52 protein-coding genes, 1 pseudogene and 1 other annotated feature (2 of these 54 cut by a window edge) are annotated in these 57,671 nt (G+C 39.3%); of the genes and pseudogenes, 17 read left to right on the top strand and 36 right to left on the bottom strand.

The window, feature by feature from the left end:
• The 17 genes from F986_RS00530 to F986_RS18660 form a co-directional block, all read right to left on the bottom strand.
• Window positions 1-1,028 carry the 5' portion of a beta-ketoacyl-[acyl-carrier-protein] synthase family protein gene (locus F986_RS00530; RefSeq protein ID WP_004684332.1) on the bottom strand. It extends 169 nt beyond the left edge of the window, so 1,028 of the gene's 1,197 nt are visible here — the first part of the coding sequence; its start codon is at window positions 1,026-1,028; the stop codon falls past the left edge of the window.
• Window positions 1,021-1,578 carry a DUF3261 domain-containing protein gene (locus F986_RS00525; RefSeq protein WP_004684329.1) on the bottom strand — a complete coding sequence of 186 codons (558 nt, stop codon included), beginning with the start codon at window positions 1,576-1,578 and terminating at the stop codon, window positions 1,021-1,023. The genes F986_RS00530 and F986_RS00525 overlap by 8 nt, the downstream gene beginning before the upstream one ends.
• Complete coding sequence (locus F986_RS00520) at window positions 1,568-2,869, bottom strand: NAD(P)/FAD-dependent oxidoreductase (protein ID WP_004684326.1); 1,302 nt, start codon at window positions 2,867-2,869, stop codon at window positions 1,568-1,570. Before F986_RS00520 ends, F986_RS00525 begins: the two co-directional genes overlap by 11 nt.
• An 18-nt stretch (window positions 2,870-2,887) precedes the next feature.
• A complete protein-coding gene (locus F986_RS00515) occupies window positions 2,888-5,212 on the bottom strand; it encodes an MMPL family transporter (protein ID WP_004684324.1) in 2,325 nt (774 codons plus the stop codon).
• On the bottom strand, window positions 5,187-5,828 hold the full coding sequence (locus F986_RS00510; protein WP_004684322.1) for a LolA family protein: 642 nt from the start codon (window positions 5,826-5,828) through the stop codon (window positions 5,187-5,189). Before F986_RS00510 ends, F986_RS00515 begins: the two co-directional genes overlap by 26 nt.
• A gap of 7 nt (window positions 5,829-5,835) precedes the next feature.
• On the bottom strand, window positions 5,836-6,255 hold the full coding sequence (locus tag F986_RS00505) for an acyl-CoA thioesterase (RefSeq protein WP_004684321.1): 420 nt from the start codon (window positions 6,253-6,255) through the stop codon (window positions 5,836-5,838).
• 9 nt (window positions 6,256-6,264) lie between these two features.
• Entirely contained in the window at window positions 6,265-7,797 is a 1,533-nt protein-coding gene (locus tag F986_RS00500; RefSeq protein WP_004684319.1) for an HAL/PAL/TAL family ammonia-lyase, read from the bottom strand.
• 5 nt (window positions 7,798-7,802) lie between these two features.
• The gene (locus F986_RS00495) at window positions 7,803-8,717 is read right to left on the bottom strand and encodes an LpxL/LpxP family acyltransferase (RefSeq protein WP_004684317.1); all 915 of its coding nucleotides are present in this window, start codon (window positions 8,715-8,717) and stop codon (window positions 7,803-7,805) included.
• Between the two features lie 17 nt (window positions 8,718-8,734).
• Complete coding sequence (locus F986_RS00490; protein ID WP_004684315.1) at window positions 8,735-9,469, bottom strand: glycosyltransferase family 2 protein; 735 nt, start codon at window positions 9,467-9,469, stop codon at window positions 8,735-8,737.
• 14 nt (window positions 9,470-9,483) lie between these two features.
• Window positions 9,484-11,145, bottom strand: coding sequence for an ApeI family dehydratase (locus F986_RS00485; protein WP_004684313.1), 1,662 nt, complete (start codon window positions 11,143-11,145; stop codon window positions 9,484-9,486).
• 77 nt (window positions 11,146-11,222) lie between these two features.
• Window positions 11,223-11,777 carry a COG4648 family protein gene (locus F986_RS00480; RefSeq protein WP_004684312.1) on the bottom strand — a complete coding sequence of 185 codons (555 nt, stop codon included), beginning with the start codon at window positions 11,775-11,777 and terminating at the stop codon, window positions 11,223-11,225.
• Window positions 11,774-12,022: an acyl carrier protein gene (locus F986_RS00475; RefSeq protein WP_004684310.1), complete on the bottom strand. Its 249-nt coding sequence runs from the start codon at window positions 12,020-12,022 to the stop codon at window positions 11,774-11,776. The genes F986_RS00480 and F986_RS00475 overlap by 4 nt, the downstream gene beginning before the upstream one ends.
• Before the next feature lie 9 nt (window positions 12,023-12,031).
• Window positions 12,032-12,292, bottom strand: coding sequence for a phosphopantetheine-binding protein (locus F986_RS00470; RefSeq protein WP_004684308.1), 261 nt, complete (start codon window positions 12,290-12,292; stop codon window positions 12,032-12,034).
• Window positions 12,276-13,088, bottom strand: coding sequence for a lysophospholipid acyltransferase family protein (locus F986_RS00465; protein ID WP_004684307.1), 813 nt, complete (start codon window positions 13,086-13,088; stop codon window positions 12,276-12,278). Before F986_RS00465 ends, F986_RS00470 begins: the two co-directional genes overlap by 17 nt.
• Window positions 13,082-13,702 (bottom strand): beta-ketoacyl synthase chain length factor, encoded by a 621-nt coding sequence (locus F986_RS00460; RefSeq protein WP_026056371.1) that lies wholly within the window; start codon window positions 13,700-13,702, stop codon window positions 13,082-13,084. The genes F986_RS00465 and F986_RS00460 overlap by 7 nt, the downstream gene beginning before the upstream one ends.
• A 144-nt stretch (window positions 13,703-13,846) precedes the next feature.
• Window positions 13,847-14,764, bottom strand: a complete 918-nt coding sequence (locus tag F986_RS00455; RefSeq protein WP_004684302.1) for a LysR family transcriptional regulator — start codon at window positions 14,762-14,764, stop codon at window positions 13,847-13,849.
• A 694-nt stretch (window positions 14,765-15,458) separates the two neighbouring features.
• Entirely contained in the window at window positions 15,459-15,581 is a 123-nt protein-coding gene (locus F986_RS18660) for a hypothetical protein (protein WP_004684300.1), read from the bottom strand.
• A gap of 376 nt (window positions 15,582-15,957) precedes the next feature.
• On the opposite strand from F986_RS18660, the gene F986_RS00450 reads away from it, so the two are divergent.
• The gene (locus tag F986_RS00450) at window positions 15,958-16,623 is read left to right on the top strand and encodes an epoxyqueuosine reductase QueH (protein ID WP_010325597.1); all 666 of its coding nucleotides are present in this window, start codon (window positions 15,958-15,960) and stop codon (window positions 16,621-16,623) included.
• A gap of 2 nt (window positions 16,624-16,625) precedes the next feature.
• On the opposite strand, the gene F986_RS00445 is transcribed toward F986_RS00450, so the two are convergent.
• Window positions 16,626-18,020, bottom strand: coding sequence for a methylenetetrahydrofolate reductase C-terminal domain-containing protein (locus F986_RS00445; protein ID WP_004684296.1), 1,395 nt, complete (start codon window positions 18,018-18,020; stop codon window positions 16,626-16,628).
• 518 nt (window positions 18,021-18,538) lie between these two features.
• On the opposite strand from F986_RS00445, the gene ribBA reads away from it, so the two are divergent.
• The 7 genes from ribBA to glmS are packed head-to-tail and all read left to right on the top strand — an operon-like array spanning window position 18,539 to window position 25,268.
• Window positions 18,539-19,654, top strand: a complete 1,116-nt coding sequence (ribBA, locus tag F986_RS00440; RefSeq protein ID WP_004684295.1) for a bifunctional 3,4-dihydroxy-2-butanone-4-phosphate synthase/GTP cyclohydrolase II — start codon at window positions 18,539-18,541, stop codon at window positions 19,652-19,654.
• A gap of 18 nt (window positions 19,655-19,672) precedes the next feature.
• Complete coding sequence (gene ribH / locus F986_RS00435; protein WP_004684294.1) at window positions 19,673-20,143, top strand: 6,7-dimethyl-8-ribityllumazine synthase; 471 nt, start codon at window positions 19,673-19,675, stop codon at window positions 20,141-20,143.
• 4 nt (window positions 20,144-20,147) lie between these two features.
• Window positions 20,148-20,603: a transcription antitermination factor NusB gene (gene nusB, locus F986_RS00430; RefSeq protein ID WP_004684291.1), complete on the top strand. Its 456-nt coding sequence runs from the start codon at window positions 20,148-20,150 to the stop codon at window positions 20,601-20,603.
• Between the two features lie 12 nt (window positions 20,604-20,615).
• Window positions 20,616-21,533: a thiamine-phosphate kinase gene (thiL, locus tag F986_RS00425; RefSeq protein ID WP_004684288.1), complete on the top strand. Its 918-nt coding sequence runs from the start codon at window positions 20,616-20,618 to the stop codon at window positions 21,531-21,533.
• Window positions 21,511-22,032: a phosphatidylglycerophosphatase A family protein gene (locus F986_RS00420; protein WP_004684286.1), complete on the top strand. Its 522-nt coding sequence runs from the start codon at window positions 21,511-21,513 to the stop codon at window positions 22,030-22,032. The genes thiL and F986_RS00420 overlap by 23 nt, the downstream gene beginning before the upstream one ends.
• 20 nt (window positions 22,033-22,052) lie before the next feature.
• Window positions 22,053-23,417 carry a bifunctional UDP-N-acetylglucosamine diphosphorylase/glucosamine-1-phosphate N-acetyltransferase GlmU gene (gene glmU, locus F986_RS00415; RefSeq protein WP_004684285.1) on the top strand — a complete coding sequence of 455 codons (1,365 nt, stop codon included), beginning with the start codon at window positions 22,053-22,055 and terminating at the stop codon, window positions 23,415-23,417.
• Between the two features lie 12 nt (window positions 23,418-23,429).
• Complete coding sequence (glmS, locus tag F986_RS00410) at window positions 23,430-25,268, top strand: glutamine--fructose-6-phosphate transaminase (isomerizing) (protein WP_004684283.1); 1,839 nt, start codon at window positions 23,430-23,432, stop codon at window positions 25,266-25,268.
• Window positions 25,269-26,085: 817 nt separating this feature from the next.
• Here glmS and F986_RS00405 read toward each other — a convergent pair.
• Together F986_RS00405 and F986_RS00400 are read right to left on the bottom strand one after the other, a co-directional pair.
• Window positions 26,086-26,574, bottom strand: coding sequence for a GNAT family N-acetyltransferase (locus F986_RS00405; protein ID WP_004684281.1), 489 nt, complete (start codon window positions 26,572-26,574; stop codon window positions 26,086-26,088).
• Window positions 26,564-26,830: a type II toxin-antitoxin system TacA family antitoxin gene (locus tag F986_RS00400; protein WP_017396924.1), complete on the bottom strand. Its 267-nt coding sequence runs from the start codon at window positions 26,828-26,830 to the stop codon at window positions 26,564-26,566. The genes F986_RS00405 and F986_RS00400 overlap by 11 nt, the downstream gene beginning before the upstream one ends.
• A 429-nt stretch (window positions 26,831-27,259) precedes the next feature.
• Here F986_RS00400 and F986_RS00395 point away from each other — a divergent pair, with 429 nt between their 5' ends.
• The 4 genes from F986_RS00395 to F986_RS00380 are packed head-to-tail and all read left to right on the top strand — an operon-like array spanning window position 27,260 to window position 32,726.
• Window positions 27,260-28,063 carry a heteromeric transposase endonuclease subunit TnsA gene (locus F986_RS00395; RefSeq protein ID WP_004684276.1) on the top strand — a complete coding sequence of 268 codons (804 nt, stop codon included), beginning with the start codon at window positions 27,260-27,262 and terminating at the stop codon, window positions 28,061-28,063.
• Entirely contained in the window at window positions 28,050-30,170 is a 2,121-nt protein-coding gene (locus F986_RS00390; protein ID WP_004684275.1) for a Mu transposase C-terminal domain-containing protein, read from the top strand. The genes F986_RS00395 and F986_RS00390 overlap by 14 nt, the downstream gene beginning before the upstream one ends.
• Window positions 30,167-31,849, top strand: coding sequence for an AAA family ATPase (locus F986_RS00385; RefSeq protein WP_004684274.1), 1,683 nt, complete (start codon window positions 30,167-30,169; stop codon window positions 31,847-31,849). The genes F986_RS00390 and F986_RS00385 overlap by 4 nt, the downstream gene beginning before the upstream one ends.
• Before the next feature lie 25 nt (window positions 31,850-31,874).
• The gene (locus tag F986_RS00380) at window positions 31,875-32,726 is read left to right on the top strand and encodes a TniQ family protein (RefSeq protein ID WP_004684272.1); all 852 of its coding nucleotides are present in this window, start codon (window positions 31,875-31,877) and stop codon (window positions 32,724-32,726) included.
• 1 nt (window position 32,727) lies between these two features.
• Here the strand turns inward: F986_RS00380 and F986_RS00375 are convergent.
• Window positions 32,728-33,947, bottom strand: a protein-coding gene (locus F986_RS00375) for an IS3 family transposase (protein WP_115613868.1) whose coding sequence is annotated in 2 segments (ribosomal slippage) — window positions 32,728-33,671 and window positions 33,671-33,947 — 1,221 coding nt in all. Because the reading frame shifts where the segments join, the coding sequence is not laid out codon by codon here.
• Window positions 33,556-33,672: a sequence feature (AL1L pseudoknot), on the bottom strand. Its footprint overlaps the gene before it by 117 nt.
• 66 nt (window positions 33,948-34,013) lie before the next feature.
• Between F986_RS00375 and F986_RS00365 the strand changes: the two genes are divergently transcribed.
• A complete protein-coding gene (locus F986_RS00365) occupies window positions 34,014-36,332 on the top strand; it encodes a Tn7-like element transposition protein TnsE (protein WP_004684266.1) in 2,319 nt (772 codons plus the stop codon).
• Window positions 36,333-36,420: 88 nt separating this feature from the next.
• A complete protein-coding gene (locus tag F986_RS00360) occupies window positions 36,421-37,791 on the top strand; it encodes a phosphohexomutase domain-containing protein (RefSeq protein WP_004684265.1) in 1,371 nt (456 codons plus the stop codon).
• 104 nt (window positions 37,792-37,895) lie between these two features.
• On the opposite strand, the gene F986_RS00355 is transcribed toward F986_RS00360, so the two are convergent.
• The 6 genes from F986_RS00355 to F986_RS00330 all read right to left on the bottom strand — a co-directional run bounded on the left by F986_RS00355 (window position 37,896) and on the right by F986_RS00330 (window position 45,797).
• The gene (locus tag F986_RS00355; RefSeq protein ID WP_026056508.1) at window positions 37,896-39,359 is read right to left on the bottom strand and encodes a capsule assembly Wzi family protein; all 1,464 of its coding nucleotides are present in this window, start codon (window positions 39,357-39,359) and stop codon (window positions 37,896-37,898) included.
• A 112-nt stretch (window positions 39,360-39,471) separates the two neighbouring features.
• Complete coding sequence (galE, locus tag F986_RS00350) at window positions 39,472-40,494, bottom strand: UDP-glucose 4-epimerase GalE (protein ID WP_004684262.1); 1,023 nt, start codon at window positions 40,492-40,494, stop codon at window positions 39,472-39,474.
• Window position 40,495: 1 nt separating this feature from the next.
• Window positions 40,496-42,157, bottom strand: coding sequence for a glucose-6-phosphate isomerase (gene pgi / locus F986_RS00345; RefSeq protein WP_004684260.1), 1,662 nt, complete (start codon window positions 42,155-42,157; stop codon window positions 40,496-40,498).
• On the bottom strand, window positions 42,157-43,410 hold the full coding sequence (locus tag F986_RS00340) for a UDP binding domain-containing protein (RefSeq protein ID WP_004684259.1): 1,254 nt from the start codon (window positions 43,408-43,410) through the stop codon (window positions 42,157-42,159). The genes pgi and F986_RS00340 overlap by 1 nt, the downstream gene beginning before the upstream one ends.
• An 18-nt stretch (window positions 43,411-43,428) precedes the next feature.
• The gene (gene galU / locus F986_RS00335) at window positions 43,429-44,304 is read right to left on the bottom strand and encodes a UTP--glucose-1-phosphate uridylyltransferase GalU (protein ID WP_004684257.1); all 876 of its coding nucleotides are present in this window, start codon (window positions 44,302-44,304) and stop codon (window positions 43,429-43,431) included.
• A gap of 128 nt (window positions 44,305-44,432) precedes the next feature.
• The gene (locus tag F986_RS00330) at window positions 44,433-45,797 is read right to left on the bottom strand and encodes an undecaprenyl-phosphate glucose phosphotransferase (RefSeq protein ID WP_004684255.1); all 1,365 of its coding nucleotides are present in this window, start codon (window positions 45,795-45,797) and stop codon (window positions 44,433-44,435) included.
• Between the two features lie 275 nt (window positions 45,798-46,072).
• Between F986_RS00330 and F986_RS00325 the strand changes: the two genes are divergently transcribed.
• Complete coding sequence (locus F986_RS00325) at window positions 46,073-47,500, top strand: mannose-1-phosphate guanylyltransferase/mannose-6-phosphate isomerase (protein ID WP_004684252.1); 1,428 nt, start codon at window positions 46,073-46,075, stop codon at window positions 47,498-47,500.
• Between the two features lie 33 nt (window positions 47,501-47,533).
• Here F986_RS00325 and F986_RS00320 read toward each other — a convergent pair whose 3' ends face one another.
• Window positions 47,534-48,685: a glycosyltransferase family 4 protein gene (locus F986_RS00320; protein ID WP_004684251.1), complete on the bottom strand. Its 1,152-nt coding sequence runs from the start codon at window positions 48,683-48,685 to the stop codon at window positions 47,534-47,536.
• A 130-nt stretch (window positions 48,686-48,815) separates the two neighbouring features.
• On the opposite strand from F986_RS00320, the gene F986_RS00315 reads away from it, so the two are divergent.
• Together F986_RS00315 and F986_RS18475 are read left to right on the top strand one after the other, a co-directional pair.
• Window positions 48,816-49,814: a glycosyltransferase family 4 protein gene (locus F986_RS00315; RefSeq protein ID WP_004684249.1), complete on the top strand. Its 999-nt coding sequence runs from the start codon at window positions 48,816-48,818 to the stop codon at window positions 49,812-49,814.
• Window positions 49,815-50,007: 193 nt separating this feature from the next.
• Window positions 50,008-50,393, top strand: a pseudogene (locus F986_RS18475) (transposase); the annotation flags it as partial.
• Window positions 50,394-50,509: 116 nt separating this feature from the next.
• Here the strand turns inward: F986_RS18475 and F986_RS00310 are convergent.
• The 8 genes from F986_RS00310 to rfbA form a co-directional block, all read right to left on the bottom strand.
• Window positions 50,510-51,445 (bottom strand): glycosyltransferase, encoded by a 936-nt coding sequence (locus tag F986_RS00310; RefSeq protein ID WP_004684247.1) that lies wholly within the window; start codon window positions 51,443-51,445, stop codon window positions 50,510-50,512.
• On the bottom strand, window positions 51,445-52,449 hold the full coding sequence (locus tag F986_RS00305; RefSeq protein WP_004684246.1) for an EpsG family protein: 1,005 nt from the start codon (window positions 52,447-52,449) through the stop codon (window positions 51,445-51,447). Before F986_RS00305 ends, F986_RS00310 begins: the two co-directional genes overlap by 1 nt.
• Window positions 52,439-53,380 carry a capsular polysaccharide synthesis protein gene (locus tag F986_RS00300; RefSeq protein WP_004684245.1) on the bottom strand — a complete coding sequence of 314 codons (942 nt, stop codon included), beginning with the start codon at window positions 53,378-53,380 and terminating at the stop codon, window positions 52,439-52,441. Before F986_RS00300 ends, F986_RS00305 begins: the two co-directional genes overlap by 11 nt.
• Before the next feature lie 7 nt (window positions 53,381-53,387).
• The gene (locus F986_RS00295; protein ID WP_004684244.1) at window positions 53,388-54,104 is read right to left on the bottom strand and encodes a DUF4422 domain-containing protein; all 717 of its coding nucleotides are present in this window, start codon (window positions 54,102-54,104) and stop codon (window positions 53,388-53,390) included.
• The gene (gene glf / locus F986_RS00290) at window positions 54,104-55,255 is read right to left on the bottom strand and encodes a UDP-galactopyranose mutase (RefSeq protein WP_004684243.1); all 1,152 of its coding nucleotides are present in this window, start codon (window positions 55,253-55,255) and stop codon (window positions 54,104-54,106) included. Before glf ends, F986_RS00295 begins: the two co-directional genes overlap by 1 nt.
• Before the next feature lie 8 nt (window positions 55,256-55,263).
• Entirely contained in the window at window positions 55,264-56,556 is a 1,293-nt protein-coding gene (locus F986_RS00285) for an oligosaccharide flippase family protein (protein ID WP_004684241.1), read from the bottom strand.
• A gap of 6 nt (window positions 56,557-56,562) precedes the next feature.
• Window positions 56,563-57,126 carry a dTDP-4-dehydrorhamnose 3,5-epimerase gene (rfbC, locus tag F986_RS00280; protein WP_004684240.1) on the bottom strand — a complete coding sequence of 188 codons (564 nt, stop codon included), beginning with the start codon at window positions 57,124-57,126 and terminating at the stop codon, window positions 56,563-56,565.
• A 68-nt stretch (window positions 57,127-57,194) separates the two neighbouring features.
• A protein-coding gene (gene rfbA / locus F986_RS00275) for a glucose-1-phosphate thymidylyltransferase RfbA (RefSeq protein WP_004684238.1) crosses the window boundary here: on the bottom strand, window positions 57,195-57,671 show its 3' portion. Its footprint extends 414 nt past the window's final position; 477 of the gene's 891 nt are visible here — the last part of the coding sequence; its start codon lies beyond the right edge, outside the window; its stop codon occupies window positions 57,195-57,197.

Here is a 57,671-nt window from a genome sequence, read left to right as displayed (position 1 = left end):
TCCAATAAAACCTGCTGGCAAATAAAGGCTTCGATTGCACCCGCTGCCCCCAGACAATGTCCCGTTTTGTGTTTGGTGCTGCTCAAGGCCACAGCTGCATCTGAAAAAACGGTCTGTACCGCCTTAATCTCCATCGCATCATTTTGCGGTGTGGATGTACCGTGTAAATTCAAATAACCAATATCACCTGCTTCAAGCTGTGCAACAGTTAATGCGTTTTGCATTGCCTCTACAGCCCCTCGTCCTTCGGGATGTGGTGCTGAAATATGCCATGCATCCATTGACTCGCCACTCGACAGCAACATCACAGCTGCAGGTGCTTTAGACAATAAAAACAGCCCTGCGGCTTCACCAATATTAATACCGTCACGGTTGGCACCACAGGGCTGACAAATTCCGCTCGATAAGCTTTCTAAACTCTCAAAACCATTTAAGGTCAGCTTGCATAGGGTGTCGACTCCACCAACTAAGACAGCATCGGCCAAATCGGCATTCAGCAGACGTTGCCCCGCCGCCATCGCTTTAGCTGCCGAGGAACAAGCGGTAGAAATAGTATAGGCAGGTCCATCCCAGTCCAAATAATGTTGTAAGGCCTTCGCCAAACTGCCCATTTCCTGTTTTTGATGTTGTACAGACTGCGGTGTTGGCTGCTGCAACTGCGCTTTTAATACAGGCTCATTATCTGCGATTCCAGACGTCGATGTGCCCATAATCACCGCAAGACGCTGTTTAGAGAACTGTGCAGTATAGGCACGAATCTCAGTTTCAATGTGCGACAAAGCAGTCAGCGCAAAGCGTAAATTTCGTGAGTCTGCACCGCTTAAGTTTTCAGGAATGTCCTGTATCAACGCTGAGTTATATGCGCCAACCCATACCGTACGCCCCGCAATCAGATCCTCTCGTTGCGACAAGGTATTTTCTATGCTTGTTAACGCATGTTGAAGCTCAGCGGTATTTTGTCCCAAAGCCGACAGCGCCGCACTAAACTGAATACCAACGGCTGAAACATGCTGTAGATTTTTAGTCATGATGGTCACCTTGATCATCTTCTAAAGTATTGCTCACTGCACTGATCACCATCTGATAAGGCACTTGCAGATTATCTAGCTCAATTACTCCCTCATTTTGCTGAATTTTCAATACGGGCTGTTGCTGTATATAAATGGTATCGTCTTTCTGCACGACCGCATTTTGAGCTGCATGTAACGCAGTAAAATTTGGATAGGTCGCATACAGAATATCGCGTACCACGTAATCGAAAGGTAACAGCTTCATCGCTTCAATCCGCTGTTCTACATACACTTTTTGACCATCAAAACTGAGCTTAAACAACTGCTGTCCTGTAAGGCTGAGCGCTAGCATGTCAAGTGACTGCCCACGTTGCTGTTGGTACAGTAAAAAGCTGAAACTCTGGGTTTTCCACTGCACTTCAATTTGGTCTTGGCGCTGGTAATTCTGCGCAGCCCACTGCGGGGTCGCGAGTCCTTGCGCTTTTGGGATCCAGCTTTGGCAAGCACTACAAAGCAGAGCACTGACTAAAACCCAACTGATGGTCTTTAAACACAGCTTAAGTTTCATCGGTCAGCGACTCTTTTTGGGGTTGTTCTTCTCGGCAATATTCGGCCAAAGTGCTCAGACGTTGCTTGGCATTACGATGAATCGGGTTGCTCGCATCCCACGCATAACCTGCCAGTAAAGAAGCAATCATACGACGGATTTTTTCATCCTGATGCGTGGAGAACACCACATCCTGAAATTCACCTGAATACCATGACTCGACATAGGCACGGAACACTTGAATGCCTTTACGTAGCGGCTTTTCATATTGCTCCATCCAATCGACCGCCTGGCCTTGCAGCACTTGCTCGACCAAAGGCACCGCTAGACTGGAAGATTTCAAGGCAATGGTCACCCCCGATGAAAAGACAGGATCTAGGAACTCACCTGCATTGCCGAGTAGCGCATAGTTGTTGGATGCCAAATGTTTAACATCGGCAGAGTAGCCCACCAAAGTACGTACAGGAGTATCATGTTTAGCATGACGCAGCACATGCGACAAACTGGCATCATCCGCCAAAATACGCTTCTGTAAGGCTTCTAAGTCATAGTCCGCACTGCCGTCATAACCGTATTTTTCAAAGAAATCTTGCTCCGCCACGATGCCAAATGAAGAGCGCCCATCGGCAAAGGGAATCAGCCAATACCATGCACGGTGGTCTTTTTCATGCACTGTAATTAAAATTTTCTCGCGGTCAAAATCAGGATCATTCAATAGACCATCTTCAATATGGGTAAAGACTGCACGGCGTACAGGAAAGTCCGACGGGCTTTCTAAGTCGAGAAACTTTGGCAAAATGCGGCCAAAACCGCTGGCATCCAAGAGGAACTTGCCTTGAATTTGGTAGCTGTCGCCTTGCGCATCTTTGACCGTCAAAATCGGCTGTGTAGATGCCACATCGACCGCCAAGACTTCATGGCCAAAACGGATGTCTGCGCCCATTTTTTCGGCTTGCTGTGCCAAAAGCTGGTCAAAGTTGGCACGCCGTACCTGCCATGTAGTGCCTGGACCTTCGCTAAACTTTTGAGTAAAGTCATAAAAACTGCGCTGCGTACCTCTTAAAAAAGCCGCGCCATTTTTAAACTGAAAGGCATATTCATCGGCATGTGCGCGAACGGTCTCCAACAAACCCGCTTCTTCCAAAAACACCATACACTGCGGCAATAAAGATTCACCAATGGAAAACCTCGGAAAATATTGCTTTTCGATGACCGTGACTTGGTAACCTTTTTGACGCAGCAAAGCTGCAGCCGAGCTGCCTGATGGTCCCGCCCCAATAATTAAAACATCTGTCTGTTGCATGGTGCTCATTGCACTGTACCCTTTGACTCAGCTCTTTGGCTGATATTGTTGAACCACCACATGTTTCGCATCGGAGGATGTAAAAAGTGTGGCATAAATAAATGAAAAAATAACGCCCAGCAACACTGTTAAGCCAAAACTGTGAATGGCATAAGTATGACTAAAGGACAGCAAACCAAAACCAAAGAACGTCGACATCATGCACAGAAACAAAGCCATACCCACCACTTGTGGATGATCATGTCCGTGACGGTAGAAAATCGCATAGTCCACCCCAATTCCAATGATCAGGAAGGTACCCATAATGCTGAATAAATTAATCTCGACACCGAGCCAGGCTTGAATCGCAAACGTGGTCATTAGAGCCATACTGACAGGCAACACCAAAGGCAGAATGGATTTTTTGCCATAAAGTGCCCCTAAGCCAATGGCTAAAATCATCAAAGCGCTGAGCAATAGCCACTGTGCCTGCTCACGGTGCTGTTTAAACAATTCAGACAGTTGATGAACTGGACGTAACAGTTGTACATCCGCAGTTTCAAGCTGTTGCACGGCTTTGACGTCATGCACATTTTGCAGCATCACCAAACGTTGCGTCGGACTCATCTGTAGAAAATGCAGGGGATGGTCTTTAAAGACGGCTTCAGTCAGCAACGGTTGGTCTTTTAAATGCGCTTGCCAGTTTAAAACATCCGCTGCATTGAGCTGTAACGCTTGCGCATATTTCACTAAAGCCGGCTGAGGAATCGCCTGTAACATTTCAACATTCTTTTTTTGCTGCTCAAGCGATGGAATCCACTGCCCTAAAGCTTGTACAGCATCTAGCTTTCCAGCCTGCTGCAAGGGAGCAAGTTTTGCCAGCAGTTGTTGTTCATGTTGTTCTAACTCTGCTGGGGTTCTGCCCTGTACCACAAAATATTCGCTGCTTTGCTGTTGCATAAAACGCGAACGAATATATTGATCTTCCTGCTTTAAGGTGGCATCCATACTTTGCAAATTGCGGATGTCATCATTGCTTTTCAGGAAGGCGAGGCTGCTGCCTGTCACCAGTACAATTAGTGCAATCATGCCATAACGTAGCGTGTTGTGGCTCTGCACATAACTGCGTGCTTTGCCAATAAAGCCCAAAGTACGTATCGCAGGTTCCGCATTCAACGCAGGCAAACGTGGCAGCAGTAAAATACTGGTCACCCATGCGGCACTCAGTCCAACCATGGAAAAGACCGCAATCTGTTTAAAGCCCGGAAATGGGGTAAAACTCAGCACCACATAGGCCAACAGCGTGGTCATTAGCCCCACAAATAAACTCGGCAATAATGGTTTTAAAACAGTAAATCCATCGATCTGTCGGTGCTGAGACTGCATGGCCATGAAGTAAAATGAAAAATCGACACAGACCCCAATCAAACTGGCACCAAAAACCAGTGTCATCAGGTGAATTTCGCCGAAAACCCAATAGGTCACAGCAAAGGCCACTAAGCTGCCTGTGCCGACTGCAACCATTTCCGTCAACATCGGTCGTATTGAACGGAAGCCAAACCAGACCAAAAGCAAAATCCCGATGGTCGAACCCACGCCAATGGTGGAAATTTCCTCTTTGGCAGAGTTGGTTCCGAACTGTGCAAACAACAGCGTACCTGTCCAATGCGGCTTGACCTGCAACTGGTTGAGTTGCTGATTGATATTTTGGATAAACGCAGCGGTCTGCTCTTGGTAGGCAATATTATAAGGGCTGTTATTAAGCTGAAGCACCATCAGGCGCGAGATACCTTGCTCATCACGAATCGTAGCAAAGCCCTGCTCTAAATTGATATTGGCATTGCTTTGTAAAGTGCTTAAACCCACTGCATAACGCGGGAACAGCAGCAAGGGATCTTGCTTGAGCATTTCAGCCGTGATCGGCATGCCGGGACTCATCAGTTGTAATAAGCTTTGCTCTGTCAGTGCGGCATCATCCTGCTCCTGCACCATCTGCTGATCGGTCTTAGATAATAGCCCTGCTTTGTGTTGATACAGCGCTTGGGCAAATTGATCAGGATCAAGCTGCGGCCGAACAGGTAAAAACAGCTGACTTTGGTCGGCTTGGGTTTTGAGTGCTTGCGTTGCCTGTTCGAGTTGCTGATCCGTTTTGGCATCCAATACCACAAAAACTTTGTCATTTAACTGCTGACTCACATATTGCTGTGCTTGTTCCAGATGAACATCCTGATGTGCCTCAGGCAGCAAAGCAAAAATATTGGTCTCAATCTTAATACCTTTATTCAGCCAAGCCACGCCCAGTGCCAAAGCAATGACACACAGCACTAACAGCCAAAGGGCGCTAAATTTATTTTGCCAATTGGAAAAGTGCATTTTCCGCAGCCGTTAAAGTTTGAGGTTGAGCCGTTTGCTGGCTAAAACGAATGATGGTGCGGTTATTGGCTTGTTCCAAAATTGTAATACGATCCACATAACGCTGACCTTGGGCATCAACTTGAACAAAAAGCTTTTTAAACAGACTGCTTTTCGGCGTTAAGCTGACATTCCACTGCGTCGGACTGTAATTGGCAGACACCACATTAAAGTTTTTAGCGAGTGCCGCTTCATTGCCCGACATCAACTGTAAAAACATCGTCGCTACAGAGCCATAAGGAGTCTTATCGACTTCAATTTGACTGCTAGTACGCTGTGTCTTTTGTACCAACTTACGCGGTGTCACCACCAAATCGGCTTTGACTGGACTTTGAATTTGCCACAGTACCCCTTGGTTTTTGCTGAACAGCACCGCGCCTTTGGACACATAGGTTTTATTCAAAGAGGCCAGTTTTTTCTGTTGCTCAAATTGAGCACGCACCACAGGCGTTGCACCGAGCTGAGCAAACACCTGCTTCAATTCAGTATTTTGTGCACTCACTGCGGGAGCAAGCAAAGTCATCACACTGGCTGTACACGCAACCAAAATCGGCTTAAAAAATTTGTATCGAATCATGCTTGCATTACTCCGCTTTAAACTCAGGCCATGCATTTAAACAGTCCAACAACACCTGTGGCGACTGGAAGCACATTTCACGTTTTTCAATGTGCACCGCCACTTGCGAGGTATAGCCCTTGGTCAGCTTTCTGCCCGAAACTGCATCGAAAATCAGATATTCAATTTTCAGGCGGTTTTCCCATTCTTTTAAAATGGCGCGCACGCGAATTTTTTGCTCAAACTCAATACCTTGTACATAGCGCACATGACTTTCAATCACTGGCCATGCATAACCCGAGTCACGCATTTGGTTATAGTTATAGTGAAATTGATCTAGCAGTTTGCAACGCGCGATTTCAAAATATTTTAAATAATGCCCGTGCCACACCACGTTCATTGTGTCGACATCATGAAAGGGCACTTCAATGATTACATCAGCATGCATGCTCATTTCCTATGAATATTGAACAGCAACGCTGTCTAACAGTTCTAAATCCTCAAAGCGATTAACCAATGCTTGAAGCTCTTGTTGCAAAGGACGATCTTCCACTACATAGGTGAAGCTCTGAAGCACCCAGTGTTGAAATGCTGTTAAAACAGGGCTGAGTTCTGTATCTACACCTTTGAGTTTAACCGCCTGAACTGCTGCACAGCTAAGTGCCGCAACCACTTGTTCGGTCAGAGTAATGACACGACTGGCATCACGCGCAGCAATGGTGCCCATGCTAACTTTGTCTTGATTATGACATTCGGTTGAGCGTGAGAAAATCGACGCAGCGAGCGTCTGTTTTAAGGCTTCTGCCGTCCATGCCGAAACCCCGATTTGCACCGCTTTAAAGCCATGATTCAAGGGCAAGCGCTCAGGACTAGAACCCGTTAAATTGCGTGGTAAACCATTGTTCATTTTATAGTCCACCAACTGTGCCAACTGACGATCCATCAAGTCAGCAATATTCGCGATCATAATTTTCAGGCTGTCCATGGCTTGGGCAATATGTCCGCCATAAAAATGTCCACCATGCAGTACCCGCAGGTTCACAGGGTCAATCAATGGGTTGTCATTGCTTGAATTTAGCTCATTTTCAATAAACTGACGCAGCCACAATTTAGAGTCTTCAAACACCCCAATCACATGCGGTGCACAGCGTAGTGAATAACGGTCTTGCAGGCGTGAACTTTGGTGTTCGGTTTGTACTTCACTATTCAACCATTCACGTAACTGAGCTGCAATATGCTGCTGCCCCAGATGTGGTTTTTGCGCAAACAAGACTTCATCAAAATGGCTCGGATTCCCTTCTAAAGCCAAAACATTCAGTGCGGTAATCAAAGTACTGGCAAAAGAAATCTGTTCGGCTTTTTTATAATTCAGGCAGGCAATGGCTGTCATGACCGCTGTACCATTCATCAGGGCCAAACCTTCTTTAGGACGCATCACCAAAGGCTGCAAGCCTTTTTCTGCATACACTTGTGCAATCGGCACGATCTGACCTTGATAGTACACATCGCGCTCACCAACCAAGGCCCCAGCGATATAAGACAAAGGCGTCAGATCCCCACTGGCACCCACCGAACCTTCCGAGGGAATCACAGGAATCACATCCTCATTCAGCATCCAGACCAAACGCTGCAACAAGGCATGCGAAACACCCGAATAGCCGCGTGCCAAAGAACATAACCTCACCACCACCACAGCACGCGCTGTAATTAAGTCTAAGTTTTGCCCCATGCCACAGCCATGAAAACGCGACAAATGTAGCGGCAGCTCATGCACTTGATGGGCTGGAATTTCGACTAAGCACGAGTCTCCATAGCCCGTGGTCACGCCATAAATGACGCCTTCGTCTTGCAACAGCTGATCAAGGAAATCTGCGCCGCGTTGAATCAATGCTGTCCATTCAGCAGAGGTAGGCAATGCCACCTGTTTTTCTTTACGCGCTACAGCCACAACATCTTCAATACTGAGCGGAGTTTCCCCAACAATTAACACAAGACTTATCCTTTATTCCAAAAATTATAAAAATTAAACCATTGATAGGGCGCGCGTATGCAATGCTGTTCCAACAGTTGCACATACTGCCTTGTGGTCTGTTGCATGGCCTCTAAACGCTCTTTACGTGGCCAATTTAACTGCTCCGCGACTTGGTGAATATGCACTTCAAAATGTGTATCAACTCGATAGCAAAACACCGCCAGCACAGGAGCTTTCAACAAACTGGCCAAAATCCATGCGCCCTGCGGCCACAGCGCTTGCTCACCCAAAAAAGCAACCGATTGTACCCGATCCGACTGCACGGGTACGCGGTCTGCTGCCACAATCACCCATTCACCCTGATCCAATTTATCCTGCAAAATCAGTGCTGTTTCGATTCCTAGCTCATCCACTGAAACCAAATTGACATCGGCATGTTCATTCAGCTTTTTTAAAAATGCATTGAACTTGGTGGCATGTTTTTGATAGACCAACACATTAATTTTCTGCGGATGCTCTGCTTTGACGGCGCGTAACAATTCAATATTGCCAAAATGCGACACCACAATCACCGCACCTTTTTGATAATGCGAACGAAAGTGCGCATGACCATGCAGCTTTAAGTTCTGCTCAGGAATATGCCCGAGCCAGCCCTCAATTTTATCTAAAATACATTCGCCAAATTGCATCAAATGCGTATAGCTGTGCCACAGCTGCGGCTCAGCCTGAAACGGCGACTGCGCACCTGCAAAATGATGCAGTTTTTTTAAGTACAACAGTGAAGCCTGACGTGCAGTATTGGAAAAGAGCCAATACCATAAAATCACAAAGTATAAGATGACTCGGCACAGCCAGCGCCCACCCAGACGGTAGAAACCCAGCATCAGCATTAGCGGTAACATCCCGCCCCGCTCTTTCACGGCGCTCCATTTCTGCATATGCTTCTCTGACCGCCTTAGCCTTTGACTCTCTGATAAATCAGTTTGGGAAACCGCCGCAGCATGCCACCCAATAAGCGGCTATGCGCGCGCGCCATACCCAAATTGTCACGCCAAACATCGAAATGTGAAATGCCGCCTTCAGGATAAATCACATGCGTGGGCAGATTGATAAACGGCACATTGTCCCATTTCAAACGCACCAAAATTTCCGAGTCAAAGCCCATCCTCGGTTGAAACTTGGCGGTATTTAAAATGTTTACCGTCTGCGCCAAAGGATAAATGCGGAAGCCACACATGCTGTCTTTAATGTCAAAAGACAGGCTGTTAATCCACACCCAAATATGGGTTGCATAACGGCCATAGAGACGTTTTTTTGGAACAGTCGCATCAAAGATCGGCTGACCAATAATCATGGCTTCGGGATGCTGGATAGAGGTGTCTAAAAAGCGTTGCACATCCTGCCAGTCATGTTGTCCATCAGCATCTAGTTGCAAGGCGTGGCTATAACCAGATTGAAAGGCATGCTTGAGACCTGTGATCACCGCCTGCCCCTTGCCCTGATTATAGGTATGTTCAACCAAATCGGCCCTTGGGTAGTTCTGCGCAAGCTGATGTAACACCGCCGTACAATCGGCATCACTGCCATCATTCACCATAATAATCGGCAACTCAAAAGAGCTTAAATGTGATAATAACGCGGCCAAATAATGCGGATGGTTATACACAGGAATCACAAAGCAGTGTTTCATTTTTGTCTCTCGGCTTAAACGTCTACAGGCACAGCAAACAGCAAACGTCCTGATGCCAATATTTTGTCATGATTTTTCAGCTCAAAACTGACCTTATGCGCTTTACGGCTGAGCACCAGTTCCACCGTTTGATAGGGTTGGATTAGCCCTTGAAATTTCAACTGCTCAAAACCATTACACCACAGTAAATCTGCCCAGTTTTGTTTGGCAAAATGCTGGATAAAACCAATTTGTCCCACGCCCGGATAAATCGGGAAGTTCGGGAAATGGCCTTTAAAGCATTCCAGCTCAGGCACAAACTCCAAAGCATAACTGATCTGCATATCGTGAGACTGCTGCGTCAATACCACAGGCAAGCTCATCGGCTGAAAGAGTGATTTTAAATACTGTTTATTCAGCTTCGATTGTGCATTTTGTGGCATTTGCGTTAAGAACCGCCACTGCCGCGGAATCGCAATGCTTTCCAGTTTTTGTTGTAATTGTTTTTTCAGTTGTGCGGTAAAGGTGGCTTTGCCCTTTTCGGTGAGCAGTGCCCGAACATCCTCCGTCAACACTGCCACCACCGCCAAAATCTGACGCTGTTCTTTTTCATGAATTAAGACATGACATTGTTCTATTTCGACCAATTCAGCGATTTTCGCTTCAATCGCATCGAGACTTAACCGCTTTTCTTCAAGTTTAACAATGCGGTCCAAACGCCCCAATAACTGAAATGGACTTTTGGGATTATCTGCATCCACAACCTGCACTTTATCCCCGGTTAAAATCCAATCCGTGCTAAAGGCATGGTTGGTTTTAACGGCTAACTCTTGCTGCTCAGCATATTCAATTTCGACATTGGCAAAGGGTGTCCATAATGCATCATCTGCCTGACGGTGGGCAATCCCGCCTGTTTCAGAACTACCAAACACTTCGGTAATCGGACAGTTCAGCAAGGGACGCACGCCGGCATCCAACTTTCCACCAGAGGAATAGACCATCTGACTGTCTTGCAATACCACATCTGTGGTCCAGCGCTTCAGCAAAGCAGGACTAGAAATTACATAATTGGGCAGCTGCACATGGGCAATTTTCTTTTGAAGATCGACCACATCTTCAGGGAAAGCCAGTTGTTTTTGATAGAAACTGCGTCCACTGGCTAAGGGCCACAACAACTTAAACAACAAACCATAAATATGTTGATGGCTCACCGTGGCAATCGCAACCGCTTGCTCAGGCAAATCAAAACTGGCTTCTAAACCACAGACTTCATTGAACAGTTGTTGCAAAGTGCGCGGAATCTTTTTCGGCTGCCCAGTTGAGCCCGAAGTATAAAAATACAACTGCGCCTGATTGAAAAAGGCCGCATCAAATTGAAGCTCGAAGGTTGACTCTGCTGTCGACGGCAAACGTTTTAAAAAGTAAATCTGCTGTTCAGCCAATTCTTTTTCTAAGTCGCTGACCCGATGCGGCGGCAATAGCACTTGTTTACCTGCTTGCAAGGCTGCAAACAACAATACTAAAAACTCATAACTGTCTTCTTGCCAAAGCGCCCATACCGGCTGTTCCAACTGCTGAATTTGCGCAGCCTGTTCAGCCACATCCAACCAAAAAGTGTGAAAGGACACAAAACTAGAGTCCGCCTGAATACACAAGGGACGTGATGAATGGAGATGGTGTTGAAAATGACAAGACATATAATTTGTTTTTAAAACCGTTTTTCTAATCGCGATAGTTCGAGGCCACTATTTCAGTTGCCCTGACGAAGATGCTGTTATTTCTGTGCCTGATGCAGTCGCTGCTGGCATTTACGCAACACAAATTCACCCAGCAACAACCCACCCATCAAGACATAAGAGATCAAGCCGTTATACAGCACCCAAATCTTCATCGGTGCAAAGAAAACAGTGATCAGGGCAATGACCGCATTGATGCAGAAAAAACCACACCAAACTTTGGTCACTTGACGGGTCCATTCTACCCCTTCTTCGGGCAAATTAGGTTCTGCCAAACGTGCAAAACGTTCAATCATTGAAGGCGGTCGAATCAAGGTACTGGCAAAAATAAATAGTGCCCCGAGACTCATAAAGACAGGATAGAGTTTAAGCCACGCATGATCTTTTAAAATCAAACTCAGCCCGCCACATAAAATGGCAAAACCCGTCAATGGCCACAGCAAGGCATTGCCCTTACTCAATAAGCGCAGGATGCCTAGCACAATCAATACCGCACTGACCCAGACATACTGTCCATGTGCCAAAGCATAAGCTACAAAAAAAGGATAGAGGATCAATCCGACCCCTGCTATCCCTTTTAAAATATTGTTCATGCAGCAGACATATTCTGAATCACGAGCACCACATCTTGTACGGTACGTACATTTTTAAAGTCTTCAGGATTGACTTGTTTGCCTGTCAGCTCTTTAATTTTTACGACCAAATCAATGGCATCAATACTGTCAACATCGAGGTCTGAAGCTAAGTTTGATTCTAACTGCACATCTTCAGGTGCAATTTCAAACAGCTCTTCCATCCACTCACGTAATTTTTCTAACACGGTTTCTTGTGCAAGCATAGCAACCTCTTATGCTGTTTTCTGTGCTTCAACCAAAGCCACTAAGCTTTGAATTGATTTAAAATGTTCTTTGGTATCTGCGGACTCTGCATTCAAATGAATGCCATAGCGCTTTTTCAATGCCAAACCCAGTTCTAAAGCATCAATCGAGTCCAAACCCAGACCATCACCAAACAAAGGCGCGTCTGTATCAATATCTTCAATACGGATGTCTTCAAGGGCGAGGACATCAATAATCATTTGCTTTAATTCATCAGCAAGATTGCTCATTTAGGGATAACTCTTGGTTAAAAAACCACTGTAATTGTTGATTTAATTGACGCACATTTTTGGGATTGACCGTTACATCATCCAATACGTCTTCCACTCGGATCGCATCCAACACTTTCACATGGATATGAAAAGGCTGTTCTGGAATGTGATACCACTTTTCATTTTTGGTCAGGGTCGATGGTGTGCAGCTAATCAGCACAGGGCGAATTGGTACACCTGCACGTAAGGCAATATTGGCTGCACCGCGCTGAAAGTCGTTTAGCTGCTCGCCTTTTGCTGTTCTTGTCCCTTCAGGAAAGATCAACAAAGACGCCGCATGATCTTGCTGTAATTTTTGTACGCAGTCCTGAATAAATTGTTCAGAACCTGCATTTAAAATATAGCCTGCGCTTTGCACAGGGCCTTTGGTAAATGGATTTGACCACAGCGCCTGCTTGACGACGCAGTTTGCTTGTTCCATTAAACCAATTAAAACCACCACGTCAATCAGTGTCGGATGATTGGCAATGACCAACTCTTGTTGACTGTTTTGTAATTTCTCTAAACCTTCAACCGTATAGGTCATGATGCCCAGTTTCACCATCATTTCGGTGAAACCTTTAAAACTGTGCTTAATCACCTTTTGAGTACGCTGCTTTCGAAGCTCAAGGTCGGCTGAACTCAGCTTGACCAGCGGCGCAATCAAACCACCAATCGCCACGCCGCCTAAGCCAAAGCTGGCAAAGCTAAATCCTGTCGCCCCAACGCGCCAAACATAGTTGGCTTGTTGCTTGATTCGATTTAATTTCAGCATTTCGTCCACGCTTCAGATTCAGTTTGCTCAGGATTATTCCAAAACGTATTAAATGCTAAAGCCTGCTGATACGCTGGCGTTGCATCCGTATGCTTTGGCGTCAACATCAAATTTGCAGGCGCTAATGAAATCATCGCTGCCATCGCAAAAGCAGCAAATGGCTGATGCTCGATATACATTTCAGGCAAGGCTTCATCATAATACACCAGCAAAACCTGACAGGCTTCTGGCCTTGTTTTTAACCACGCATAGGCTTCAATCAGCCCATCATTCCACGAACCCGCCAAACTGGTCGCAGGTGTCGCATCCTGACATAAAATGGAATATAAACCTGAAATTGCATTATGTACCGAGGTTGAAAATTGAGTCGGTGAAGGCGTTTGCTCGCTTAATACATCTTCTAAAATATTTAGTGTTTTTGCTTCATCGCCATATTGCGACACCCACACAATATAATCGACTTTGTGGGTATTTAAAGTCTGTATTGCACTATTCAACGCCAGCTTTGCTAGGCGCGATAAGCGTCGGCGTTGCATCGCAGGAATGTGTTCTATAGCTGATAATTCTTGATCAACCAAGCTCATATTCAAGCGGGATACGTGGAGTTGCATCATCATGATCAGTGTTTAAAAGTTGACAAATTATCAGGCGCGCAATTATAGCACTGAGCCACATTTTTCACAAAAAATAACAAGCGCTGACGGGTTCAAAAAAGGAGGATGCAGCAACGCTGATCCTCCTCCTTAAAACAAGAGCAACTAGATATAATATTGCGTTCTTTTCTTGGCAAATTTATCCAGTTGTTTTAAAAAGCCTTCGAAATAATCCTTCTCTTTTTCCTCAGTACGATAGCCTGCATAGAGAGTCCGACGTAAACCTTCAGGCGCTACGCAGTCCAAACGACGCGAAGTCACCCAACCCTTCTGTTCATATTCGTTCACCACCCAATCGGGTAATGCCCCTATGCCACGCCCACTGGCTACCAGCTGAATCAGCATTTGGGTGAGGTCGGTGGTGCGGATCTGTTTCGGCAGGATATTGGCCGGAATAAACAGACGCGACATAATATCTAAACGGTGCTTATCCACTGGATAGGTCACCAAGGTTTCTTCTGCAAGTTCTTGCACGGTAATATCTTTGGCACGAACCAAAGGATGGGTATTGGATAAAACCAAACGCGATTCATACTCAAAAATCGGGAAATACTCTACCCCTTTTAATGCAATCGGGTCGGCCGTAATCAATAAATCAAATTCACCTGTCTGCAATAACTCATGCGGATTGGCCTCAAAACCTGAAGCGAAGTCCAGATCAACATCGGGATACTGTTGGCGATATTGATTTAACAACGGCATTAACCAATCGAAACAGCTATGACACTCTGAGGAAAAAGTAATACGTCCAGTTTGACCATGCACAATACGAGTGATGTCGCTTTGTGCAATTTGCACCTGCGGCAACACTTCATCCGCTAGTTTTAACAAACGCTGTCCCACATTAGAAAAGCTAACGGGACGGCTACGACGGTTCACCACTTCAACCCCAAACCACTGGTCTAACTCACGCAACTGGTGCGACAAAGCTGAAGGCGTTAAGCATAGGTCTCCCGCAGCAGCCACCAATGAGCCATGCTCTCTTAAAGCGGTTAAGGTTTTTAAATGGCGGAGTTCTAACATCTGGCACAGCCCAATTTTTTAATCTTGATGAATACGGTATAGCTTAACCTATAAAAGTGAGATTCACTTATTTTTTTTCACCTTAATATATTTTTAATTAGTTTATTTCATTTTAATATCTATGATCTGCAACAAAAACACTCGCCCCATTTACAGAGAATGAAAAAATTTAAGCATTCAAATTCACAATCTTCATGATCCGTACATGTGCGCCAATCGAAGTAAGGCTTTGTTTTATAACTGTGGATGACTTTTAAGCCCATCTCTTAATCATGCCTAGGTTGAAGCGTGATTCCTTCAGTTTTTTGAGAGGTAAAACGACCGATCCAGCCCACCAACTGTCCTATTTAACTCGTGGCTATGCATCGAACTCTTGTGATATCTCTACTTTGATACAACGAAATCATGTGAGATCAAGCAGCATGCTCTTGTAGCTGAGTTAAATTCAGCTCAAATATTGAGAACTGATGATTCTGATCTTTCATCGAAATTGAGGGGCTAAGCGCTGAAAAAGCATACCGTGCTGACAGCAGAACTTCTCACCACCCTAGTCTTCGGGCTTTTTTATGTTCCACGTGAAGCATTATGTAAATATCGAGCCAAAGTCACTTGTCTCTCAAACTGGTCAGAAGCCAAATAGAACATGTAAAAACAAAAAAGCTTCCGACTAGGAAGCTTTTTTTAAATCTTAGATTTAACCATCAATGGTGAGCTTTAAAATCTCAGCTTTGGTATAACCCCGTTCTTTTAAAAGATGTTGAATGGCTTTTTTCTCATCTTGATCTTCAAGAAATTTACAGCGTTGGATCAAACGCATATCGGTCTCATACTGAAAATTATGACGACACTCCAATTCCTTATTGGAAGGCGTAGTAAAAAAATGAAGCACAGCTAGATACTCTCTTTCATGCTGTTGAAGTGGCCCGCCTTCAACGAATACCTATCTAACACAACTGTTAAACACCCTTTGTGTAAATGATGACGAATCTCGCTCCATTATGCAAGTTAGGGCCTCTCAAATGTTCTCTCTCTACTCATCTACAGCGCCCAATACAGGTCCTTATCATCTGCTAAAGTCGATTTTAATCATGAAAATTCATCAGCTCATCCTGAGAATTCCTCATCCAATCGCCGTTGATCCACTCGTTAGACGTTTTAAACTGTCTGGTTTAAATAGATAAAAACCATTCAATATGTCGAAGCTCGAACGTCAGAAACTTAGCCTCCCCACAGGTCATGACAAACTGCTCTTGCATTCCTGCTGTGCGCCTTGCTCAGGTGAAGTCATGGAAACCCTGATTGAATCAGGTATCGATTTTTCTATCTTTTTCTATAACCCCAACATTCATCCTGTAAAGGAATATCTGATTCGCAAAGAAGAAAATATTCGCTTTGCAGAAAAACATCACATTCCATTTATTGACTGTGATTACGACACAGACAACTGGTTTGCACGCGCTAAAGGTATGGAAAATGAGCCAGAGAAAGGGATCCGTTGCACCATGTGTTTTGATATGCGGTTTGAACGGACAGCGTTATATGCGGCAGAACATGGCTTTAGTCTAATCAGCAGCTCTCTCGGTATTTCCCGTTGGAAGAATATGCAGCAGATCAATGAGTGCGGCCACCGTTCTGCTTCACATTATGCAGGCATTCACTACTGGGACTACAACTGGCGCAAGCATGGCGGTGCGGTACGCATGCTGGACATCAGCAAACGTGAAGAGTTTTATCAACAAGAGTACTGCGGCTGTGTGTATTCACTGCGGGATAGCAACCGTTGGCGCATGAGTCAAGGCCGTGAACGGATCAAACTCGGACAAAAGTTCTATTCCAATGCCATGGATCAGGACAGCTGATTTCAGCCAGTAGACTCCACATACCAATTTTTCCAAGAGCTGGTTCCACGCACCGCAATCGACACGGTCGGAATCAGCTTTTCTTTTAAGATCTTGGTTTGTCCAACGGCTTTGGCTAAGCGTGCTTTGACTGAGTGAATGCATTCACGGTCACCAAATTCACAGCAGTCTAAGCTGGTTCCACCACAGGGCCCATTGGCCAAGCCTTTGGGACAGGTTTCAGGGCAAATATACAAGGTTTCGCCTAAACGGCATTGACCGCAACTTTCACAGCCCACCACTGCATGTTTACTCAAATGTTCTGTTTTCAGTAGTACTTGATTGGCACGCGAGCGATCCCAAACATTGAAATTGAAAATAAACCGCCCCACGCCTTTGGCCAGTTTAGATTCAAATAAAGCATCGTGCATCAGATGCAGATGTTGGTACTTAATAATCTGACTTGAGGTCGCAGGCCGTGAATAATAAGTCAGCTTCGGATGAAACTCTGTACCGGTTTGCACCTGCCAAAGCGTATTCCAAAGTCGTTCACACTCAGCAAAACTCAAGTGCCGATATTCTTCAATATAACGCTCCAGTAAGCTTTGTTCTTCAGGCTGATGGCAAGCCGATAAATGCACCCCCGCAAAACCCAAATGTCGACACATTAGAATCTGTAATGCGCAGCGCATATAAACGTGATCACTTAAACTCTGTTCTTTTTCCTGTTGCAACACCTGCAACATATGCGGGGTGATCACAATGCCAGCCACTTTATGTTTCAGCATAAACTTGGCCCGTGCCAAGGTCAGTGGCATGACGCAAGCTAAAATTTTCTGCGCATACTGATGCCGCGCTAAAAATGCATGCGCATCCTGTAAAGCAGTCATGTCATAGCCCAATTGGGTAATCACATAATCGGCCCCTGCTTTCATCTTTTTATGCAGTTTTAAATATTGCGCCTCTTTTTCCGCTTCAGCATATTTAAACGGATTAAACGCGACACCAATATGAAAACCGCCTTGGCGTTTGGCTTCCATGACAGCATTCACGGACTCCAAATAACGTGTTCGGGGTTCTAGGTCGTGGCTATAGCAGTGCTGTTTTAATTTATCACCCGTTAAGAGCAACAAGTTCTTTTGACCCTGTGTTTTTGCATCTTGTAAAAACTGCTCAAAGTCTTGTATATCCCGTGCCTTCCCCGAAAAGTGAATGACTTTTTCAATCTCTTGTGGATACTGTTTGGCGACTTGCAAAGGCGCTTCATCATCATCCGCATGCACCCGATCAGCCAGAGTCATAGCCGCAGGAAAACCTGCAAATTGAGCTTTCACAGGCCACTGGGCTTGGTGCGAGCTTAAGTATTCAACCAATACGCAAAATTGTTGCTGTGCAAAATATTGAGCAAGTAGGGACATCACAGAAGAAATAATCCAGAGGATTAAAAAAGACGAATTATAGTACAAATCAAAAATAGATGACGAATCGTCTGATTATTCACTCGGCATATTCAATATTTTTTGACTCATCCTCCACCCGATGAGTGAACGCAAATATCCACCCCGGTCTGATTCATTAGTTGCAGTACCCTGCTAAAACTGAACCTGATGGTCAAATTCAAAAAAGAAGGTACTCTAACGCTCAACCACACGCCGCCCATAGCACAACATTTGTCTAGACCCCTTATTTACTGCGCCGATTGACTTATTTTCGATAAGATTTTTCTTTTTTATGCTTTTCAATCGCTTAAAGACTAAGCACATTTCAGCTTTTTAAAATAAAGGCATCTTTTCAAGCTGGGACTGACTGTGTATAACAATGGACGACTCAAGGAAATGATTCGCACATAGGCAAAAGCCTGAAAAAAGCTTAAACTATGTGCCAATGAAAACAAATGATATGTCGTCCATGGCGACAACGATGAAGGTGAAGGTTGATGCCGCTCAATACCGTTGAAGAGCTAGTTGCAGATATCCGTGCAGGTAAAATGGTCATCCTGATGGATGACGAAGATCGTGAAAATGAAGGTGATTTAGTTATCGCAGCGACCCATGTTCGCGCAGAAGACATCAACTTTATGATCACCCATGCCCGTGGTTTGGTGTGCTTAACGCTCAGCCGTGATCGCTGTAAACAATTGAATCTTCCATTGATGGTCGATGCCAATGGCGCACAACATGGCACCAACTTCACGCTCTCCATTGAAGCGGCAGAAGGTATTTCTACAGGGATTTCACCTGCAGAACGTGCGCATACTATTCAAACGGCAGTAGCGGCACATGCAAAACCATCAGATATCGTTCAACCAGGACATATTTTCCCATTGATGGCGCAGCCTGGTGGCGTTCTACACCGCGCAGGTCATACCGAAGCAGGTTGTGATTTATCTCGCCTAGCGGGTCTAGAGCCTGCATCGGTCATCTGTGAAATCATCAATGAAGATGGCACGATGGCGCGTCGTGCCGATCTTGAAATTTTTGCTGAAAAGCATGGTTTAAAAATTGGCACCATCGCGGATCTGATTCACTATCGTATGACCAACGAGCAAACGGTTGAACGCATTGATCAGCAAAGCATTAATACCGAATATGGCACGTTTGACTTATACCGTTACCGCGAATTAGGCAATCCAGATATTCACTTGGCTTTGGTGAAAGGTGAACCGAAAGAAGGGGTAACGACCGTTCGTGTCCATGGTTTCAACCCTGTTCGTGACCTGCTCAAGCTCAACAAAAAAGACGGCGAGCCAGCATGGAATCTCGACAAAGCCCTGCAAGAAATCGCAAGCAGCGATCGTGGTGTTTTAGTCTGGATTGGTCAGCGTCATTTACAAGACTTAGGCCCAGCCTTAGACAGCCTTACAGCACCAAAACCAACCAAATCCAATGCTGCTTTATCTCAGCAGTACCAAACCATTGGGGTTGGCGCACAAATTTTACGTGATTTAGGCGTAGAAAAGATGAAGCTTTTGAGCTCGCCTTTACGCTTTAATGCACTCTCTGGGTTCAATTTAGAAGTGGTGGAATATATCACCGCACATCAAACAACTTAAAAAATCATCGAGGTTGCTATGGCAATTCGCCGTATTGAAGGTATGTTACATCTCGCTAGCGAAGGCCGTTATGCGATTTTAGTGGGTCGTTTTAATAGTTTTGTTGTCGAACATCTATTAGAAGGTGCAATTGATACATTGAAACGTCATGGTGTATCAGAGGATAATATCACTGTTGTTCATGCACCAGGCGCGTGGGAACTTCCTGTCGTGGCTAAAAAATTAGTGGCGTCTGAACGCTTCGATGCCATCATTGCACTGGGTGCTGTGATTCGTGGTAGCACGCCTCACTTCGACTTTGTTGCAGGTGAATGTGCCAAAGGTTTAGGCGTGGTTGGCCTAGAATCTGGTCTTCCAGTGATTAATGGTGTATTGACTACGGATAGTATTGAACAAGCGATTGAACGCTCGGGTACAAAAGCAGGTAATAAAGGCGGCGAAGCTGCTCTTACTGCAATTGAAATGGTTAACTTGTTAAAGGCTATTTAACGCTATGTCGCAAACATTGCAAGCAACTTATGCAGCAAAACGTAAAGCACGTCGCTTTGCTGTACAAGGAATTTACGAATGGCAAATGAGCCACAATCCAGTCCATGAGATCGAAGCACGTACGCGTGTGGAAAATGCCATGCACAAAGTGGATCTGAGCTATTATCATGAATTGTTAACCCAAGTGGTTGCCAATCATGAAGCATTGGATGCGCTCTTAATCCCTGTGCTTGATCGCGAAGTTTCTGCGCTTGACGGCGTGGAACTAGCAACTCTTCGCTTAGGCGCCTATGAACTCAAGGAACACCTTGAAGTCCCGTATCGCGTGGTTTTAGACGAAGCGATCGAGCTTGCTAAACATTTTGGCGGTGCCGACAGCCATAAATACATCAATGGTGTATTAGATCGTTTAGCAACAACTTTACGTGCAGCAGAAAAGCAACAAGCGAACTCACAGTAGTAGATTTGTTGTATGGCTGAGTTTTCGATCATTGATAGCTATTTTAATCGTCAGAGTCCTCATTCTGTCGATTTAGGCGTCGGTGACGACTCAGCCTTGCTCACCCCACCACCGCAGCAACAATTGGTCATTTGTGCCGATACCTTGGTTGCTGGACGTCACTTCCCGCTTGATACCAGCCCACATGCGATTGGCTGGAAATCTGTCGCAGTCAATTTATCTGATATCGCCGCAATGGGCGCGAAACCTCAGAGTATTTTATTGGCCTTGAGCTTACCCCAAATTGATCATGACTGGCTCAAAGGCTTTAGTCAGGGTTTATATGATTGCTGTGATCAATTTGGCGTGAGTTTAATTGGTGGAGACACCACCCAAAGCCCACATCTCACTATTTCCGTGACTGCACTGGGCTGGGTCGATATCGGTCAAGCCGTCACTCGATCTGCCGCGCAAGTGGGTGATTTGATTTGTATCAGTGGCACTGTCGGTGATGCTGCTTTTGCCTTGCAGCACTTAGGCCACCCTCTGCAACAACGTTTGGACTACCCCACCCCACGCTGTGAACTGGGTCAGGCGCTCAAAGGCTTGGCGCACAGTATGATTGATGTGTCGGATGGCTTAGCACAAGATCTCGGCCATATTTTAAAAGCATCCCATGTGGGCGCAACCCTACAACTTGATCAACTGCCAATCAACACCGCTCTACAAGATGTAACACGAGAACAACAATGGCAATATGCTTTGGCGGGTGGCGATGACTATGAATTATGCTTTACAATAAGTCCGCAGAATTATGAAAAACTTTTGCAACAACAAAACCATAGCAGCATCAGTGTCATTGGAAAAATTGATGCCGAAAGTGGTCTGCGTTTTCAACAAAATGGCTTAGACCATTCCTTGCAATTTAATGGATATCAACACTTTGCATAAGCCCCCTATCCTCTTTCGTCAGATGTCTTGGTATGACCGTTTCATCGTGTTTTGCGGTGTAGGGTTTGGCTCAGGGCTAGCACCTAAAGCACCTGGAACGTTTGGTTCTGCCTTCGCGCTGCTGTTTGTCCCGATTTGGCTTGCAATTGGCTTATCCAACACCATTATTGCCATATTCCTCATGTCTCTCATTGGTATTTATATCTGTGGGCATACCGCCAAAGTGATGGGCGTACATGATGATGGGCGTATTGTATGGGATGAGTTTGCTGGCCAGTCCATCACTTTTTTACCTGTTCTATATTTAGGGCAAATGAATTGGCTCTGGCTACTGCTGGGTTTTGTTTTATTTCGTATTTTTGATGTGTGGAAACCTTGGCCAATTCGCGTCATTGACCAAAAAGTCGAGGGTGGTTTTGGCATTATGCTCGATGACCTGATTGCAGGGCTATGGGCTGCGCTTTGTATTTGGATTTATTTTTATTTCACTGTGGCTTAGGCCATTTTTAGGATTACAACATGTCAACGACTGTTATTATTCTTGCTGCAGGTAAAGGAACACGTATGCGTTCTTCTTTACCAAAAGTATTACAACCACTTGCAGGACGTCCTTTACTGGGTCATGTCATCGACACTGCAAAAAAATTAAATGCAGCCAATATTATTACAATTTATGGGCATGGCGGTGCACGAGTTCAAGAAACGTTTACTCATGAAAAGATTGAATGGGTGGAACAAGCAGAGCAACTCGGAACTGGCCATGCGGTGCAAATGACACTCCCTGTCCTTCCACAGGAAGGTAGCTCACTGATTTTATCAGGTGATGTACCTTGCATCTCTCAAAACACACTACAAAAATTACTCAATGCAACAGCCGAGACAGGCATTGGCCTAGTGACTTTAACTTTAGCCGATGCAACTGGTTATGGCCGTATTGTGCGTGAGAATGGTCAGATTCAGGCGATTGTTGAACATAAGGATGCGACCACAGAGCAGCACCAGATTAAAGAAATTAATACCGGTATTTACTGTGTCAGCAATGCCAAATTACATGCGTGGTTACCACGCTTAAGCAATAACAATGCGCAAGGTGAATATTACCTGACTGATATTGTAGCAATGGCCTTAGCTGATGGGATGCAAGTCGCATCGGTTGAGCCTGAACAAGCCTTCGAAGTTGAAGGAGTGAATGATCGTATCCAACTCGCCGCATTAGAACGTCAATTTCAAACAGATCAAGCCAAAAAGCTCATGCAGCAAGGTGTCCATCTGATTGACCCAAGTCGCTTTGACCTTCGTGGAAATTTAATCGTTGGGCAAGACGTACGCATCGACATCAATGTGATTATTGAAGGCGAATGTGAATTCGGCGACCATGTAGAAATTGGTGCAGGTTGTATCATCAAAAACACCAAGATCGCAGCAGGTACAAAAGTTCAGCCGTATAGCCTCTTTGATAATGCTATGGTCGGTGAAGATGCGCAGATTGGTCCTTTTGCTCGTTTACGTCCAGGTGCAAAACTGGCTGCTGAAGTGCATATTGGTAACTTCGTTGAAGTTAAAAACACCAGCGTTGGCTTCGGTTCAAAAGCCAACCACTTTACCTATTTAGGTGATGCTGAAATTGGTGCAGGCTCGAACATTGGTGCTGGGACTATTACCTGTAATTATGATGGTGCAAATAAATTTAAAACCATCATTGGTGATGCTGCATTTATTGGTTCCAACAGCTCATTGGTTGCACCTGTCACGATTGGCAACGGCGCAACCGTCGGCGCAGGTTCAACCATTACCCGTGATGTTGCAGAGAATAGTTTAGCGGTAGAACGCTCTAAGCAAGTTGAAAAAGAAAACTATCAACGTCCACAAAAGATGAAGAAATAAGAGGATTAGATTATGTGCGGTATTGTCGGTGGCGTTGCAGAACGTAGTATTACCAATATTTTAATTGAAGGTTTAAAGCGCCTGGAATATCGCGGCTATGACTCTGCGGGTTTAGCGCTGGTCAATCAAGGCCAAGTTTTACGTGAAAGACGTGTCGGTAAAGTATCCAATCTAGAAGAAGCCGTTAATCAATCGGGTATTCTAGGTTCTCTGGGTATTGCGCATACGCGTTGGGCAACCCATGGCAAACCCACTGAAGATAATGCACATCCGCACATTTCAGGCGATGTTGCTGTAGTCCATAACGGTATTATTGAAAACTATCAAGAACTTAAAGATGATCTTGAAGCTTTAGGTTATGTATTTACCTCACAGACTGATACCGAAGTGGTCGCTCACTTGGTGAAGGATGCCTTAAAGTCAACTTCAAGCTTGCTGGAAGCTGTGCAACAAGTCGTGCCTCAGCTTAAAGGGGCTTATGCACTGGGTATCGTACATACCGACCATCCAGATGAACTGATTACCGTGCGTGAAGGTTCACCTTTGGTCATTGGGGTAGGTATTGGCGAAAACTTTATTAGTTCAGATCAATTGGCTTTACTGCCTATTACCAATCGTTTTATTTACCTTGAAGAAGGTGATATTGCTCGTTTAACCCGCAATAGCATTGAAGTTTTTGTCGCTGGTCAACGGGTCGAGCGCCCAATTAAAGAATTAGATGCTGCGGTCAGCAATGCATCTAAAGGTGAATATAAGCACTACATGCTCAAAGAAATTTATGAGCAACCCGAAGCGATTCAACAAACAATTTCTCAAGCTCTAGATGGCAATGCACTGCGTGAAGACTTTCTTGCCAATGCAGTTGCTGATTTCCAAAAAATTCAGCAAATCCAAATCATTGCCTGCGGGACAAGCTACCATGCAGGGATGATTGCCAAATATTGGTTTGAACAACTGATTGATTTACCGTGCCAAGTAGAAATTGCGAGCGAATTCCGCTATCGCAGCCCTGTCATTGTCAATCACACACTTTATGTCTGCATTTCACAATCTGGTGAAACCGCTGATACTTTAGCCGCACTGCGTGATACCCAAAAGCGTGCTGCAGCAAAAGGTACTGACATCACCACCATGACTATTTGTAATGTCGCAACATCGTCTATGGTACGTGAGACCAATCATAGTTTGCTTACACTGGCGGGTCCTGAAATTGGTGTAGCATCGACCAAGGCGTTTACCACGCAGCTTGCAGCACTGATGTTATTGGTCCTAAAAATCGGTACAGTTAAGAAGAGCATTTCTGTACAGCATGTGGCTGAGATTACGGCTGAACTTTGGCACACCCCTAAAGTAATTTTAGATACCTTACGTAATGACCCTGAAATTTTACGTTTATCTGAACTCTTCGTAGAGAAGCAGCACTGCTTATTCTTAGGTCGTGGCACGAATTTCCCGATCGCACTTGAAGGGGCGTTGAAACTCAAAGAGATTTCATATATCCATGCTGAAGGCTATGCCGCAGGTGAACTTAAACATGGTCCGCTCGCTTTAGTCGACAATGACATGCCTGTGGTCATTCTCGCACCGAAAGATGACATGCTCGATAAACTCAAATCGAATATGGAAGAGGTTCAAGCCCGTGGTGGTGAACTCTTTGTCTTTGCCGATGAAAATAGCGGCATTAAAGCCAAAGACCGTCAGCATGTGGTTTATGTACCAAGCATTAGCCCAATATTGGCTCCCATTGTTTATAGCGTACCCGTACAACTACTGTCTTATCATGTTGCAGTCCTTCGTGGCACGGATGTCGACCAACCTCGAAACCTCGCTAAATCGGTCACTGTAGAATAATTATTTAAATAAAGGCTGGATATCTGTGTTCGTATAATTAAGTTTGTATCAAATAATTAAGTTTAGATTTAATTATTTAAGTTTGGATATTAATGAAGTAAACGAACGAAACCCTACCCTGTAGACCCAGTGATTCTTCACCAAGTCTACAGGGTTTTTAATATAAAAAAATTCAAATTAGAATCACACCAGAAATATAAAATTATTACTAATATATTCAACAATATAGATATATATGTGTTCGTATAATTAAGTTTGTATCAAATAATTAAGTTTAGATTTAATTATTTAAGTTTGGATATTAATGAAGTAAACGAACGAAACCCTACCCTGTAGACCCAGTGATTCTTCACCAAGTCTACAGGGTTTTTAATATAAAAAAATTCAAATTAGAATCACACCAGAAATATAAAATTATTACTAATATATTCAACAATATAGATATATAAAAATCTCACCCTAGATTCAAAAAGCATCCCTTTTTGACCTCATCTTGAAAACATTTCATTTTTATTTAAAGTATGCTTCACCTTTCTGAGCAAGAATTCGTATTTTAAAGTGGAAGAACCCGATACTTAATACAAACTTAATTTCATCTAAAATTAAGGATACCAAATTCTAATACAAACTTAATTTTAAAATTGAAAAATAATGAATAATATATATCAACAACTTATGATCAAAAATAAAACAAACTTAATTAAATTACCATAATTAGACGCAGTATTTGGTCATAAAGCAAAATAAGGGATAAGGAACTATGTGCAAACTCTGAATAAGTCTATTAGCTATTCCTGTTACTAGCTAGCAGCCCACCTTATTTAAAATGAGGTATTTCATTCACTGGATATATTAATGTTAATGGATTTGATGTTAATGAGATAAAGCCAAACCGCTGATAAAACTTCATAGCTTTTTGATCCTTAGCATGTATTACAACAAAATTAACACCAATAATTTGAGCAACTTTTGAAACTTGTTTAAGAGCATGTGCTAAAAGTACTTTTCCAACTCCTTGCCCCTGTGCTGCTTGATCAACGGCAAAGCGACCCACAACCACACAAGGTAAGGGATAACGAGGTAATCGTTTAGTGAGAACAGCATCAACCCCATCAAATCCTATAGAGGTACTTGATAGACAATAAAACCCCCTCACCTGTGCATCATCATCAATAGCAACATAGGTTTTACTTGTTCCTGATTTCTGATGTTGGGATGCGTATTGTTTTATGAACTTATTTAAATCATCTTGCCCACAATTAAATGATTTTTTCTGATGATGGGCTTGTAAAACCTCAATTTTCATCCAATAAACTCATTAAATTTTTCATCTCATCATTTGCAGGGCGCGGATTTTCAAGCAAATTCATTAACATATCACGATCAGCATTATTTACTTTTAACTCGTGATTAGATTTAAGTAATTCTTTTGCTCGTTCAAATGAGGATTGGATCATAAAGGAACTCACACTAAGACCCAATAAATTCGCAGCTTGCTCAATTACAATCTTTGCATCTACGGTTGAACGAACATTGATTCGTTCTGTTGCTAAGTTAGCCATATTTTCCACCAATTTGTACATCATAATGATGTACAAATTATAGCAGATTAAGGTAGTACTTTAAGATCCAAATTTACATATTTTGTTCTAAAATATTTGGAATAGAAAATAAACATTTTACTATGAACCAGAATGAATGGTCGGGTTTGAGTATGAATATGCAGTTGGTTTACATAAGAATATGCAACGATGTTTACTAAGATGTAATTTGAATACTTTTGCCTATCATTAACGTTTTTTAAACTCATTAATTGAGTACTAAAATACCAGATTAATTATTAAGTTAATGAATTAAAAGAATAATTAAATAAAAAATTATAAAATTTTGTTTGTATATAAATATATTTAAGTTTGTATGTTTTTGCCAAATACAAAATTACCCCCCTTCAGATATGATTAATTATCCACCAAACTCCACAGGTCTTCTGTATGACAAAAATTATAAAAAACTATGAGGAATTAGTAAAAGAAGGATATTGCCAAGGCCATGGACGAGATTATAAACCTTGCAAAACTGTTCATAACTTCAGTTCAATTGGTCGCTCTCATAGAGTACAAGGTCGTGTGAGTCAACGTCTTCACCACTTGTTTTCTGATCTAGAGCTATCTACCTTTTTACTGCTTGATTGGAATCAGAACGTTACAGATATTCGCGAACATTATCTTTTGGATATCTATGATCTTAACTCCATCTGTTCTCGTTTCCGAATGAAAAAAGTATCGGTTGACTATATGCCTTTTACCCTATCATCAGATTTTTTAGTAGATTTTGGTAAGTTTTCTATAGCCCTTGACACTCTTTACAGCAAGGATCTGAATAAAGCTCATGTTATTGAGTCATTAGAAATTAAACGTCGTTACTGGGAAGAAGAACACAATACGCCGTTCAAACTGATTACTGAAAAAGACATTCCTGCTACGGTACTAGAGAACATTAAATGGCTGTATGTAGAAAAAAATGACCTTGACATAACAAATCACATGATTGATCAAGCAGTTTATTTTATGGAAGAGATTAGCCAGTACCCTCAAAGCTCATTAATCCAATTTTGTAAGCATTCTGACCAAACTCAAAAAATGGGTATCGGAGCGACGCTCGCATTGTTTAGAAAATTATTTGCACTGCGAATACTTCAATTTAATCTAGAAATTTCGTACTTGGAGCTTAAACTCTCTGATATTCATGCAAGTAATTTGCTCCAGAATGAGAATACAGTCCATGCAACTAATTAATTCAGTTTACATCTTGAATTCAACACAATACCGAATACTCAAATTCTTACCGCAGTATACGGTATGGATTGCGATTGATAATAAAAATGCTTTTCCTGAACTCATTTTGTCTAAGGAACTTCAAACTCTCTCAGATGATCAAAGCCTGATACCAGCGCAAGATCCTTATGAATACTTAAAACGATTAAACTTGAGTGAAGATTCTATTCAACTCAAAAAAAGAGATGAAAACTTTTTAATTATTCAAGATTTAATTAATGATGAACAAGTTCTTATCAATACAAAAATCAGGACTGCAAAAATTAAAACTATACATCTAGAAAAAGAAGTATCAATTAATAAAATTCTACGACTCCTAAGACGCTACTGGCAGCGTGGTCAAACTATAAATGCTTTGGTACCGGACTATGAAAACTCAGGTGGAAAAGGTCAAAAAAGAGCTATAGGTGATAAAAAAATTGGCAGACCACGCATCTATGAATCGAATGGAGGTAAGAATGTCACTGAACAGGTTGAATTATATTTTAAGAAAGCCATCGAAGAGTATTTAGTTCCTGTCAAAAAACAATCCATTAACGAAACTTATCTTCGGTTTAAAAGTGTATTTTCTAAGCACTTTCATCAAGTGCAAACCTCAGATATTCCAACCTATGCTCAATTCTATTATTTTTATAATACGCGATATAGAAATAAGAACAATTCCAAGGAAATTCTGACGAATCAGAAAACCCTGAAAGATCACAAACCTCTAATTTCAACAGCAACCAAGCAAGCAAATGGCCCTGGCGCACGTTATGAGATAGATTCAACGGTTGCTGATATTTACCTTGTATCATCACGAGATCCATCACAGATTATTGGCAGACCTACCGTCTATCTTGCTATCGATGTATTTAGCCGGATGATTACTGGGCTTTATGTTGGTATGGAAAACAGCTCATTTAACACAGCCATACAATGCCTCAGCGTCGCAATCCAAGATAAAGTGACATTCTGTCAGAGTTACGGCTTACAAATACAACCAGAGGACTGGCCGATTTATGGTTTACCTAGTGCCATACTTGCAGACCGTGGTGAACTCATTGGTTATCAAATTGAACTTCTTGAAAAAAACTTTTCTGTTCGAATTGAAAATGCACCACCGTATCGAAGCGATGCTAAAGGTATTGTAGAGAGGGCTTTCGGAATTATTCAGTCACGTTTTAAATCCTACGATAATATTGGTGTTGTCTCTGGATTCAAGGAAAAAAAGAAAGGCGGACATGATTATCGGCTAGAAGCTTGTCTGACTTTAGAAGAGTTCAGAAAAATCATATTAAGCTGCGTCTTATTACGCAATAATTTTGATGTCTTGACAAAATATGATCGCAGTGCAGATATGCCGACTGAATTGCCTTCTATCCCCCTTAAGCTCTGGCAGTGGGGTCTACAGCACCGTACTGGGATGTTAAGACAAGTGGATAACAAATCACTATATGTTGGCTTGTTACCTAGGACCGACGCCTCCTTAAGTGACAAGGGACTTAAAGTCAAAGGCTTACTCTATCAATGTTTGGAAATGCATCAACAAGGCTGGTTTATTCGTAACACGACCAAATCCCGCCCGAAAAAGTTGCGGATTGGTTTTGACCCATACTCAGTAAATACCATTTATGTTTTCTTTGATGAAAATAAGTTGGAATACTGGGAAGCCCACTTAAGTGATACCTCACGTCAATATCAGCATCTGACCTGGTGGGAAGCTGAACAAATTCAAAAAGCAATCAAAACTGTTGAAAAACAGCATTCACAACTAAAGTCCGTAGCCATCAGTGAATTGCAGGATTTTACTGACAAAATCATCCACACAGCACAGAGCCGGCAGGCTCAAGCAGGAGTTCACCAACTTTCTAAAGCACAACGTACTCGGGATATTCGTCAGAACAAACAAGAAGCAATTCAGGTGGAACGTGAGGAACATCTCCAAAATAGGTCCGTCAATTCTATCCGGACTATCCATCCCAACCAAGACAATCCTCCACCCCCCCCATCTCACAGCAGCAATCTGGATTTGACCAGTCAACCAGACTTAATGAGACAATTATTTGAAGAGGACGATGAAGAATGAATAATAATGAACTCGCGGTCAACACATCGATAGAAGATATCTATGGGGATAATCCTCTCATTACTCAATTACCGCCTATCCTTGACACGAAATCGGTTATTAAACACCTACGAGGGAAACTGAAATTTATTCCAGAACAGCGTTTCTTACCCCAACCAGAAAGAATCCATCTGATTGCTCAGTTACCTCATGATTTTTTTCAACCACTGACTAAACATCTATCCCTTGAACAAAAAATTTCTATCATGATCCGGCAAGGTTACGTGAGCAGAAACATCACTAATGGGGATAGACATCGACATTTACACGCTGCTTTTCAGCAACTAGAACCATCAAATGAAAGCTCTTACCGCTATGCACCTCCAGAGTCGACTGCAACTAGCATGTCAATTATAGGATGTTCGGGAAGCGGTAAAACAACGACAATGAACAAAATTTTGCGTTATTACCCGCAAGTGATTGAACATAGAGAGCTGGGATTAAAACAAATTGTTTACCTTAAAATTGATTGTCCGCATGACAGCTCTTTAAAAAACTTATGCTCAAACTTTTTTAGAGCAGTAGATTTAGCATTAGGAGATACAAACTTCGAGCATCGTTTCACCAGAAGTCGCTTAAATGTGAATGCTATGCTGCAGCAGATGAAAATTATCGCAAATAATTATTCTATTGGACTTTTAATCATTGATGAAATCCAGCATTTGAATACAAAAAAATCTGGCGGGGCTGAAATCATTCTTAATTTCTTTGTCACCCTTGTGAATGTGGCATCCATTCCAATTGTGATGATTGGGACACCCAAAGCCAATGAAATTCTGCAAGAAGATTTAAGATCAGCTAGACGCAGTGCGGGATTAGGCTCTTTAATCTGGGAACCTATGCGCAATGAAGCACCCACTCCCGATCCTAGCACCCCTGATCAAATGATCATTTCTGAATGGTATGCTTTCACCAACAAGCTGTGGCAATATCAATGGGTTCAACTACCAGCTGAACTGACCGATGAATTAAGAAACACTTGGTATTATTATACGCAGGGCATTCCAGATTTAGTGGTTAAACTGTTCTGCTTGGTGCAGATTCATGCAATCACCATTGGTCTGGAAAAAATTACATCTGAACTTTTTAAAAAAGTCTACGAAGAACAATTACAGCCAGTCCACGATATTTTGGATGCACTCCGCTCAGGCAACCCCACACGTATTGCACGGTATTCTGACTTAACTATCCCTCAAGTTCAAATTGAGGAATATGTTGAACAACACCGTTTCAAAGCTGCATTAAAAACGGAAAAACAGCATAAAGATCTAGGACCACATTATTCCACACTTATAGGTATGCTAACGGCCTTAGGTCACCCCGCTGCTACAATAGATCTGCATGTCACTTCTGCATTAAAAAAATATCCAAACGAGAACTTACAGGTACTACTCCAGCATATTCTGGAAGTATTAGACGGCTCTGTAGCAAAAGATAAATTGGACCAGCCTCAGACCACAACTTCGGTAAGAAAACCAAGAACATCACGCAAAGTCATGAAAGCAGAAGAATGGAAGAGCACTGAAGCCAATGACTTACGGAATTTTTTCAGTCAAGCACAAGAAAAGGAAGTAGATGTTTATGAGCTATTAAAATCATCTCACTATTTGTTTGATCCCACCTCTCCTGTGTTGCATTAAACAAAAAATAGAGAGTAAGTGTATTATGATTTCAAATTTTCCAATACCATATCCAGATGAGTTAATTTACAGCGTGATTGCACGTTATGCTATTCACAATGGAATTTTAAGTCCCAAATACCTTACTGAAGAATTATTCAATAATAGAAATTTGACGCCAACTTACGATTTACCATCTCATATAGGAAAATTGGCTAGTTATTTACCCGATTGCTATGATGCACTCTATTTAATCAACCACCACACCTTATTACCAATTTATCAACCATTTCAACCTGATACAGTGATGCGTTATGCTGTACATGTATTACAGGGTGAACAGTATCAATCATTACATACCAAGTTGGGAAAAAATGCGTCGCGAATCAAATCTGTGAATTTTTTTCGGTTCTGTCCGCATTGTTGGCAAGAACAGATGGAACAATATGGTGAAGTGTATTGGAAACGTAGCTGGCAGATTACAGGATATGAATATTGCATAAAGCATGAATCTGCCCTTTTTGTCAGCTCTGTTCCTTGCAATGGGCTAGACCGAAGATTTTATAATGCTCATTTAAATGTCCTTATTGACTCCTCACAACTTTTTATTAATTCACAAGACTTAAAGCGTCATCTAGAGTTAGCAAAAATAATCGAGGATCTACTTATTCAATCGAGCCATAATGCAGTACAAGATGTATCGATTTTATCAAATGCCCACTTCAATCTATTGAAAGACAGAGGCTTACTGTCAGGTCAAAAAAATATCAACTACGAAAAAATTCGTCACCTTGTCTTAGATTACTGGGGCGAAAGCTTTCTTCAATACTATCATTTAGATGATCTGCTTTCTGAGAACTGTGAACCGTACCGGGTTTGTCGGAGACTTTTTATTTAAGTTAGGCCACCTGACCTAACTGGTTAATTTTATCATAGTACATTGCTTCAAAATCAAAAGGTGATACATAATCTAGCGCACTATGTACACGTTCTTTATTGAACCAATCCACCCAGTTTAGTGTCGCAAGTTGTACATCTGCTAAACCTTGCCAATCTGCTTTTAAATATTCAATCACCTCTGTTTTGTATAAGCCATTCACCGTTTCAGCCAAAGCATTATCGTATGAATCACCAGTCGTACCGACTGATGCTCGTAAATTTGCTGCTTCTAAACGATTGGTATAGCGAATAGAAAGATATTGAACACCTCTGTCGGAATGATGAATCACATTCTTTGGCATGCCTCGATCATGCAATGCTTGCTCTAATGCATCGAGCACCATATCTGTATTCATCCGTGTAGATACTTTCCATCCAACAATTGCTCGTGAGAACACATCAATAACAAATGCGGTATATACCCAGCCTGAATGAGTTTGAATATACGTAAAGTCACCCACCCATAGTTGGTTTGGATGATCAGCATTAAAATTACGTTTCACTAAATCATCTGCCCGTTTTTGGTCATCTCGGCTACGGGTGGTTTGTTTGTTCTTACCACGCCAAACACCTTGTATACCTAGCTTTTGCATTAATCGAGCAACAGTACAGCGCGCAATAATATAGCCTTCACGTTTCAGTTTTTGCCAGACTTTACGTACACCATATCGACCTGAACTTTCCTTCCAAATTCGTTTAATTTGTTCAGCATGATGCTCATCATGTAGATCTCGTTTCGCTCGATGTTCTGGATTGTCAGCGAGATCTAAAGTCCGGTAATAGGTTGAAGCTGCAATCGGTAAAATTCTACAAATCGCTTCAACACCATATCGATCTTTATTGTTATGGATAAAATCCACCATTATTTGTGTGGGCGGTCGAGCTCCGCCTGGGCGAAAAAAGCGGCTGCTTTACGTAGAATTTCATTGGCACGCTTTAATTCTTTAATTTCACGTTCCATTTGCCTCATTTTTTCTTGATCAGATATCTGTTGTACTTTAATAGGATTTTGCTGATCTAAATGCTTTTGATGCCAGGCACGAAGTGTTTCAGGAGTACAACCAATCTTAGGCGCAATTGCTGTGATTGCAGCCCAAGTAGAAGGATAATCTTTTTCAGATTCAATCAATAATTGAACCGATCTTTCTCTGATTTCAGGGGTATATTTTAATTTTGTCATCGGGATAGTCTCTCAGAATATTGACTCTCCGACAAACCCGGTACGGTTCACTGCTGGCTCAAAAATATGTGCAGGAAACATCGTAAAGCATTTTCTTATCTTGAGCATTGCATTGTATTAAAATCGCTGGTTCCAGAGCAAAAACCAATTGAAACATATAAGCAATATGTTAGCTTAGCATCTATAGAAAAAACAAACTTAGATCAGCAGCACGAAGCTCCCCCTGTATGGGTTAATAATAAAATAGATATGATATTATCTGAAGATCAAAAACAATGGACAAAATTAATTCAGAAAAATTCTGTTAAGCAGGCACGTCAATGTGATCCTGCACTTTACGCTCGGTTATATCGTAATCATAAGAACTGGCTATTACTGACAAATAAATCTGCTGTGGTATTACCTTCAGCCATTCCCAAGCCACGTGTAGATTGGAAAAAGCGAGATCAACAATTGATTAAACAACTCATCAAAATCCGGGATCAATTATTAGAAGATCTCGACTCTCCACAATGGACAAAAAAGTTTTTTATTAAGCAACTTGGCTCGGTAAGTATGATTGAAAAAAACTGGAGGTTTTTACCACTCACCACCGCCTTTCTAGAGCGTTACGCTGAGTCTGTAGATTGTTATCAAATACGCCGTCTTACACGAACATTTATTCGCCAATACACTGAAAATCAGTTCTATCCACCGAGTGTTTTTCTTCGACTATCCGGATTAAGCCCTGAACGATTAACGCCAGAAGCTCGTAGATTTTTTAATAGTATTTGGGGGGGGAAATTAAAAATGAGTGATTGTCTGATCGAATATTTACCGAAAGATATGATTTATTATACTGCGAAAAAAATTAGTCGACATGGTCAAACTCGGTTTGATATTGATACTTGTTTATTTAACCCTCTTATTAAACGGTATATTCATCTTAAATTGCCAATTGAAAGTATTCTTCTTTATTACCATAAAACTCCAATTGCCAATCCTGATCCACAGAAATTATTTAACCACACCCTGAAATCAGTGGATTTTTCAGCGCTCAACGTTTTAGATTTATCCAAGAACAATTATCAAAAAACGCATAACGGTCAGTTATACTTTGAGTTTAATTATGATTCACCCATATTAAAGAAAAATATGACAATTCTTTTACCTAAGCTTATTCTTGCTCGGGATCTATTTTTTTCACACCCCTATCTTTTACGTGCAGCACTTTTTGCAGAAAATTATTCAACAGATATTTTAGTGGATATGAATGATGAAAATGCTATACATATTAATATTGCGCAAAACAAAAAAATTATGAGAGCTGATATCTCTGATCCTCATTTTTTAAAGAAGCTAGCTTTAATTTTATTACAGCCGGACTTAAATAAGGCCTTCCTTAGTATTTATCAAAAAACAATTGTTGATCAAAAAGGTGTTAAAAGCTTTAATTTTGATATGGAAGCTCCTAATATCAAAAATATTAACCTAACAGTAGAGGGTATTTTTAATAAAAAAACAGGTATTTACAGAATTGAGCGCATCACGTCTTTCAAAAATCTTGATACAGCTATCAACCGCCCTATTCAATTTCATTTCACTTCAAAAAAGATTATACAACAAATAAAAAATGCTCAAGGACAAAATCCCAAGCAGTCAACACCAACATGTCCACCTAGAGAAAAATTAAATCAAAAAGCTGATGCAGATATCGATAAACTAATAGCCAAACTAAGAAACCTCCCAGGAAAAATTTATACGATAGAAGAATTAAAAATTTCTTTAGAGACGCCCCCTTCCGAAACTACCATACGGCAAAGACGAAAGCAGATGGATAAAGACCAAAATCAAGAAGAAGGATTTGCTGGCGGAGAAGGAGATATAGAGGGTACTCTGCCTGGAGTTACAACAGAATCAGATATTCAACTAGAGCGAGTCACTCATAAAGACTTGATTAAGGTATTGGACAAAATTGAACAAAAAGGATATGAAATCAAAGAAATTAAGAATTCACCGTTTAAAAAATATAAACGTTTCCGAGGCCACAAGTTTTCTAACGCCAATCAACTACGATACTTTTATGTCTATAGAATTATAAACACAAAAAATGATGAACAATTCTATCTATGTGAAATTGATACATCAGATGGAAAAAAGAACATCTCTACACTATTACTCCGATATGAAGAAAAAACTCAATTATTAATTGAGATAGATTTCGAAAAATTAAACAATTCAATACTTTCTCAATCACTCAGTTGGCCTAAAAAGTTTATATCTGAAGTAAGAGGTATTACCGCCTTTACTACAATTAATCATCCTTCAAAAAAGGAACAACTAGACGATGTAAATTATTATGTTGACTGGGCTCAACGGATCTTAGCAAAAGCAAAATCGATATAAAAGTTAAACAGTAACATGGCATATAGAAGCTATTTTCCTTCTATAATCACATTTCCCTCACTACTCAGGAATTATTTCGAGAATTCAGATGACACAACTCACTTGTTTTAAAGCCTACGATATTCGAGGCAAACTCGGTACAGAACTGAACGAAGATATTGCTTATAAAATTGGCCGTGCTTATGGGCAAATTTATCAACCCCAAACCGTGGTTGTGGGCTGCGATATTCGTCTAAGCAGTGAAGATTTAAAGCAAGCAACCATTCGTGGCTTAAATGATGCGGGTGTGAATGTTTTAGATTTAGGTATGACAGGTACAGAAGAAGTTTACTTTGGCGCATTCCATTTAGATGTCCAAGGTGGTATTGAAGTAACGGCCAGCCATAACCCTATGGATTACAATGGGATGAAACTGGTTCGCGAGAACTCACGACCAATTAGTGCGGATACAGGTTTAAAAGAGATTCAAGCATTGGTAGAATCTGGTGAATTTACTAAAACTACGGTGAAAGGCTCAACTGAAAAATACAATATCCTGCCTGAATTCATCGAACATTTGATGACCTATATTGATCCAGCAAAAATTATTCCGTTGAAGCTAGTAGTAAATGCCGGTAATGGCGCTGCTGGGCATGTTATTGATGCAATTGAAGGAAAGTTCAAAACACTGAATGTTCCTATTAAATTTATTAAAATACATCATGAAGCGGATGGTACTTTTCCGAATGGTATTCCTAATCCATTGCTAGTCGAAAACCGTGATAGCACTCGCAATGCAGTTTTGGAGCACGGCGCAGACATGGGCCTTGCCTGGGACGGCGACTTTGACCGCTGTTTCTTATTCGATGAAAAGGGGCAATTTATCGAAGGCTATTACATTGTCGGCCTATTGGCTCAGGCCTTCCTGCTGAAACAGTCAGGCGAAAAAATTGTGCACGATCCGCGTCTAGTATGGAATACCTTGGATATTGCTGAACAGTACAAAGGTGAAACTGTGCAGTCTAAGTCAGGACATGCATTTATTAAACAGGTTATGCGCGAACATAATGCTGTATATGGTGGAGAAATGTCTGCTCACCACTATTTCCGTGATTTCTCTTATTGTGATAGCGGTATGATTCCTTGGTTATTGGTAATTTCTGTACTCTCAGAAACCCAGCAAACATTGTCTTCACTGGTTGAAGATATGATTGAAAAGTTCCCTTGTTCGGGTGAAATCAATTTTAAAGTTACGGATACTCAAGCCACCATTCAAAAGATTTTTGATCACTTTGCCGATCAAAATCCTGCAATTGATGAAACGGATGGCATCAGCCTGAATTTTGGTGCATGGCGTCTAAATGTACGTGCTTCCAATACTGAACCTTTATTACGTCTCAACATTGAAAGCCGTAAAGACCAAAATCCACAACCAATACAAGACTATGTGGATGAATTAACGCAGTTGATTCAAGGTTAAATTGTTCTGCATGCTAATAAAAAACCATTCAACTTATCATATAGGTTGAATGGTTTTTATTTTTAGCTGAATTCCCGATGGGTTCTCTAAAAACGGACAGCTTATTAAAATAATGAGCGATCCAATGGAATTTCAATCCCTAAAGACACGCCGCTATCTCCACTATACACGTCAGAGTCACTGACCCAACCACTTAATTTCAACGGCGTATTCGGACGAAGATAATGTGTCCACGTTAAATCTAGAGCTTTGATTTCATCTTTTTGTGGAAAAGCATGATTGATTTCAAGTCCTGACTGATTCACTTTTGCCAACAAGATGCGACCATTTAAACGATTCATTTTATCGAAACGAATATCCCCACCTAAACTATACATCTGACCATCACCGCCCATAGCGTGAGCTAAAGGGAATCCATGTTGGTAGTAACCATCTATATAATTATGATGATTATATGAATAACCCCAAACATCACCATTGGTACGTGTATCTGACCATTCAGTATAAAGCTGGAACGGCATATTCTTCACTTGTGAGGAATAATCGAGTCCTGCCAAATACATTTTCCGAGATGGCAGTAAACCTGATTCATCTTCACCGACAAACTGCCCATACAAACTCAATGGAACTTTAAACCATTGTTGTAGATTTAAACGCGCATCTAGGCCTGCAATTTGGTTTGAGGCATTCCCCTCTCCAATACACCCACTATCATCACATTCGTTATCTTTACCAATAAAAGCATTCCAATAGGCTTTGAAACTATCAGGTTGACCTTGACCATCTATTTGGAATGTACGTGATGCACCCAATTCAAGATAAGGTAAAGGTTGAGCTGTTAAACGCATTCCCAAGAGATTTGTATTTGGCACGGCCTCATAATCATCTAATCGGCCAGCAAAAACTTGATACTGCCAAGGGCCAATCCAAGACAGCCATTTCGTTTCAAATGCCTTTTGCTCAGCGCGTTGCATTGTAAAACCGTATACTGGACGACTTGCATCCCCTCGGATTAGACTACCATCATGCCCAGGTCCCCAATAGGTTGGAATTTGTCCTGCAATCAACCATTGATTCCACAACTTTCCAGCTAAATATGACCCTTCAACATTCACATCATGCCCATTATCAATAATAGGGTCTTTTTCAGCATTAATACGCAGTCTTGCATCCGATTGCGCCCCACCAGCATTGAACTCAACAGCCGCTTGATATTGTGATTTTTGTTCATCTGCAAAATGTTGCGGTACATTTTGGGGATCAGATTCAGCATATAAACTGGCTTTGGCTGTTGTATTTTCCGCACTTAAAGCAGCTTGCACGGAATCCAAGACTTGCTGCTGAACTTGATTATCAATCTTTGCATTAGATAAAGCACGTTGTATTTCATCACCACTTAAAGGCCATGTAGACGTGCTAATTTGAATCACACCTTGTTGATTTAACCAATTTAAATCAGTTCGTAAGTCTTCATTATTTAAAACAATTCCTTGTGCAATTGCTGGCAAAGAAAGTGCAGATAAAACCGCAAGTGAAAAAAATCTAATACTTTGATATCTCATAAATATTCTTCATCTAAGTTCATTTTTAAAAAACATCATAGCGATGTTTTTTAAAATAAGGGAATAAATACATGATTGTTTGCATAATCAATACATGACAGAGTTTTAAAATATTGTATCAGTCCTGCATAAAACCATTTGGATTTTGCTTTTGCCAGTTCCAACTATCAACCAGCATATCTTCTAACCCAAATTTTGGCTGCCAACCTAATTCAGCAACTGCTCGAGCATTATCAGCAAACGTTGTTGCAACATCCCCTGCCCGACGTGGCGCATATTCAAAAGGAATATGCACATTATTGACTCTCTCAAAGGTATCCTTGATTTGCTGTACAGAAATCCCATTGCCAGTGCCAATATTCCAAACACGACAACCTGTATCATTCAGCCTGTTCTGAATCGCCAAGACATGCGCACAAGCCAAATCAACAACATGAATATAATCCCGCACGCCTGTACCATCTGGGGTATCGTAATCACGACCAAATATCGACAATTTTTCACGTCGCCCTACTGCAACCTGAGTCACAAATGGCATTAAATTATTTGGAATTCCATGTGGATCCTCTCCAATTTGGCCACTTTTATGTGCACCAACAGGATTAAAATAACGCAGTAAAGCAATGGACCAAATAGCGTTTGATTCGGCAAGCTTTTGTAACATTTGCTCAACAATCAACTTGGTATAGCCATAATTATTGCTTGGCATTCCTGTTGGCATATCTTCGCTTAAAGGTGATATATTTTTTTCATCATAAACTGTTGCTGATGAACTAAAGACCAATTTAAACACTTTGGCACGAATCATCGCTTGAACAAGATTAATCGAGCCTGCAACATTATGGTCAAAGTAAGCATGTGGAATGACCTGACTTTCACCGACTGCTTTTAGACCCGCAAAATGAATAACCGCATCAATCTGATGCTGTGCAAAAATTTGATCTAAAATCTGCGCATCGCGAATATCCCCTTGAATAAAAGTTAAACCTTTATTGGCTAAAGCTTGGACTCTCGATAATGAAACTTCAGAGCTGTTTGATAAATTATCTAAGACAACAACTTCATGTTGAGCATCCAATAACTCCAAACAGGTATGTGAACCAATATAACCCGCCCCACCTGTGACTAATATTTTTGCCATTTTATTTTCCAAGTAAAATATCTAATAGACCACGGGTAGAACTATCAAAATCAGAATAGTCTTTTGCTGTACCAGTCAAAATTGGAAGTACTTGGTTCGCAATTTGTTTACCTTTTTCAACACCCCATTGGTCAAAAGCATTGATATTCCACAAAACAGATTGCACAAATACTTTATGTTCATACAACGCAACCAACATACCTAAGGTATAAGGATTCAGTTCTTTAAGCAAAATAGTTGTACTTGGCTGATTACCTTCATATTTTTGATAATTCTCTAGACCCGCCACCTCTTCAGCATCAAGTGCCTGATTACCAAAGGCCAAGAGACGAGACTGAGCCAAACAATTTGATAACGCTAAATGGTGTTGATTAATCAATGCATTGGCATTTTTTACATAGGTAAATTGGTTAGCGGCATAACGATTCACTGGCGCAATAAACTCACAGCTTACTTTATGTGCACCTTGGTGTAACAACTGATAAAAAGCATGTTGTGCATTTGGACCCACTTCACCCCAAACAATAGGGCAAGTATCCAACTCAACTTTCTGACCATTACGCTGAATCGACTTCCCATTCGACTCCATCTCTAACTGTTGTAAATAGGCCGAAAAATACTTTAAACGACCATCATAAGGCAAAATAGCCTGAGTCTGAATTTCTAGGAAGTTATGATTCCATATTCCCAAAACAGCCATAAGAACAGGAATATTTTGGCGCAAAGGAGCATTTTGAAAATGCTCATCAATTGCATGAGCACCTGCAAGTAAACGTTTAAAGCCTTGTACACCAATATTTAATGCTATCGGCAACCCAATACATGACCATAAAGAGTAACGCCCACCAACCCAGTCCCAGAGCAAAAACTGATTTTGGTGTGCTATACCCCATTCTGTCATTTTTTCAGGCTTAGTCGATACCCCAATAAAATGATGCTGATCCACTGCTTCTGATTGGCCCAATTGCTTTTCAAGCCATTGACGTGCAGTTTGTGCATTATAGAGTGTATCAATTGTTCCAAAAGACTTAGATGAAATAATAAATAATGTCGTTTCTGGACGTAACTGATGCAGTAAATCTGAAAGCTGACTACCATCCATGGTAGATACGAAGTGCACTTTTAGTGGTTTGAATGTGTTGACTTTAAAATCAGACAGGGCATGACTCACCATCAATGGCCCTAGATCAGACCCACCCACACCAATATTGACCACATCTTGTATAACTTCACCCGTTGCACCACGGTACTGACCCGCGTGAATTTTCTCAACCAATGCATACATTCGCTCTAATTGCTCATGTACTTTCCCAGCTAATTTAGGGTGCTGCTCATCATGTTTCGGTAAACGAAGCGCCCAATGCATAGCTGCACGTTGCTCTGTATAATTAATTTCTTCTTCTGAAAATAAACGTTTCGTCCATGTAGAGAGATCACGAACTTGTGCAAAGTCAATCAATGCGCTTATTACGGACTCATCAACACGATGCTTACTAAAATCAAAAGTGATTTCATCATATTGAACAGAAAAATGTTTAAATCTTTGGTCATCTTCGGCAAAAAAAGTATTTAAGTGCTTCTGACCAATGGTTTTACTTAAGTGTTGTAAATGTTCAAGTGTTGTTGCTAGCGTTTTTTTAGGAAAAATAGTTAAATTTATCATTATCTTCCTACTCCCATATATGCAAAACCCTGACTTTTAACATAATCAGGTTGATAAATATTACGTCCATCCAAAATCAAAGGATGGGCTAATTTAAGTTTTAATTGCGTATAATCAAGTGACCAATATTGCTTCCATGCAGTTAGAACACATAAACCGTGTGCCTGATTCACCGCGTCATACTGATCTTCACATAAAATTAAATTATCACGTTCACCATAAATTGTGTGTATTTCTTCTAAGGCTTGTGGATCATGCAAACGAACAGTCACACCTTGCGCCCACAGTGCGGCAAGCATCGGATGAATAGGTGAGAAACTGGTACTTGAGGTATGTTGCTTAAAAGCAGCCCCCCAAATCGCAATCGTTTTTCCAGCTAAATTTCCATGAAAATAATTCCACAACTTGCGAAAAAGAAACTCTTTTTGTTGCTCATTGATATCCCAAACTTGTCCCAACAGCTGACTTTTTGTTCCAGTATTACTGATGGTATTTGATAGAGTCAAAATATCATGTGAAAAGTTTTCACCACCAAAACCTGCACCTGAATATAAATACGATTCACCTATCCGACTGTCTGCTGCCATTCCATCTCGAACATGGGCAATATCAATACCCAACTTTTCAGCAACATCTGCCAAATCATTCATATAACTGATACGAGTCGCCAACATGCCTGAAATACTGAGTTTGGTAAATTCAGCATCTAAAACAGGCATAAATAAATATTGTTGCTGGCGTGGAAATAAAGGTCGCAACATTTCCTCTAAGTCACCCTGTGCTTGTTGGTCAGCACAGCCAATAATCACTTTAGAGGCACTCGTCACACTTTTAAAAGCTTGACCTTCCTGAATAATATCAGGGAAATAAACCCAATGATCTTTTGTTAATACGGCTTTTAATTTTTCTGTACCATTAAGACCAAAAGTAGAGGCATTAATCATCAATTTAGGATGAATAATCGTGCGCATTTTTAATTTCTGTACAACATCAAGTGCCTCAGCCTCTTGAGTTGGATTGAAACTAAAAAAATACGCATCAATATCCAAGGGAAGAGCCGCAAAATTACAATAACTTAGAAAACCACTTTGATATTGTTTTTCTAAAGCATGAACAACATCTTGATCTCTAAGATTGAATAGCGCTGTATGGTCTTGTAAATCATTACAAATAAAGACCTGATGTCCACTCTCTGCAAGTAATGATGAGATAACACCCGCATACAGTGTTGTACCAAACATTGCGATTTTCATGGCCCATCCCTCTTTTTTTTATAACTCTAACTCTTTAATCAGTGCTTTAAACTCATCACCTAACTTGAGATGGTCAACACCATAATGTAAAACTGCTTTCAAATAGCCAATTTTGCTACCACAGTCGAACGTTCGTCCTTTCATGCGATATGCTTCAACAGGCTTTGATTGCTGTAGCATTGCAATCGCATCTGTCAATTGAATTTCATTCCCAGCACCTTTCGGTGTTTGTTCTAATAAAGTCATAATCTGTGCAGGCAATACATAACGCCCAACAACTGACAAATTAGAAGGAGCCATACCTATTGCAGGTTTCTCTACAATTCCTTGCATGACATAACTTTCGCCTTCAGCAGGAATTTCAGCAACATCGACAATACCATATTGATCAACCAAACTATCAGGGACAGCTTCAACCATAATTTGGGCTGCGTTTGACTTAGTATAACGCTCAATCATTAAGCTTAAATCGTTGCGCGTATCACTATCTTTAACCAAGACATCAGGCAGGAGCACAGCAAAATCATCATCACCAACAATAGATTTAGCACAAAGAACAGCATGGCCAAGCCCTAAAGGTTGTGGTTGGCGTACACTAACAACACTTACACTTGCAGGTAAAATGTCGGTAATTTCTTTAAGTAAATCAAACTTCTTTTTTTGTTCTAATGTCGTTTCTAATTCAAAGTTACGATCAAAATAGTTTTCTATAGATGCTTTCGATGAATGTGTGACTAAAATGATTTGCTCAATCCCAGCAGCTACTGCTTCTTTGATAACATACTCAATTGCTGGGCGGTCTACCACAGTAACCATTTCTTTAGGAATCGCTTTACTTGCAGGCAAGAATCGGGTACCTAGTCCAGCCACAGGAAGAATCGCTTTTTTAATCATCGAAGATACACTTTTTTATCAAAAAATTATTTATTAACACTACACTATTTTTTATTTCAAAATGTTTAAAAATAGTGCAAACAACCCAAAGTTTCTATAAACGTATCAAATATTGAAAACACAAATATTTAATATGCAGATTTATTAATGAAACCCTTAAACACCGTTAAAAATATAATTTTAATATCCAATAGAAGACTCCAAGTTCGGATGTATTCCAAGTCACATTCAACACGCTTTTCCATCTTATCCAGAGTATCTGTTTCCCCACGCCACCCACGAATCTGTGCTAAGCCCGTAATACCAGGTTTCACTTTATGTCTAAGCATGTAGCCCGTAATTAGTTTGCGATATTCTTCATTGTGCGCTGCTGCATGTGGACGCGGACCTACAACAGACATACTGCCTAATAAAACGTTAAAAAATTGCGGTAGTTCATCTAAAGATGTCCGTCTTAAAAAACCACCTATTGGGGTCAACCGAGGGTCATTTTTAATGGCCTGAGTTACTTTAGTTCCATTTTCCATGACATTCATACTTCTAAATTTGTAAACTAAAATCGGCTTTCCATTTAAACCATAACGCGTCTGCTTAAAGAAAACTGGACCTTTAGATGTTAATTTAATAGCAATTGAAATGCCAATTAAAATTGGAGAAATCAACAATAAAATAACCAGTGAAAAACAAATATCTTCAATGCGCTTCAATAAAGTATTAATACCTGTTAAACGAGTATCTATAATTGGAATAATCGGCGTACCATTAATATCCTCAACACGCGAGTATAAAAAGTCATGCGAGAACAACTCAGGAATAATAACTGTTGAACATGTAGTATCTGCTAAAGACTTGATAACTTGATCCGCTTGTTCAATATTATCTTGATTGATCACAACATAAACCTTATTAATTTTTTGTTTGTCAACAATCTCCATCGCATCATCAAGTCCACCAGAATAAACAAAGCGGTCATAGTCCTGTCTAAATGAGAACACACCTATTGGGTTAAAACCTGTCCATTCGGAGTCTTTTAAATCTTGAAAAAGCTTAAGTGCTTTATCAGAATCACCGAGGATAAGCACATCATTAGCGCGAATAAAATACTTAAAAAACAATGCATAAGATAAACGTATAGCAATACGCAGCACAGACATGATGAAAACCACACTCAAAAAGTAGGTGAATATCACTTGTGCATTCATCTTGCCTAAAAAGAGTAAAATAGGACCAATTAAAGCGACACTAAAAAAAACATTTTTCAAACAAAAAATAAGTTCATTAAATAGACTAACGCCACGCCATGAGCGATAAAAATCGGTTAAGCCACCAATGAGCTGAAATAAACTAACTACACTCAAAAACATTAAAAGCGTTCTATTATCTATAGGCATATTATTTATTTTAGAAATAAAATAAAAGCCCAAATAAATTGCTACAACATCACAAAAACGTTGTAATATTGACACATATGATGCGTGTAACCTTGAAGCCATTTTTTGCCTATTAAGAATTGTTATCAGACTTATTAAAAGCTAAATCTTTATAAAGAATAACTTTTTTGGATATTCTTCATCAATAAAAATATCCTAACCCTATAATTAAAATGGAATAAAATATATTATTATTGTAGCAATAATTCAAGTTTTATCTATAATTGTTTAATCTAAGTAAAAATTCATCACTATTTTGTTGTTTTTACAAAACAATATTCGATTTTTCTTAGAAAAACCATATAAATAGCACATGAAACACAAATAAGAGATTTTCAATGATACCTGTAATTTTATCTGGTGGTTCTGGTTCACGACTTTGGCCGTTGTCTCGCTCAAGCTATCCAAAACAATTTTTACCAATCACAAACGAAAGAACATTATTCGAACTTACTCTAGATCGTATTTCAAACCTAAATGCATCTTTAATTAACTTTCAAAATCCTATCATTGTAACCAATGAAAATCATCGCTTTATTGTTGCTGAACAACTTCGCCAACAAAAAATGACAGCTAAAATTGTGTTAGAGCCTGTTGCAAGGAACACAGCTCCCGCAATTGCAGCCGCTGCAGAATTTGCGCTGTCTTATGGTGAAGACCCCATTCTCCTCATTCTTGCCGCCGACCATGTTATTCAAGATCAAGAGGCATTTAATCAGGCCATTAAAGTTGGCTTAGCAACTGCCGAAGCTGGAAAAATGGTTACTTTTGGTATCGTGCCCAATTCACCAGAAACAGGTTATGGTTATATTAAAGTAGCAGATTCTATTCACACGGCGGGGAAACCTCAAGCTTTCAACATAGAAGGTTTCGTCGAAAAACCGAATTTAGTGACTGCACAACAGTATCTAGCTGATGGCTCTTTTCTCTGGAATAGTGGCATGTTTATGTTTAAAGCATCTGTTTATCTAAAAGAATTAGAAAAGTTCAATCCAGCTATTGCTAGCAATGCGAAAAAATCAGTGAATGAAAGCAAAATTGACCTCGATTTTGTCCGTTTAGGTCAAACAAGTTTTGAACAATGCCCTGAAGACTCCATAGATTACGCTGTTATGGAAAAAACAGATAAAGCTGTTGTCATTCCTTTAAATGCCAATTGGAATGATGTTGGAGCTTGGAAAAGCGTATGGGAGGTCAGCAAAAAAGATGCTTTAGGCAATGCATTACGCGGCGATACCATCATCCACGATACTCAAAATTCACTGGTATACGCTGAAAGTCGTTTAGTGGGTGTTTTAGGTCTAGAAGATATTGTCGTCATTGAAACATCTGATGCCGTACTTGTCGCACATAAAAATAAAGTTCAAGATATTAAGAAAATTGTAGAAATATTAAAAGCACAGCAAAGGACTGAGGTCGACTTACATAGAAAAGTATATCGACCATGGGGTAATTACGATTCCATAGACAGTGGTGACCGTTATCAAGTCAAATGTATTGTTGTTAACCCAGGGCAGAAACTTTCACTACAACAGCATCATCATCGTGCAGAACATTGGATTGTTGTCAATGGGACTGCAAAAATTCATAAAGGCAAGGAATCATTCCTTCTTACAGAAAATGAATCTGTATATATTCCTTTGGGAGAAATTCATGCACTGGAAAACCCAGGAAAAATTCCTCTCGAACTAATTGAAGTACAATCTGGTTCATATCTTGGAGAAGATGATATTGTCCGATTCGAAGACTTATATGGTAGATGTTAAATTTTATACGCCTAGCAACTGCTAGGCGTATTTTTATAAAGTGCTCATTTCCTCTTGCTTCATTTGCCATTTACTATGTACATAAATTTCTAGCTCTTGCTCAAATCGCTGATTTGAAAATTTCAAAGCATTAGTACGACAATTTTCTGGTAAATACAAATTCTCATTTTTTTCAAAATACTCAACCGCAGTAATTACGCTAGGGACATCTTGCTTTTGAAAAAAAGTTCCTGTCGGATGCAATCCAACCTCACAATTCACTGTTTCAAGTGCCCCACCTTTACCAAAAGCAATCACGGGTGTGCCGCATGCTTGAGACTCAACAGGTGTAATACCAAAATCTTCTTCCGCTGCAAATACAAAGGCTTTAGCGCGCTGCATATGATCTTGCATCACGCTGTTCGGTTGATACCCTAAAATTTCGATATTAGATGTCGCTTTAGACTTGATTTTTTGCATATCTGGGCCATCCCCAATCACGACCAATTTTTTATTGGGCATATGAGAAAAAGCTTCAACAATTAGATCAATTTTCTTATAAGGCACCATACGTGAAGCGGTAAAGTAAAAATCATCTTTGTTTTCACGTAGTGTAAAACGATCTGTATCTACAGGTGGATAAATCACATCTGCATCGCGGCCATATACCTTATGAATACGACGCGCAATAAATTTAGAGTTTGCAACAAAGTGATCTACCCCATTGGCGGTGCGGTAGTCCCACATCCGAATTTTGTGTAATAACCAACGTACAATAATGGCTTTTATGCCCTTGGTGAGCCCCAACTCACGTAAATACTGATGCTGTAAGTCCCATGCATAGCGTATAGGCGAGTGAACATAGCTAATGTGCAGTTGGTCGGGCCCCGTAAGCACACCTTTGGCTACTGCATGGCTACTCGATAAAATCACATCGTAGGCAGAGACATCTAACTGCTCAATGGCTAAAGGCATAAATGGAAGATAATTGCGGTATTTTGTTTCAGCTTTAGGAAATTTTTGAATAAATGTTGTTTGGGCGTGTTTACCTAAAAAATGCTGTCGACTTTCATCGCTTAAAAAATCAATCACAGCAAATAGATCTGATTTTGGGAAAACTTTTAATATTTCAGTCATTACGCGCTCAGCACCCGCATAAGTGACAAGCCAATCTGCAACTAAAGCTGTTTTTGGTTCTGTTATCATAGGAAGCTCTTACTCATCCATAATTTTGTAAAAAAATTGAATTTTTGAAGTTAGCAAGTATATACCATTTATATTCCGATAGGATTTCATTATAATTCGAGGTAATTAAAATCTCGTTTAATAAAATTGTATGTTAAATCAACAAAATAAAGTAATTTTCGATACACGTTGGTTTGGAGAGCATGGTATCGGGCGTTTTGCGACAGAAGTTTATGACGAAGATTTCTTTCAGCCAATAAAATTAAAAGGCAACCCTGTATCAATTTTTGATGTTATTAAGCTTACTATATATTTGTTTTTTAACAAAAACTTCTTTTTTTCACCTGGTTTTAATGCACCTTTTTTCTTTTTACATCGAACAGCAATTACTATCCATGATCTCAACCATATAGATGTAGATGCCAATACATCCTTTTTAAAGAAACTCTATTACAACATTGTTCTTAAGAGGGCATGTAGAAAAGCTGCACTGATATTTACCGTCTCTGAGTTTTCAAAAGGCAGAATTGTAGACTGGTCGGGTATCAATCCAGATAAGGTGAAAGTAGTGTATAACGGTGTATCGAGTGCTTTTCATCAAGATGTGCAGCCCTACCTACCGGGTTTTCCGTATATTTTCATAGTGGGTAATCGAAAGCTACATAAAAATGAAGACCGAGCTTTAAGAGCTTTTGCACAGGCAAATATAGATAAAAATATCTATGTTTTATTTTCGGGTAAACCTTCTGATCAATTAGTAAATACAGCGAAGGAGCTTCAAATTGAAGATCGAGTTAAGTTTCTCGGACGATTAAGTGAAGATGAACTAGCATCAACCTACAAAGGCGCACTCTGCCTACTTTTTCCATCACTTTATGAAGGTTTTGGGCTTCCTGTAATTGAAGCGATGGCATGTGGAACACCTGTAATCACGTCGAATACGACTTCATTGATAGAAATTGCTAATAATAGTTGTGAACTGGTAGATCCCAAAAGAATTGAACACATTAGTAAAGCGATAGAAAAAATTCTGTATAATACTGAACTTCAAAAAAGATACATAACTTATGGCCTTAAAAATATTGAGATATATAATTGGTACTATATAAAAAATAATTTAGTAAAATATTTAAAGGCGGTAATAAATTAAAATTCTGATTAATTATTTCTTATAGCTTTGTTGTATAAAGCCTTCAGATAACTCTAGTCCAGTTTAATCGTATGAGTTCATAATTTAAATTTTTTCCTTTATTTTGATGGATGATTAGTTTTGTGGTACATGCCTATTTATAACAGCTTATTCAATAATATAATTTCCAAATGAATAAACTTATATAGCTAAACAAATTCCACAAGATGAACAGATTGACTCCGTATATACCGATGGTGCTTATGATACCAAGAAATGTCGGCAGGTGATTTCGGATCAGCAAGCCTATACTGTCATTCCGCCGAGAAAGAATCCGAAGCCTTGGAAAGATATACCCATTCGCTACAAAGAAATGAATTACTTCGAACAGTTAAGCATTTAGGTAGGGCGATATGGAAAAAATGATGTGACTATCATCGGAGAAGTTTGGTTGAAACCAAGATGCATTGCATTAAGTTATTAGGCGATAGAATCAGTATTAGGAATTTTGACAGTCAAGTCAACAAGATTCATGCACGTGTGGCAGTCTTAAATAAATTTACTGAATTAGACCAACCTCACACCCGAGTTGTGCCTTGAATTTGATAGTTAGAGGGAAACTCGCCTCTGAAATGTTTGTGCAACAAAGCCCAACAGGGCTTATTGCTCTAGTCATCTTATCTTTCAAGATAATTAATTATCCAAGATTCATATTATTATTTCCAATAATAAAGATTTTGCTTTTGATTATTTCCAATTTTTCTCTTAAGAAAAAAAGAAAGAAAAGAAAAGAGAATACTTCCTCGAATTAAAAACCTAAATTTCAGTATCACAAAAAATACCTTTAATATATTTTCATCTTTTAAAGAAAGATATGCTTTAAATAATTGAATTTCTTTGTCTTGAAATCTACTATAATTTTCATTATAAAATGATTTTATTGCAATATAATGATGATAATCTATCACAAAGGGCTTAGAAGTAATATAATTATAAGCCTTAGATAAAAAAGAACCATAAAAATTAGTAGTAACAGCTTTCTCATGTCTTCTATATAGCATTAAATCCATATTTAAATATTTAACTTTTCCAAAAGAGAATGCTAATAACGAAAGATAATGATCATGCATAACGATTTCAGAAGGTACTTCTAAAACCAAATTAATTAATTTTTTATTAATAATCATAGAACAGCCTTGTAACCCTCCATTATTTAATAAAAATTCATTTAATGATTTAGGCTCATTTAAATTTATAAAACCAGTAACTTTATTTATATTTTGATTAAAAGAAACCCCTTTAGCTAACCCAATACAAGGTAATTTTTTTTCATCTTTAATAAAGTTGTAAAGTTGAAATACTTTGTTATCAAACCAAATATCATCTTGATCACACAACATAATAAATTCAGCAGATGAGTTTTTTATTCCATTTAAAAATGTCAATGCACACCCTAAATTTCTTTTATTTTGATGAAAATGGATACGACTATCAATCTTTATAAACTTATTTATAATATCGACAGTTCCATCAGTTGAACAATCATCATAGATATGTAATGACCAATTTTTATGAGTTTGACTTATCAAAGAGAGCAATTGAGCCTCTAAATATTTTTCACCGTTATATGTTGCCATAACTATATCAATCATCAAAAAACTCCAAATCCACTATTAATCCATTTATTTAAAACTAAAAAATCAAAACTTGATTGAGATGAAAAAAAGAAAGCATATGAAGAGAAAGCAAAAGTAGTTATTATCAAGCAAAATAAGGCTTTAAAATTCTTCCAACCAGTATCAAATTTTTTACAAATATCTATTAAAATAAAGAAATATGCTATCTCAATAAATCTAAAAGCAGCAATTTGACTATTGCTCAAAAGATAAGATATAAAAAAGATATAATAAAACAAAGATAAATAATAAAAAATAGTCCTATTATTTCTTCTCAAAATAAATAATGAAACTAAAATGGATATTGAGTATGGATGCAACAAATAGTATATAGATGGATAGTTACCTTCACCATATTTCAATTCTATCAAAGAATTAGTATATACTACAGTTAGTAGTATAGATAAATAAAAGAGACAGCCAAAATAAAATCGATACTTTGGATGAATTTTTAATTCAAATAAGTCTCTATATATCAATAAAAAAATAGCAGGAATAATAGAGTAGTGTGTTAATAAACTGACAATTAGTAGAAAATATTTTATAAAATTTTTATACCTTAAAGTTGTTGCATACAAAAAAAGCCCAAGACTAAAAGAAATTCGTATTTGAGTTAAGTCATGAAACCAATATAAGAATAAAAAATAAGAAATTAAAAAGAGATAAATACCTCTAATTTTATTATAAAATTTATAAACAGATATAAACTTTAAAGTTAGGCCAAAAGCAGAAAAAAACAATAACATCCATTCATAATTAGCACCAAAATAATGTAATACTTTTGAAACCAATATATAAGTTGGTTCCATTTCTTGAACAAAATATGAAGTATCAAATTTTATAGAATTAAATACTCTTATATAGTTTGAGTCATCTGAATCAAAACCCCGTGGTTTTAAAGTAGAAAAAGATGCCATAAAAAAAACTATATATATCAATAGCGTAAAATATAAATATTTTACGCTGTGACTATTTTTCATCAACACTACTACCTTTATTAAAACCGCTACTACCAACCACACTATTTACATCATAATTTCCTTTTTCTAAATATTTGTTAATATAATCCCTTATATCACTTGTAAACTTAATTAATTTAGGATTATATACCTTTCTTTTATCCTTAAAAAGCAAATTTCTAGCAATAAACCAACCATTTGCACAAAATTTGTAATTATAATAATGCCCTGTACTTTTTGAATTTAAGTACACTATATCATATTTTTTCTTTGATTTAACAATTTCAGCTGCTACATAAATCATCAAATAATCAGTATTTGGAATTTTTTGTATAATATCTTTTTTATTAAAATAATCTTTATAATATAAGTATGGATTACTACTAGTCACACATAATTCAAACTCCAAAAACCAATCATTAATAAAGTCATTATTTTTTTTAGCCGCTATAAACCAACTTTCACAAACTGGATTATTTTGATCCAATGTACAAAGATCAGTATAAAATAATAATGTTGAAAAATTTTTAATGTTTTTCTCTACCCAAAATAAATCTTGCAACAAAAAAACACTTGCATCCATCCAAACACCACCATATTTTCTTAGTAGTGCTAATCTGATATAGTCAGATAATGTTGCTTGAGTTAATTCATAATTTATTTTTGATAAATCAACATATTCAATTACATTTTTTCTATTAAGAATTGTTATATCATAATCTGGACATAATTTTCTCACTTGAGAAATACACCTTTCTACCAAAAAATTCCTTTCGGCAGAATCCCAATAAATCCAGATTATCTTAGGAAATGAATTATTACTTAGTTTATTGTTTTCATTTTGATATACCCATTTTTCCTGCTGACTATAACCAAAAATAGATCTGTACCAACAAAGTACAAACCAATATATTGGAGCGACAATAGTTCTTAGTAATTTAATTTTTTTCATTTTTAACTCAAGAAATAAAACTAACATTTTTATATCTAATTTTGAGATTTTTTTTATGCATTTCAATATATACATTCAATAATCTTTCAGATATAAAACCATAAACTCTACGTTGATATGCATCATAATCATCTAAATCTAGAACATTCTTCAACTCAAACAATATATTAAATAACCATTCACAATAACCATTTACAAAATCTTTATGAGCTATAAACATATTGTAATGACTCATACCAGACTTACTATTAGATACCATATCAAAAATCTTTAAATATTCTGGAAATTTATGACAAATTATACCTCTTAAAACATCCCAATGTAGAGATATATGATTTTTCTTGTAATGATCTTGTATTGATAATTTAGAAAAAAATCGTCTCAGTAGAAATATATTCATTATACCTTCTTTATAATACCTAACTTTTTTAGGTATTATAATTTCATTTCTGGATAAAGATTCGATATTATTTACATCTAAAAAATATCTTCTATAATGAACTAGTCCCAAAATATCTGCATTGCTATTTTTCCACATCCAATACAAAGCGGTCAACTCACAAAAATTCGGATTCAGATTAGAAATATTATCTCCTGTATTATCTCCAATAATACCTAAATCCAAATCTGTTAAAGCTTTTCCAACATGAATTGGAATATAACCCTCTATTCTAGGAAAGTTATACTCTTTATGTGTTGCAATATATATTTCTGTTTTCATCATTAAACAACCATTTCATTATGATAAAAGCTTTTTAATTTATCATTATTTCTAATATTCAACAGTATTTTACTTACCAAATATAATGCTTCTTTAATAGTGACATCCATATCCATATAGCGATACGTTCCAAGCCGTCCAGCAAAAGTCACATTTTTTTCTTTTCCAGCTAAAGCAATATATTTTTCTAATAAAAATTTGTCGTTTACTAATCGTATCGGATAGTAAGGAATATCATTTTCACCGCAAGCTCTACTAAATTCTTTAAAGTATATTGTGCTGTTGTATGTTTCCCATGGAGTAAAGTATTTATGTTCAGAAATACGCGTGTAAGGCACTGTTTCATCACCATAATTCATTACAGCTGTGCCTTGAAAGTCACCTTCTGTAATATGCTTTTCAAAGTCAAGTGTACGATATCCTAATCGCCCTTCTGAATATTCAAACCACTGATCAAGTTGTCCAGTCCAAATCACATGGTCATACTGTTCAAGTAGTTTCTTATTAAAGCTTGTATTCAATTGAATCTCTATTTGCTCATGAGTAATAATAGACTCAACAATAGGTGTGTAACCATCTTTTGGGATACCCTGATACTTATGTGAAAAATAATTATCATCATAGTTAAAACGTACTGGTAATCGTTTTAAAATACTTGCTGGCAGCTCAGTTGGGTCGCAGCCCCATTGTTTCTTGGTATATCCTTTAAAGAATGCTTCATACAAATCTTTGCCTACAAATTTTAAAGCTTGCTGCTCAAAATTTTGTGGCTCTTTAATCGATTGATCTGCAATACTTGAAATCCATTCTTTTGCTTGAGTCGGATTAAAACTTTTTTTGTAAAACTGATTAATCGTATGTAAATTAATAGGTAACGAATAGACTTGATTTTGATAATTTGTTTTTACACGATTAATGTATGGCATGAAAGTACCATGTTTATTGATGTATTCCCATACTTGCTCATCACTAGTATGAAAGATATGTGGACCATACACATGCTCCATCACATTAGTTTGTTCATCTCGCTTTGTAAAGCAATTACCAGCAATATGTGAACGTTGATCTATAATTTTAACATGATGCCCCGCTTCAGCGAGTTCTCGTCCAACAACCGCGCCAGTAAAACCTGCGCCTACAATTAAAAAATTCATATTTGATCCTAATGGGTTTTAATTGCATTAACTGCTTCTAAAAAAGCTTTTTTAGAAAACATCTCTAAATAAAATAGGTTATAACCTTTTAATCTAAGACAGTAGTATTGATATCCTGTTATCAATATCTCGCTAATGACCAATATAATAGCAGATGTCATTCCAGCGCCATACGGTAATATTAAAATTGTAAGTAAAACACTTAAAACAGCAACATATAGTTGATTTTTAAAGAATAAGTGATCCATCCCCAAGTTAACCATCAACAACACGCCAAAGACAGTACTATAAAGAATTAAAATTAAAGTAAAGCTAAGTATCCATAAAATTGGAATTGCATCAAGAAATTGTGACCCGAATAGAAGATGAAGCATAAACGGCCCCACTATAATCGCTCCAATAAACAAAAGAATCGCCATAAAATTAAAAATTGGCATCAATTTTTTGACAAAAAGAATTCCCTCATCAACATTCTCAGATATTTTTTGCGAGACAATTGGATAGATAAGCTGTGTTATTGGCATAATTGCAAATACTTTCGCGATATCAATCAATTTCATCGCAGAACTATAGAGCCCAACATCCCGATTACTACAATAAATTCCAAGTAATAGCGTACTAGTGGATGTATAAAAACTGATTACAACTGAAGAGAAAAACAACATTTTCCCTTCTTTCAAAAAACTAATAACTTCTTTTAATCTAACTTTTAAAATTTTAATTTTGTATTTTTTTACACATATAAAAAATAGGATAATATTCGTAAAAAAGATAACACTATATAAAATTATAGCATAAAGAAGATAATCTTCTTTCTCTTTTATGAAAAGTATAATACATACAACACTTATAATCTTAAGTAATACATTAACAATCGCAACTAATTTCAAATCTTGCTTATATTGAAAAATCCAATTTTTATCAAAAAAAGCACCTAGTACTGCTATATACGAAATACATGTTAAAAACCAGTTATACTTAAGATCTGGTATAAATAATAGTGCAATTAGTAAGAAAGGTAATGTTAGGACGAGTAAAAGAAGTTGGCTCTTAAAAACCAAGCTAAATGTGAGACTCAAGTCATTAAGTTGATTTTGCTTTCGGATAGCTGTTAATGAAAAAGAATAATTCACCAATAAAATAAGATAAGATATATACGAAAATATATAGCTTATCAGTCCAATTTTTTCTACACCTAATGCTCTAGAAACCAAAGGAATTGTAATAATAGGTAAGGCATAGTTTAATATTTGAACTACACCTAAATAAGAAAAATTTTTCAGAATTTTATTTATTTTCATAGAAGATTAAAACAACGCAGCATCTGTTAATCTACTTGCATTTTCATCTTTCTCAGTTAGCTTTAATGACGTTCCTTCTTCAACAGGCCAATCAATCGCAAGATCTGGATCATTCCATACAATACTTCTTTCACATTCTTTAGAGTAATAATTGGTAGTTTTATATAAAAACTGAGTATTATCTTCGAGTGCTATAAAGCCATGCGCAAAACCAGCAGGAATCCAAAACTGTTTGTGATTGTCACCTGTAAGCTCAAGCCCGACCCACTCACCAAATGTTGGGGAGTTTTCACGGATGTCTACCGCCACATCCCAAGCTCGGCCTTGTACTACACGCACCAGCTTACCTTGAGCATGTGGATCTAGCTGATAATGCAAACCGCGTAATACGCCTTTTTGTGAAAACGAATGATTGTCTTGTACAAATTGTGGCACATCAAGACCACGTTCAGTCAAAGCCTGTTCAAAGTTTTTTTGGTTAAAACTTTCCATAAACCAGCCACGGTCATCACCAAATACACGCGGCTCTAAAATGAGTAAACCTTTGATTTTGGTTTCAACAATATTCATTACAACTATGTCCAGTATGCCTTAATATAAGAAGCATCATGTGGATATACATAATGCCCTGATTACACTTATTTTGAATGTTCTTGATGCAATTTTAACAAGTACTGACCATATCCAGTTTTCTTAAAAAATTCACCACGTGCTTTAAGTTGGTTTAAATCAATCCAGCCATTGTTAAATGAAATCTCTTCTAAACTGGCAACTTTTAACCCCTGACGATGCTCAATGGTTTGTACAAACTGACTGGCTTCAATCAGTGAATCATGTGTACCCGTATCTAGCCATGCAAAACCTCGGCCAAGTACTTCTACATTTAGTGCTTGTTGCTGTAAATAAATATTATTTACGTCGGTAATTTCAAGCTCTCCACGATGTGATGGTTTAATATTTTTGGCAATTTCAACCACCGAATTGTCATAAAAATACAAACCCGTCACTGCATAATTCGATTTTGGCTGTTCTGGTTTTTCTTCAATACTTAAAGCTTTCCCCGATGCATCAAAGTCGACCACTCCAAAACGCTCTGGATCACTCACATAGTAGCC

The organism is Acinetobacter johnsonii CIP 64.6 (assembly GCF_000368045.1).
Lineage (GTDB): Bacteria > Pseudomonadota > Gammaproteobacteria > Pseudomonadales > Moraxellaceae > Acinetobacter > Acinetobacter johnsonii.
Note: the sequence above shows the minus strand (reverse complement) of the source record. Positions and strands in the feature narration are given on the sequence as shown.

What these genes read in the sequence shown, in the direction of transcription:
- F986_RS00525 (WP_004684329.1), bottom strand. Translation starts at nt 1,578, where the DNA reads ATGAAACTTAAGCTGTGTTTAAAGACCATCAGTTGGGTTTTAGTCAGT.
- F986_RS00520 (WP_004684326.1), bottom strand. Translation starts at nt 2,869, where the DNA reads ATGAGCACCATGCAACAGACAGATGTTTTAATTATTGGGGCGGGACCA.
- F986_RS00515 (WP_004684324.1), bottom strand. Translation starts at nt 5,212, where the DNA reads ATGCACTTTTCCAATTGGCAAAATAAATTTAGCGCCCTTTGGCTGTTA.
- F986_RS00510 (WP_004684322.1), bottom strand. Translation starts at nt 5,828, where the DNA reads ATGATTCGATACAAATTTTTTAAGCCGATTTTGGTTGCGTGTACAGCC.
- F986_RS00505 (WP_004684321.1), bottom strand. Translation starts at nt 6,255, where the DNA reads ATGCATGCTGATGTAATCATTGAAGTGCCCTTTCATGATGTCGACACA.
- F986_RS00495 (WP_004684317.1), bottom strand. Translation starts at nt 8,717, where the DNA reads ATGCAGAAATGGAGCGCCGTGAAAGAGCGGGGCGGGATGTTACCGCTA.
- F986_RS00490 (WP_004684315.1), bottom strand. Translation starts at nt 9,469, where the DNA reads ATGAAACACTGCTTTGTGATTCCTGTGTATAACCATCCGCATTATTTG.
- F986_RS00485 (WP_004684313.1), bottom strand. Translation starts at nt 11,145, where the DNA reads ATGTCTTGTCATTTTCAACACCATCTCCATTCATCACGTCCCTTGTGT.
- F986_RS00480 (WP_004684312.1), bottom strand. Translation starts at nt 11,777, where the DNA reads ATGAACAATATTTTAAAAGGGATAGCAGGGGTCGGATTGATCCTCTAT.
- F986_RS00475 (WP_004684310.1), bottom strand. Translation starts at nt 12,022, where the DNA reads ATGCTTGCACAAGAAACCGTGTTAGAAAAATTACGTGAGTGGATGGAA.
- F986_RS00470 (WP_004684308.1), bottom strand. Translation starts at nt 12,292, where the DNA reads ATGAGCAATCTTGCTGATGAATTAAAGCAAATGATTATTGATGTCCTC.
- F986_RS00465 (WP_004684307.1), bottom strand. Translation starts at nt 13,088, where the DNA reads ATGCTGAAATTAAATCGAATCAAGCAACAAGCCAACTATGTTTGGCGC.
- F986_RS00460 (WP_026056371.1), bottom strand. Translation starts at nt 13,702, where the DNA reads ATGATGCAACTCCACGTATCCCGCTTGAATATGAGCTTGGTTGATCAA.
- F986_RS00455 (WP_004684302.1), bottom strand. Translation starts at nt 14,764, where the DNA reads ATGTTAGAACTCCGCCATTTAAAAACCTTAACCGCTTTAAGAGAGCAT.
- F986_RS18660 (WP_004684300.1), bottom strand. Translation starts at nt 15,581, where the DNA reads ATGCGTTTGATCCAACGCTGTAAATTTCTTGAAGATCAAGATGAGAAA.
- F986_RS00450 (WP_010325597.1), top strand. Translation starts at nt 15,958, where the DNA reads ATGTCGAAGCTCGAACGTCAGAAACTTAGCCTCCCCACAGGTCATGAC.
- F986_RS00445 (WP_004684296.1), bottom strand. Translation starts at nt 18,020, where the DNA reads ATGTCCCTACTTGCTCAATATTTTGCACAGCAACAATTTTGCGTATTG.
- ribBA (WP_004684295.1), top strand. Translation starts at nt 18,539, where the DNA reads ATGCCGCTCAATACCGTTGAAGAGCTAGTTGCAGATATCCGTGCAGGT.
- ribH (WP_004684294.1), top strand. Translation starts at nt 19,673, where the DNA reads ATGGCAATTCGCCGTATTGAAGGTATGTTACATCTCGCTAGCGAAGGC.
- nusB (WP_004684291.1), top strand. Translation starts at nt 20,148, where the DNA reads ATGTCGCAAACATTGCAAGCAACTTATGCAGCAAAACGTAAAGCACGT.
- thiL (WP_004684288.1), top strand. Translation starts at nt 20,616, where the DNA reads ATGGCTGAGTTTTCGATCATTGATAGCTATTTTAATCGTCAGAGTCCT.
- F986_RS00420 (WP_004684286.1), top strand. Translation starts at nt 21,511, where the DNA reads ATGGATATCAACACTTTGCATAAGCCCCCTATCCTCTTTCGTCAGATG.
- glmU (WP_004684285.1), top strand. Translation starts at nt 22,053, where the DNA reads ATGTCAACGACTGTTATTATTCTTGCTGCAGGTAAAGGAACACGTATG.
- glmS (WP_004684283.1), top strand. Translation starts at nt 23,430, where the DNA reads ATGTGCGGTATTGTCGGTGGCGTTGCAGAACGTAGTATTACCAATATT.
- F986_RS00405 (WP_004684281.1), bottom strand. Translation starts at nt 26,574, where the DNA reads ATGAAAATTGAGGTTTTACAAGCCCATCATCAGAAAAAATCATTTAAT.
- F986_RS00400 (WP_017396924.1), bottom strand. Translation starts at nt 26,830, where the DNA reads ATGGCTAACTTAGCAACAGAACGAATCAATGTTCGTTCAACCGTAGAT.
- F986_RS00395 (WP_004684276.1), top strand. Translation starts at nt 27,260, where the DNA reads ATGACAAAAATTATAAAAAACTATGAGGAATTAGTAAAAGAAGGATAT.
- F986_RS00390 (WP_004684275.1), top strand. Translation starts at nt 28,050, where the DNA reads ATGCAACTAATTAATTCAGTTTACATCTTGAATTCAACACAATACCGA.
- F986_RS00385 (WP_004684274.1), top strand. Translation starts at nt 30,167, where the DNA reads ATGAATAATAATGAACTCGCGGTCAACACATCGATAGAAGATATCTAT.
- F986_RS00380 (WP_004684272.1), top strand. Translation starts at nt 31,875, where the DNA reads ATGATTTCAAATTTTCCAATACCATATCCAGATGAGTTAATTTACAGC.
- F986_RS00365 (WP_004684266.1), top strand. Translation starts at nt 34,014, where the DNA reads ATGTGCAGGAAACATCGTAAAGCATTTTCTTATCTTGAGCATTGCATT.
- F986_RS00360 (WP_004684265.1), top strand. Translation starts at nt 36,421, where the DNA reads ATGACACAACTCACTTGTTTTAAAGCCTACGATATTCGAGGCAAACTC.
- galE (WP_004684262.1), bottom strand. Translation starts at nt 40,494, where the DNA reads ATGGCAAAAATATTAGTCACAGGTGGGGCGGGTTATATTGGTTCACAT.
- pgi (WP_004684260.1), bottom strand. Translation starts at nt 42,157, where the DNA reads ATGATAAATTTAACTATTTTTCCTAAAAAAACGCTAGCAACAACACTT.
- F986_RS00340 (WP_004684259.1), bottom strand. Translation starts at nt 43,410, where the DNA reads ATGAAAATCGCAATGTTTGGTACAACACTGTATGCGGGTGTTATCTCA.
- galU (WP_004684257.1), bottom strand. Translation starts at nt 44,304, where the DNA reads ATGATTAAAAAAGCGATTCTTCCTGTGGCTGGACTAGGTACCCGATTC.
- F986_RS00330 (WP_004684255.1), bottom strand. Translation starts at nt 45,797, where the DNA reads ATGGCTTCAAGGTTACACGCATCATATGTGTCAATATTACAACGTTTT.
- F986_RS00325 (WP_004684252.1), top strand. Translation starts at nt 46,073, where the DNA reads ATGATACCTGTAATTTTATCTGGTGGTTCTGGTTCACGACTTTGGCCG.
- F986_RS00320 (WP_004684251.1), bottom strand. Translation starts at nt 48,685, where the DNA reads ATGATAACAGAACCAAAAACAGCTTTAGTTGCAGATTGGCTTGTCACT.
- F986_RS00315 (WP_004684249.1), top strand. Translation starts at nt 48,816, where the DNA reads ATGTTAAATCAACAAAATAAAGTAATTTTCGATACACGTTGGTTTGGA.
- F986_RS00310 (WP_004684247.1), bottom strand. Translation starts at nt 51,445, where the DNA reads ATGATTGATATAGTTATGGCAACATATAACGGTGAAAAATATTTAGAG.
- F986_RS00305 (WP_004684246.1), bottom strand. Translation starts at nt 52,449, where the DNA reads ATGAAAAATAGTCACAGCGTAAAATATTTATATTTTACGCTATTGATA.
- F986_RS00300 (WP_004684245.1), bottom strand. Translation starts at nt 53,380, where the DNA reads ATGAAAAAAATTAAATTACTAAGAACTATTGTCGCTCCAATATATTGG.
- F986_RS00295 (WP_004684244.1), bottom strand. Translation starts at nt 54,104, where the DNA reads ATGATGAAAACAGAAATATATATTGCAACACATAAAGAGTATAACTTT.
- glf (WP_004684243.1), bottom strand. Translation starts at nt 55,255, where the DNA reads ATGAATTTTTTAATTGTAGGCGCAGGTTTTACTGGCGCGGTTGTTGGA.
- F986_RS00285 (WP_004684241.1), bottom strand. Translation starts at nt 56,556, where the DNA reads ATGAAAATAAATAAAATTCTGAAAAATTTTTCTTATTTAGGTGTAGTT.
- rfbC (WP_004684240.1), bottom strand. Translation starts at nt 57,126, where the DNA reads ATGAATATTGTTGAAACCAAAATCAAAGGTTTACTCATTTTAGAGCCG.